Origin of the sequence: Pseudomonas prosekii, assembly GCF_900105155.1 — a bacterium.
In the GTDB taxonomy this organism is placed as follows: Bacteria; Pseudomonadota; Gammaproteobacteria; order Pseudomonadales; family Pseudomonadaceae; genus Aquipseudomonas; species Aquipseudomonas prosekii.
Genome location: NZ_LT629762.1, coordinates 3,759,577 through 3,817,247, shown reverse-complemented (window position 1 = coordinate 3,817,247; position 57,671 = coordinate 3,759,577). Strand labels below are relative to the sequence as shown.

The 57,671-nt window shown below is 59.7% G+C and carries 51 protein-coding genes (1 of these 51 running past the window's edge); 20 read left to right on the top strand and 31 right to left on the bottom strand.

Annotated elements, in window-relative coordinates; all coding sequences use genetic code 11:
- Window positions 1-96 precede the first annotated feature (96 nt).
- From clpB to rluD, 3 genes are all read right to left on the bottom strand, one after another.
- Window positions 97-2,661: an ATP-dependent chaperone ClpB gene (gene clpB, locus BLU01_RS17330; protein ID WP_092277862.1), complete on the bottom strand. Its 2,565-nt coding sequence runs from the start codon at window positions 2,659-2,661 to the stop codon at window positions 97-99.
- A gap of 131 nt (window positions 2,662-2,792) precedes the next feature.
- Window positions 2,793-3,518, bottom strand: a complete 726-nt coding sequence (pgeF, locus tag BLU01_RS17325; protein WP_092277860.1) for a peptidoglycan editing factor PgeF — start codon at window positions 3,516-3,518, stop codon at window positions 2,793-2,795.
- Window positions 3,515-4,477, bottom strand: a complete 963-nt coding sequence (gene rluD, locus BLU01_RS17320) for a 23S rRNA pseudouridine(1911/1915/1917) synthase RluD (protein WP_092277858.1) — start codon at window positions 4,475-4,477, stop codon at window positions 3,515-3,517. Before rluD ends, pgeF begins: the two co-directional genes overlap by 4 nt.
- A gap of 151 nt (window positions 4,478-4,628) precedes the next feature.
- On the opposite strand from rluD, the gene BLU01_RS17315 reads away from it, so the two are divergent.
- From BLU01_RS17315 to BLU01_RS17300, 4 genes are all read left to right on the top strand, one after another.
- Window positions 4,629-5,645, top strand: coding sequence for an outer membrane protein assembly factor BamD (locus tag BLU01_RS17315; protein WP_092277856.1), 1,017 nt, complete (start codon window positions 4,629-4,631; stop codon window positions 5,643-5,645).
- Window positions 5,646-5,768: 123 nt separating this feature from the next.
- On the top strand, window positions 5,769-6,002 hold the full coding sequence (locus tag BLU01_RS17310) for a PP0621 family protein (protein WP_092277854.1): 234 nt from the start codon (window positions 5,769-5,771) through the stop codon (window positions 6,000-6,002).
- A complete protein-coding gene (locus tag BLU01_RS17305; protein ID WP_092277852.1) occupies window positions 5,992-7,596 on the top strand; it encodes a sensor histidine kinase in 1,605 nt (534 codons plus the stop codon). Before BLU01_RS17310 ends, BLU01_RS17305 begins: the two co-directional genes overlap by 11 nt.
- 2 nt (window positions 7,597-7,598) lie before the next feature.
- Entirely contained in the window at window positions 7,599-8,939 is a 1,341-nt protein-coding gene (locus BLU01_RS17300; RefSeq protein ID WP_092277850.1) for a sigma-54-dependent transcriptional regulator, read from the top strand.
- A 129-nt stretch (window positions 8,940-9,068) separates the two neighbouring features.
- Here the strand turns inward: BLU01_RS17300 and thiO are convergent, their stop codons facing one another.
- The 7 genes from thiO to BLU01_RS17265 are packed head-to-tail and all read right to left on the bottom strand — an operon-like array spanning window position 9,069 to window position 15,867.
- The gene (thiO, locus tag BLU01_RS17295; RefSeq protein WP_092277848.1) at window positions 9,069-10,169 is read right to left on the bottom strand and encodes a glycine oxidase ThiO; all 1,101 of its coding nucleotides are present in this window, start codon (window positions 10,167-10,169) and stop codon (window positions 9,069-9,071) included.
- A gap of 56 nt (window positions 10,170-10,225) precedes the next feature.
- Window positions 10,226-10,621, bottom strand: a complete 396-nt coding sequence (locus tag BLU01_RS17290; protein ID WP_092277846.1) for a type IV pilin protein — start codon at window positions 10,619-10,621, stop codon at window positions 10,226-10,228.
- Between the two features lie 14 nt (window positions 10,622-10,635).
- Window positions 10,636-13,743: a pilus assembly protein gene (locus BLU01_RS17285; protein ID WP_092277844.1), complete on the bottom strand. Its 3,108-nt coding sequence runs from the start codon at window positions 13,741-13,743 to the stop codon at window positions 10,636-10,638.
- Entirely contained in the window at window positions 13,730-14,212 is a 483-nt protein-coding gene (locus BLU01_RS17280; protein WP_092277842.1) for a pilus assembly PilX family protein, read from the bottom strand. Before BLU01_RS17280 ends, BLU01_RS17285 begins: the two co-directional genes overlap by 14 nt.
- Before the next feature lie 25 nt (window positions 14,213-14,237).
- Window positions 14,238-14,951 carry a PilW family protein gene (locus BLU01_RS17275; protein WP_092277840.1) on the bottom strand — a complete coding sequence of 238 codons (714 nt, stop codon included), beginning with the start codon at window positions 14,949-14,951 and terminating at the stop codon, window positions 14,238-14,240.
- A complete protein-coding gene (gene pilV, locus BLU01_RS17270; protein WP_092277838.1) occupies window positions 14,948-15,397 on the bottom strand; it encodes a type IV pilus modification protein PilV in 450 nt (149 codons plus the stop codon). Before pilV ends, BLU01_RS17275 begins: the two co-directional genes overlap by 4 nt.
- Window positions 15,394-15,867, bottom strand: a complete 474-nt coding sequence (locus BLU01_RS17265; RefSeq protein ID WP_092277836.1) for a GspH/FimT family pseudopilin — start codon at window positions 15,865-15,867, stop codon at window positions 15,394-15,396. Before BLU01_RS17265 ends, pilV begins: the two co-directional genes overlap by 4 nt.
- Before the next feature lie 129 nt (window positions 15,868-15,996).
- Here BLU01_RS17265 and BLU01_RS17260 point away from each other — a divergent pair, with 129 nt between their 5' ends.
- Window positions 15,997-16,569, top strand: a complete 573-nt coding sequence (locus tag BLU01_RS17260; protein WP_092277834.1) for a GspH/FimT family pseudopilin — start codon at window positions 15,997-15,999, stop codon at window positions 16,567-16,569.
- Here the strand turns inward: BLU01_RS17260 and ispH are convergent.
- The 6 genes from ispH to murJ all read right to left on the bottom strand — a co-directional run bounded on the left by ispH (window position 16,523) and on the right by murJ (window position 24,105).
- Window positions 16,523-17,470, bottom strand: coding sequence for a 4-hydroxy-3-methylbut-2-enyl diphosphate reductase (gene ispH / locus BLU01_RS17255; RefSeq protein WP_092277832.1), 948 nt, complete (start codon window positions 17,468-17,470; stop codon window positions 16,523-16,525). The two genes, BLU01_RS17260 and ispH, sit on opposite strands and share 47 nt — an antisense overlap.
- A 234-nt stretch (window positions 17,471-17,704) precedes the next feature.
- Window positions 17,705-18,142 (bottom strand): FKBP-type peptidyl-prolyl cis-trans isomerase, encoded by a 438-nt coding sequence (gene fkpB, locus BLU01_RS17250; protein ID WP_178076596.1) that lies wholly within the window; start codon window positions 18,140-18,142, stop codon window positions 17,705-17,707.
- A gap of 7 nt (window positions 18,143-18,149) precedes the next feature.
- Window positions 18,150-18,662, bottom strand: a complete 513-nt coding sequence (gene lspA, locus BLU01_RS17245) for a signal peptidase II (protein ID WP_092277828.1) — start codon at window positions 18,660-18,662, stop codon at window positions 18,150-18,152.
- A complete protein-coding gene (ileS, locus tag BLU01_RS17240) occupies window positions 18,655-21,486 on the bottom strand; it encodes an isoleucine--tRNA ligase (protein WP_092277826.1) in 2,832 nt (943 codons plus the stop codon). Before ileS ends, lspA begins: the two co-directional genes overlap by 8 nt.
- The gene (gene ribF, locus BLU01_RS17235; RefSeq protein WP_092277824.1) at window positions 21,487-22,437 is read right to left on the bottom strand and encodes a bifunctional riboflavin kinase/FAD synthetase; all 951 of its coding nucleotides are present in this window, start codon (window positions 22,435-22,437) and stop codon (window positions 21,487-21,489) included.
- A 129-nt stretch (window positions 22,438-22,566) separates the two neighbouring features.
- Window positions 22,567-24,105 (bottom strand): murein biosynthesis integral membrane protein MurJ, encoded by a 1,539-nt coding sequence (gene murJ, locus BLU01_RS17230; protein WP_092277822.1) that lies wholly within the window; start codon window positions 24,103-24,105, stop codon window positions 22,567-22,569.
- 252 nt (window positions 24,106-24,357) lie between these two features.
- On the opposite strand from murJ, the gene rpsT reads away from it, so the two are divergent.
- Complete coding sequence (gene rpsT, locus BLU01_RS17220) at window positions 24,358-24,636, top strand: 30S ribosomal protein S20 (RefSeq protein WP_008154937.1); 279 nt, start codon at window positions 24,358-24,360, stop codon at window positions 24,634-24,636.
- 185 nt (window positions 24,637-24,821) lie between these two features.
- On the opposite strand, the gene BLU01_RS17215 is transcribed toward rpsT, so the two are convergent.
- The 5 genes from BLU01_RS17215 to rplU all read right to left on the bottom strand — a co-directional run bounded on the left by BLU01_RS17215 (window position 24,822) and on the right by rplU (window position 28,576).
- Complete coding sequence (locus BLU01_RS17215; RefSeq protein ID WP_092277820.1) at window positions 24,822-25,286, bottom strand: CreA family protein; 465 nt, start codon at window positions 25,284-25,286, stop codon at window positions 24,822-24,824.
- Between the two features lie 11 nt (window positions 25,287-25,297).
- Complete coding sequence (gene proB, locus BLU01_RS17210; RefSeq protein ID WP_092277818.1) at window positions 25,298-26,416, bottom strand: glutamate 5-kinase; 1,119 nt, start codon at window positions 26,414-26,416, stop codon at window positions 25,298-25,300.
- A gap of 137 nt (window positions 26,417-26,553) precedes the next feature.
- Window positions 26,554-27,777, bottom strand: coding sequence for an Obg family GTPase CgtA (gene cgtA / locus BLU01_RS17205; protein WP_092277816.1), 1,224 nt, complete (start codon window positions 27,775-27,777; stop codon window positions 26,554-26,556).
- Between the two features lie 193 nt (window positions 27,778-27,970).
- Complete coding sequence (gene rpmA, locus BLU01_RS17200) at window positions 27,971-28,228, bottom strand: 50S ribosomal protein L27 (RefSeq protein ID WP_003176049.1); 258 nt, start codon at window positions 28,226-28,228, stop codon at window positions 27,971-27,973.
- Window positions 28,229-28,261: 33 nt separating this feature from the next.
- Window positions 28,262-28,576: a 50S ribosomal protein L21 gene (rplU, locus tag BLU01_RS17195; RefSeq protein ID WP_003176051.1), complete on the bottom strand. Its 315-nt coding sequence runs from the start codon at window positions 28,574-28,576 to the stop codon at window positions 28,262-28,264.
- 240 nt (window positions 28,577-28,816) lie between these two features.
- On the opposite strand from rplU, the gene BLU01_RS17190 reads away from it, so the two are divergent.
- From BLU01_RS17190 to BLU01_RS17180, 3 genes are all read left to right on the top strand, one after another.
- Window positions 28,817-29,785, top strand: a complete 969-nt coding sequence (locus BLU01_RS17190; RefSeq protein ID WP_092277814.1) for a polyprenyl synthetase family protein — start codon at window positions 28,817-28,819, stop codon at window positions 29,783-29,785.
- Window positions 29,786-30,010: 225 nt separating this feature from the next.
- Window positions 30,011-30,352: a zinc ribbon domain-containing protein YjdM gene (locus BLU01_RS17185; protein ID WP_025108781.1), complete on the top strand. Its 342-nt coding sequence runs from the start codon at window positions 30,011-30,013 to the stop codon at window positions 30,350-30,352.
- A 206-nt stretch (window positions 30,353-30,558) separates the two neighbouring features.
- Complete coding sequence (locus BLU01_RS17180) at window positions 30,559-30,816, top strand: PA4570 family protein (protein ID WP_092277812.1); 258 nt, start codon at window positions 30,559-30,561, stop codon at window positions 30,814-30,816.
- Between the two features lie 153 nt (window positions 30,817-30,969).
- Here BLU01_RS17180 and BLU01_RS17175 read toward each other — a convergent pair whose 3' ends face one another.
- From BLU01_RS17175 to BLU01_RS17165, 3 genes are all read right to left on the bottom strand, one after another.
- Window positions 30,970-31,587 (bottom strand): FKBP-type peptidyl-prolyl cis-trans isomerase, encoded by a 618-nt coding sequence (locus BLU01_RS17175; protein WP_092277810.1) that lies wholly within the window; start codon window positions 31,585-31,587, stop codon window positions 30,970-30,972.
- Between the two features lie 122 nt (window positions 31,588-31,709).
- Window positions 31,710-32,021 (bottom strand): DUF6482 family protein, encoded by a 312-nt coding sequence (locus tag BLU01_RS17170; protein WP_092277808.1) that lies wholly within the window; start codon window positions 32,019-32,021, stop codon window positions 31,710-31,712.
- A 231-nt stretch (window positions 32,022-32,252) separates the two neighbouring features.
- On the bottom strand, window positions 32,253-32,741 hold the full coding sequence (locus tag BLU01_RS17165) for a TIGR00645 family protein (RefSeq protein ID WP_092277806.1): 489 nt from the start codon (window positions 32,739-32,741) through the stop codon (window positions 32,253-32,255).
- Window positions 32,742-32,911: 170 nt separating this feature from the next.
- Here BLU01_RS17165 and BLU01_RS17160 point away from each other — a divergent pair, with 170 nt between their 5' ends.
- A complete protein-coding gene (locus BLU01_RS17160) occupies window positions 32,912-34,741 on the top strand; it encodes a hypothetical protein (protein ID WP_092277804.1) in 1,830 nt (609 codons plus the stop codon).
- Between the two features lie 12 nt (window positions 34,742-34,753).
- On the opposite strand, the gene BLU01_RS17155 is transcribed toward BLU01_RS17160, so the two are convergent.
- Window positions 34,754-35,095, bottom strand: coding sequence for a PA4575 family protein (locus tag BLU01_RS17155; protein WP_092277802.1), 342 nt, complete (start codon window positions 35,093-35,095; stop codon window positions 34,754-34,756).
- A gap of 324 nt (window positions 35,096-35,419) precedes the next feature.
- Complete coding sequence (locus BLU01_RS17150) at window positions 35,420-37,858, bottom strand: Lon protease family protein (protein WP_092277800.1); 2,439 nt, start codon at window positions 37,856-37,858, stop codon at window positions 35,420-35,422.
- Between the two features lie 278 nt (window positions 37,859-38,136).
- Between BLU01_RS17150 and BLU01_RS17145 the strand changes: the two genes are divergently transcribed.
- From BLU01_RS17145 to BLU01_RS17130, 4 genes are all read left to right on the top strand, one after another.
- Window positions 38,137-38,625, top strand: a complete 489-nt coding sequence (locus BLU01_RS17145) for a DUF3015 domain-containing protein (RefSeq protein ID WP_092277798.1) — start codon at window positions 38,137-38,139, stop codon at window positions 38,623-38,625.
- A gap of 90 nt (window positions 38,626-38,715) precedes the next feature.
- A complete protein-coding gene (locus BLU01_RS17140) occupies window positions 38,716-40,569 on the top strand; it encodes an Lnb N-terminal periplasmic domain-containing protein (protein ID WP_092277796.1) in 1,854 nt (617 codons plus the stop codon).
- 200 nt (window positions 40,570-40,769) lie between these two features.
- Window positions 40,770-41,126, top strand: a complete 357-nt coding sequence (locus BLU01_RS17135; protein ID WP_092277794.1) for a hypothetical protein — start codon at window positions 40,770-40,772, stop codon at window positions 41,124-41,126.
- Window positions 41,127-41,195: 69 nt separating this feature from the next.
- On the top strand, window positions 41,196-41,690 hold the full coding sequence (locus tag BLU01_RS17130; RefSeq protein ID WP_092277792.1) for a GreA/GreB family elongation factor: 495 nt from the start codon (window positions 41,196-41,198) through the stop codon (window positions 41,688-41,690).
- On the opposite strand, the gene gdhA is transcribed toward BLU01_RS17130, so the two are convergent.
- Both gdhA and ettA read right to left on the bottom strand, forming a co-directional pair.
- Window positions 41,687-43,024 carry an NADP-specific glutamate dehydrogenase gene (gene gdhA, locus BLU01_RS17125; protein ID WP_092277790.1) on the bottom strand — a complete coding sequence of 446 codons (1,338 nt, stop codon included), beginning with the start codon at window positions 43,022-43,024 and terminating at the stop codon, window positions 41,687-41,689. The genes BLU01_RS17130 and gdhA overlap by 4 nt on opposite strands.
- Window positions 43,025-43,372: 348 nt before the next feature.
- Window positions 43,373-45,037: an energy-dependent translational throttle protein EttA gene (gene ettA, locus BLU01_RS17120; protein WP_092277788.1), complete on the bottom strand. Its 1,665-nt coding sequence runs from the start codon at window positions 45,035-45,037 to the stop codon at window positions 43,373-43,375.
- Window positions 45,038-45,323: 286 nt separating this feature from the next.
- On the opposite strand from ettA, the gene BLU01_RS17115 reads away from it, so the two are divergent.
- The 5 genes from BLU01_RS17115 (at window position 45,324) to BLU01_RS17095 (ending at window position 53,773) form a co-directional block, all read left to right on the top strand.
- Window positions 45,324-49,184: a sensor domain-containing protein gene (locus BLU01_RS17115; protein WP_092277786.1), complete on the top strand. Its 3,861-nt coding sequence runs from the start codon at window positions 45,324-45,326 to the stop codon at window positions 49,182-49,184.
- A gap of 263 nt (window positions 49,185-49,447) precedes the next feature.
- Window positions 49,448-50,701 carry a serine hydroxymethyltransferase gene (glyA, locus tag BLU01_RS17110; protein WP_092277784.1) on the top strand — a complete coding sequence of 418 codons (1,254 nt, stop codon included), beginning with the start codon at window positions 49,448-49,450 and terminating at the stop codon, window positions 50,699-50,701.
- 289 nt (window positions 50,702-50,990) lie between these two features.
- Complete coding sequence (locus BLU01_RS17105; protein ID WP_092277783.1) at window positions 50,991-52,304, top strand: C4-dicarboxylate transporter DctA; 1,314 nt, start codon at window positions 50,991-50,993, stop codon at window positions 52,302-52,304.
- Window positions 52,305-52,359: 55 nt separating this feature from the next.
- Entirely contained in the window at window positions 52,360-53,064 is a 705-nt protein-coding gene (locus tag BLU01_RS17100) for a FadR/GntR family transcriptional regulator (protein ID WP_092277781.1), read from the top strand.
- A gap of 25 nt (window positions 53,065-53,089) precedes the next feature.
- Complete coding sequence (locus BLU01_RS17095) at window positions 53,090-53,773, top strand: GntR family transcriptional regulator (protein WP_092277779.1); 684 nt, start codon at window positions 53,090-53,092, stop codon at window positions 53,771-53,773.
- Between the two features lie 101 nt (window positions 53,774-53,874).
- Here the strand turns inward: BLU01_RS17095 and yjiA are convergent, their stop codons facing one another.
- The 3 genes from yjiA to BLU01_RS17080 all read right to left on the bottom strand — a co-directional run bounded on the left by yjiA (window position 53,875) and on the right by BLU01_RS17080 (window position 57,426).
- Entirely contained in the window at window positions 53,875-54,846 is a 972-nt protein-coding gene (yjiA, locus tag BLU01_RS17090) for a GTPase (RefSeq protein WP_092277777.1), read from the bottom strand.
- 300 nt (window positions 54,847-55,146) lie between these two features.
- Complete coding sequence (locus BLU01_RS17085; RefSeq protein WP_092269411.1) at window positions 55,147-55,344, bottom strand: YbdD/YjiX family protein; 198 nt, start codon at window positions 55,342-55,344, stop codon at window positions 55,147-55,149.
- A 15-nt stretch (window positions 55,345-55,359) separates the two neighbouring features.
- The gene (locus BLU01_RS17080; protein WP_092277775.1) at window positions 55,360-57,426 is read right to left on the bottom strand and encodes a carbon starvation CstA family protein; all 2,067 of its coding nucleotides are present in this window, start codon (window positions 57,424-57,426) and stop codon (window positions 55,360-55,362) included.
- A 201-nt stretch (window positions 57,427-57,627) separates the two neighbouring features.
- Here BLU01_RS17080 and BLU01_RS17075 point away from each other — a divergent pair, with 201 nt between their 5' ends.
- Window positions 57,628-57,671, top strand: partial view of a PilZ domain-containing protein gene (locus BLU01_RS17075; protein ID WP_092277773.1) — the 5' portion only. The gene runs 325 nt beyond the window's last position; only the first 44 of its 369 coding nucleotides appear in the window; its start codon is at window positions 57,628-57,630; the stop codon falls past the right edge of the window.

The window sequence follows — 57,671 nt, the reverse complement described above, 5'->3', positions numbered from 1 at the left end:
GGGCGCACTTTACAAGCCTTTTCCTTTGAGTTCAACAGCCTGGCGAAAAAAAGGCCTCGCAATGCGAGGCCTTGTTTATTTCCGTGGCGTTACGACTCAGGAGAAAACGATTTCGTCGTTTTCGACTTTGCCCACCGCCGTCTCGCCCGGCATGAATTGCCCGGACAAAATCAACTGCGCCAACGGGTTCTCGATCCAGCGCTGGATTGCCCGTTTCAGCGGCCGCGCACCGTAGACCGGGTCGTAACCGACAGCGATCAATTTATCCATCGCCTCAGGGCTGAGCTCCAGTTTCAGCTCGCGCTCGGTCAGGCGACTGCGCAGACGACCCAACTGAATCTCGGTAATGCCTGCGATCTGATCCCGCGCCAGTGGCTCGAAGATCACCACTTCGTCGACCCGGTTGATGAACTCCGGCCGGAAGTGAGTGGAAATCGCGTCCATTACTGCCGCGCGCTGCGCTTCACGATCACCGACCAGTTCCTGGATCTGCACCGAGCCGAGGTTGGAGGTCATGACAATCACGGTGTTCTTGAAATCCACCGTACGCCCGTGGCTGTCGGTCAACCGGCCATCTTCGAGCACTTGCAGCAAGATGTTGAACACATCCGGGTGCGCCTTCTCGACCTCGTCCAGGAGGATTACCGAGTAAGGCTTGCGACGCACCGCCTCAGTCAGGTAACCGCCCTCTTCATAACCGACATAGCCTGGTGGCGCGCCGATCAGTCGGGCCACGGAGTGTTTCTCCATGAATTCGGACATGTCGATGCGCACCATCGCCTCTTCAGTATCAAAGAGGAATTCGGCCAGCGCCTTGCACAGCTCGGTTTTACCCACGCCGGTCGGGCCGAGGAACATGAACGAACCGCTCGGGCGATTCGGGTCGGACAACCCGGCACGCGAACGGCGTACCGCGTTGGAGACGGCGATCACCGCTTCGTTCTGGCCGATCACACGTTGGTGCAACAGGCTTTCCATCTTCATCAGCTTGTCGCGCTCGCCTTCGAGCATTTTCGACACGGGAATGCCGGTCCACTTCGAAACCACTTCAGCGATTTCTTCCTCAGTCACTTTGCTGCGCAGCAACTGGTTTTCGCTTTTGCCGTGCTGATCGACCATTTGCAGGCTGCGCTCCAGGTCCGGGATCACCCCGTATTGCAGCTCGGCCATGCGGTTGAGGTCACCTTTGCGGCGAGCCGCTTCCAGTTCCTGACGCGACTGTTCGATTTTCTGCTGGATCTGCGCCGAACCCTGAACTTCGGCTTTCTCCGAATTCCAGATTTCTTCGAGGTCCGAATACTCGCGTTCGAGACGGACGATTTCTTCCTGAAGTTTTTCCAGGCGTTTCTTCGCCGCGTCGTCGCTTTCTTTCTTCAGTGCCTGGGATTCAACTTTGAGCTGAATCAAGCGGCGTTCAAGACGGTCGAGCACTTCCGGTTTGGAGTCGATCTCCATGCGGATGCGGCTGGCGGCCTCGTCGATCAGGTCGATGGCTTTGTCCGGCAACTGCCGATCAGTGATGTAGCGGTGGCTGAGCTTGGCCGCCGCAATGATCGCGCCATCGGTGATCGCCACTTTATGGTGGACCTCGTAACGCTCTTTGAGGCCACGCAGGATCGCGATGGTGTCTTCTTCGCTCGGTTCTTCTACCAATACTTTCTGGAAGCGCCGCTCGAGGGCCGCGTCCTTCTCTATATATTGGCGATATTCATTCAGCGTGGTCGCGCCGACGCAGTGCAACTCGCCGCGCGCCAATGCCGGTTTGAGCATATTGCCGGCATCCATCGAGCCCTCGCCCTTGCCGGCGCCGACCATGGTGTGCAGTTCGTCGATGAACAGAATGATCTGCCCTTCCTGCTTCGACAGTTCGTTGAGCAGGGATTTAAGGCGTTCTTCGAACTCGCCACGGTACTTGGCGCCAGCGATCAGCGCGCCCATGTCCAGCGACAACAGGCGTTTGCCTTTGAGGCCATCCGGCACTTCACCATTGATGATGCGCTGCGCCAGACCTTCGGCAATCGCGGTTTTACCGACGCCAGGCTCACCGATCAGTACCGGGTTGTTCTTGGTGCGGCGTTGCAGCACCTGAATCGTCCGGCGAATTTCATCGTCACGGCCGATCACCGGATCGAGTTTGCCTTCTTCGGCGCGCTTGGTCAGGTCGACGGTGTACTTGTCCAGCGCTTGGCGCGATTCTTCGTGGTTGGCGTCGTTCACCGCTTCGCCGCCACGCAGGTTGTTGATCGCGTTTTCCAAAGCTTTTTTGCTGACGCCCTGGCCAAGCAGCAACTTGCCGATCTTGCTGTTCTCGTCCATGGCGGCGAGCAGCACCAGTTCGCTGGAGATGAACTGATCGCCCTTCTGCTGCGCCAGGCGATCGGCCTGGTTGAGCAGACGCGCCAGATCCTGCGACATGTTCACGTCGCCGGTTGGGTTCTGGATTTTTGGTAGTTGGTCGAGCTCTTTGGTCAGCTCTTTGCGCAAACTGTTGACGTCGAAACCGACTTGCATCAACAGGGGTTTGATCGAACCACCCTGTTGTTCAAGCATGGCTTGCATCAAGTGCGCCGGTTCAATGCCCGGATGATCGAGGCCGACGGCCAGAGATTGGGCGTCGGACAGGGCTAACTGTAATTTGCTGGTTAAACGGTCTATACGCATGGGTCACCTTCCTTTTGAGCAGGCCGGACCTAAGAAACCATCCTGAATAAAGAAACCTGCCAGATACCACTGTAGATGCGGTCGATTCTGGGAGTTTCAAGCGCCGGGCAGTTGATGCAGGTCAGGGAAGTCTAGCGTTCCAACCAAACGAGGGAGGCAAACCGACCAGTGCGTGGACTGCGGCGGTAAGAAAAGAAGCGCGGATCGCTTACGGTGCAGAAACCACCGCCATAAACCGCCGTGACACCGCGTGCCGACAGGCGCAGACGCGCCAGCGCATAGATGTCGGCCATGAACTTGCCGGGATTCTGGCTCGGGACGAAGGCATTGGCGGCTTCGGGCAGTTGCTGGATGAAGACTTCGCGCACTTCCGCGCCGACCTCAAAGGCTTGCGGGCCAATCGCCGGGCCGAGCCAGACCAGCACTTCGTCGGGCGCCACATCGAGGCTGTCGAGGGTCGCTTCGAGCACGCCTGCTGCCAATCCGCGCCAACCGGCATGGGCCGCCGCTACGCGCGTGCCGGCACGGTCGCAAAACAGTGCGGGCAGGCAATCGGCAGTCATCGCCGCGCAGGCGATACCGGGGGTTTGCGTCCAACTGGCGTCGGCAGTAACCACTCGGCTCGGGTCTGCTGCGGTCACGACGATGCCGTGAACCTGCTGCAACCAGGCCGGCTGGATCGAGAATTGATTGGTGAGGCGACGGCGATTTTCGGCCACCGCGTCGGGGCTGTCATCGACGTGATCGCCGAGGTTGAGGCTGTCGAACGGCGCCAGACTGACGCCGCCCGCACGGGTGGTAACGCAGGCTTTCACCCCGGCAGGCGCAGGCCAGTCGGGAATCTGCCAGTCACTCATCCGATGAACGCCTCGCGGTCCTGCTTGAGCAAGGTCAGCAACCAGACGAAGTCGTCCGGCAACGGCGATTCCCAGCTCATGCGTTTACCGGTCGTCGGATGATCCAGCTCAAGGAACCGCGCATGCAGTGCCTGGCGCGGGAACGCCTTCAACGATTCGACCATGGTCACACTTGCCGATGGCGGAATACGGAAACGACCGCCGTAGGCAGGGTCTCCGACCAACGGGAAGTTGATGTGCGCCATGTGCACACGAATCTGGTGCGTACGCCCGGTTTCCAGCTTCACCCGCACGTGCGTGTGAGAGCGGAAACGCTCGAGCACGCGGTAGTGGCTGACGGCTTGCTTGCCGCCTTCCATCACCGCCATGCGCTGGCGCTGCTGGCCGTGACGACCGATTGGCGCGTTGATCTTGCCGCCGGCCGTGACCACACCAATAACGATGCATTCATAGATGCGGCTGACGCTGCGGCTCTGCAACTGTGTTACCAGTTGCGTCTGCGCTTGAATGGTCTTGGCGACCACCATCAGGCCGGTGGTGTCCTTGTCGAGGCGATGCACGATACCGGCGCGGGGCACATTGATGATGTCCGGCACGTGGTGCAGCAAGGCGTTGAGCAAGGTGCCGTCAGCGTGGCCAGCAGCCGGGTGAACCACCAGACCCGCAGGTTTGTTGATCACCAGGATGTCGTCATCTTCGTAGACGATGTCCAGCTCGATGTCCTGAGCGATCCATTCGCCCTGAGCTTCCTGCTCGGCAGTGAGTTCAAGAATGGCACCACCATGAACGATGTCTCGCGGGCGGATAACCGCCCCATCCACAGTCAGGCGGCCGTCTTTGATCCAGGCGGAAAGGCGCGAGCGCGAGTGCTCAGCGAATAATTGTGCGGCGACTTGATCGAGGCGTTGGCCGCCCAATTCGGACGGCACCTCTGCGCGAAGTTCAATTTTATCGGACATGCTCAGACTAGGCGTCGGCACAGCCTTTGGTTTCGGCTGCGCGCTTGTGGTTAAATACGGCGTCTTTTGCCCCGAGGCTATTCAACGGGGCGCTCATCATAACAGGACGGCCCCGCCCAAGACAGCGGCCGTCATAGGGACGCAAGCCGCCATGCAAGTGAAACACCTGCTGCTGATCGCCATCCTCGCATTGACCGCTGCTTGCTCATCGAAGGAAGTCGTAGACGAAAACCTAAGCGAAGTCGAGCTGTACCAGCAGGCTCAGACCGACCTGGATAACAACAGCTACACCAGCGCCACTTCGAAACTGAAGGCCCTGGAGTCGCGTTATCCGTTCGGCCGCTACGCTGATCAGGCTCAACTCGAGCTTATCTACGCCAACTACAAAAACGCCGAGCCTGAGGCTGCGAAGTCTGCCGCCGAGCGTTTTATTCGTTTGCACCCACAGCATCCGAACGTGGATTACGCGTATTACCTGAAGGGTCTGACTTCCTTCGACCAGGACGTCGGCATTCTCGCGCGCTTCCTGCCGCTGGACATGACCAAGCGTGACCCGGGCGCTGCCCGCGACTCGTACAACGAGTTCGCCCAGCTCACCAGCCGCTTCCCGAACAGCCGCTACTCGCCGGACGCCAAGCAGCGCATGATTTACCTGCGCAACCTGCTGGCGGCCTACGAGATTCACGTTGCCGACTACTACCTGACCCGTCAGGCCTATGTCGCCGCCGCCAACCGTGGTCGTTACGTGGTGGAAAACTTCCAGGAAACCCCTGCGGTCGGTGACGGCCTGGCGGTGATGGTCGAGTCCTACCAGCGTCTGCACCTGGACGAACTGGCGACCACCAGCCTCGAAACCCTGAAGCTGAACTACCCGAACCACCCAAGCCTGGTGGACGGTGAGTTCCGCCCTTCGGTCGACGAAGCGGACAACCGTTCGTGGCTGAGCAAGGCCACCCTGGGCCTGATCGAATCGCGTCCACCGCTGCCGCCGGGCGAAACCCGCGCCAACCAGGACGTGCAGAAGCAGTTCCAGGACGCGAAGGATTCGATCCCGAACGACCTCAAGCCTAAAGATGAAAACGGCGATGTGATCGAGCCGGAAGAACCTGAAACCCCGGAAAACGATCGTTCGTGGTTCAGCTACATGACCTTTGGCATGTTCGACTGACACCCCGGGTGACAGAAAAAGGGAGACTCTCGAGTCTCCCTTTTTTATTGCCGCGATTTTGCGCTGTGCGCCTGTCATGTCCTTGGCTAAACTGCCTGATCATCATTGCCAAAGCAGCCCGCCATGCTTCGTTTATTGTTCTGGATCGCCCTGATCGCCGCCGCCATTTGGTTCTGGCGCAAGTTCAAGGGTCAGGTCGCAGCACCCAAATCCTCCGCTGAACTGGACGCTGCACCGATGGTGCGTTGCGCCCATTGCGGCGTGCACTTGCCGCGCGACCGTGCGCTGAACCTTCAACAACAGTGGTATTGCAGCCAGGCTCACCTTGAGCAAGGCCCGGGTTCCAGTGATCGCTGAGGCGACCAGCCCCGGCAGCAAACAGGCGCAGCGACTGCTGCGCCTCTATCATCTCTACCGTTTAAGCGTCGGCATCACCCTGGTGTTGCTGATCTCCAGCAACATGGACAACCAGTTGCTGACGCTCGCCAATAACGACCTGCTGCGCAGTGGCAGTTGGTTGTATCTGGTGCTAAACATCCTGCTGGTGGTGTTCCTCGAAAACACCCGGCGCCCGGCGCAACTGTTCAGCCTGACCCTCGTTGACGTGTTGCTGCTCTGCGGCCTGTTCTACGCTGCCGGCGGTGTCGCCAGCGCCATCGGCAACTTGCTGATCGTCTCGGTGGCGATCGGCAACACCCTGTTGCGACGACGCATCGGCCTGCTGATCGCAGCGGTCGCCGCCCTCGGCATCGTCGGATTGAGCTTCCTGCTCAGCTTCAGCCACCCCGCTACGCCCAGTGATTACCTGCAAGCAGGCACTCTCGGCGCGCTGTGTTTTGCCGCCGCGTTGCTGGTGCAAGGTTTGATCCAGCGCCTGGAAGTCAGCGAGCACCTTGCCGAGCAGCGCGCCAGCGAAGTCGTCGGCCTCGAAGCCCTCAATGCGCTGATCCTGCAACGCATGCGCACCGGCATTCTGGTGCTCGACGACCAGCGGCGCGTGCAACTGGCCAATCACAGCGCGTTGTCGTTGCTGGGTCAGGAACGCCTTGTCGGCGAACTGATCGATGATTATTCGCCGGCCCTGGTCGAGCGCCTGCAACTGTGGCTCAACAACCCGACCCTGCGCCCGCAAAGCCTGAAAATCGCCAGTTCCGGACTGGAGCTGCAGCCCAGTTTTATCGCCCTCGACCAAAGTCCGCACCATCAGAGCCTGCATCATCAAACCCTGGTTTTTCTCGAAGACCTCGCGCAGATCGCCCAGCAGGCCCAGCAGCTGAAACTGGCCGCCCTCGGACGCCTGACTGCGGGGATCGCCCACGAGATCCGCAACCCGTTGGGCGCCATTAGTCATGCCGCGCAGCTGCTGCAGGAATCCGAGGAACTGAATGGCGCGGATCGGCGTCTGACGCAGATTGTTCAAGACCACTCTAAGAGAATGAATCGGGTTATCGAAAACGTCCTGCAATTGTCCCGTCGCCAGCAAACCGCGCCGCAACGCCTGGATCTCAAGCCGTGGCTGACGCAGTTCGTCGCCGACACTCTTGAGGCCGCGACGCAGCGCCAACGCATTCATCTGCAGATCGGCGCGGGTAACTTCACCACGTTGATGGACCCGAATCAGCTCAACCAGATTCTCGACAACCTGTTACGCAATGCCTGGCGCCACAGCGCCTTGCGCCATGACACGGCCGAGGTGTGGCTGCAGTTGTTTGTCGATGCCGACAGCCAGTTGCCGGTCCTCGAAGTGCTCGACAACGGTCCCGGCGTGGCACCGGAGCAGCAGGCGCATCTGTTCGAACCGTTCTTCACCACCAGCACCCAAGGCACAGGCCTGGGGCTCTATCTGTCCCGTGAGCTGTGCGAAAGCAACCAAGCCCGCCTAGACTTCAAACCACGCCAAGGCGGCGGCTGCTTTCGCATCACCTTTGCACACGGACGGAAACAAAGTTGAACATGAGCTCACGGCAAAAAGTCCTGATCGTTGACGACGAACCCGATATTCGCGAACTCCTGGAGATCACTCTGGGACGAATGAAACTCGACACCTTCAGCGCCCGTAATCTCAGCGAAGCCCAGGCATTGCTCGGTCGGGAGACATTCGACCTGTGCCTGACCGACATGCGCCTGCCCGATGGCACGGGCCTCGAACTGGTGCAACACATCCAGCAACGTTATCCCTTGCTGCCGGTGGCGATGATCACCGCGTACGGCAGCCTCGAAACCGCGATCAACGCCTTGAAGGCTGGCGCGTTCGACTTCCTGACCAAACCGGTTGACCTCACGCGCCTGCGTGAACTGGTCACCAGCGCCCTGCGCCTGCCCGCGCCGGGTGGCGTCAGCACCGCCATCGACCGCCGTTTGCTCGGTGATTCGCTGCCGATGCGGGCCTTGCGCAAACAGATCGACAAACTCGCGCGCAGCCAGGCGCCGGTGTACATCAGCGGCGAATCCGGCAGCGGCAAAGAGTTGGTCGCGCGCCTGATCCACGAACAAGGCCCGCGCGCCAACGGCCCGTTTGTTCCAGTCAACTGCGGGGCGATTCCCTCAGAGCTGATGGAAAGCGAATTCTTCGGCCATCGCAAAGGCAGTTTCAGCGGCGCCATCGAAGACAACCCCGGACTGTTTCTCGCGGCGCGCGGTGGCACGCTGTTCCTCGACGAGGTGGCTGACTTGCCGTTGGCGATGCAGGTCAAACTGCTGCGGGCGATTCAGGAAAAAGCCGTGCGCAGCGTCGGCGGCCAACAGGAAACCGTGGTCGATGTGCGCATCCTCTGCGCGACCCACAAAGACCTCGACGCCGAAGTCAGCGCCGAACGTTTTCGCCAGGATTTGTACTATCGGCTGAACGTCATCGAGCTACGCGTGCCGCCATTGCGCGAACGCCGCGACGACATCGAAACATTGGCGAGCCATGTGCTCAAACGGCTGGCGGCGGGCACCGGGCAACCGCCAGCCAAACTGCATCCGCAGGCGGTTGAAGCGCTGAAGGGTTATCGGTTTCCGGGCAATGTGCGCGAACTGGAGAACATGCTCGAACGCGCTCATACCTTGTGTGAGAACAAGCAAATCGAGGCCGGTGATTTGCGTCTGGCGGAGGGCAATTGCACGGCCGATGCTGGCGTCGCAGACCTGACGCAGATCGATAACCTGGAACATTATCTGGAAAACGTCGAGCGCAAACTTATCCTCCAGGCGCTGGAAGAAACGCGCTGGAACCGTACGGCGGCGGCGCAACGGCTGAATTTGTCGTTTCGGTCGATGCGTTATCGGTTGAAGAAATTGGGGTTGGATTGAGAGCCCTATCGCGAGCAAGCTCGCTCCCACAGGGATCTTCTATGAACACATATCTGTGTGCGCTAAAGATCTACTGTGGGAGCGAGCTTGCTCGCGATAGCAATCCACCAAACAACCTATACCCAGCAGTCAAATCCGCCCAACCGGCGAGTACGGCACCGGATCAATAATCGGCGCCCGCCCCAACATCACATCCGCAAACAACTGGCACGACGCCGGCGCCAGCACCAGCCCATTGCGGTAATGCCCGCAATTGAGCCACAGCCCGGCGAACCCCGGCACCTGCCCAATGTACGGAATCCCTTCCGGCGAACCCGGGCGCAACCCCGCCCAATGCCCCACCACCTCGGCATCGGCCAGCGCCGGAATCAGTTCCTCCGCCGAAGCCTTGAGGCTCTCCAGCGCCGATTCGGTAGGCGTCTTGTCGAATCCTTCATGCTCCAGCGTGCTGCCGATCAGGATATGTCCGTCACGCCGCGGAATCGCATAGCGTCCTTTAGCCAGGACCATGCTCGGCAGAAAATCCGCCGCGCATTTGTAGAGAATCATCTGCCCTTTGACCGGCTCGACCGGCAGTTGCAGACCGAGACTTTTCAGCAGGTCACCGCTCCAGGCGCCGGCCGTCAGCACCACATGATCACCATGAATTGCGCCGTCGGACGTTTGCACGCCGACTACGCTGTTGCCGTCGCGGATAAATCCGCTGACTTCGCAATGCTCGTGGATGGTCACGTTCGGCAGCGCCAGCAGCGCCGCTTTCAGCGATTTGACCAGTCGCGGATTGCGCACATTGGCCACATCCGCCATGTAGATCGCCCGCGAAAATCCGCCGCCGAGCACCGGCACCGCATCGTGAGCAGCCGAAATATCCACCGCGCGCAACGGACGGTTTTCCCGTTTGGCCCAGGCCAGCGCCTCGGCTTCGTCATCCAGATCCAGCCAGTACAGGCCGGTTGTGTGCACTTCAGGATCGACGCCGGTCGCTGCGAACAGGCGCTCGCCGAGCTGTGGATAAAAATCCTGCGACCAGTGCGCCAGCGCCGTGACCGCCGGGCTGTAGCGCCACGGGTACAGCGGCGAAACAATTCCGCCACCCGCCCAGGATGATTCCTGGCCGAGGTTGGCGCGATCCAGCAACACCACACTTTGCACTTCGGACGCGAGATTGAATGCGGTCAGCAGGCCAATCACCCCGCCGCCGACAATCACCACTTGCTGTTGCCTGGTCATGTTCTGATCCAACCGTTAATAGACAGAGGGCGCAAATCGGCGCCCGAAAGAGAAATCTAGCGGCCCCAGCAATCCTTGACGGTGGCGGTGTTGTTGACCAGGCCTCGGGCGCCGGTGTTGCTGATGGTGAAATCGCCACACTTGTCGGTCGCCATGCTTGAGCCTGGCTTGCGGATCGCCGTCAGGGTGAACGTCTGATCGGCAATGGTCGGGGTGATGGTGTAGAAGTCATTGCCCGTGCTCAGGCCCGTCGCGCCGGTATAAAGGTTGCTCTTGGAGTAGAAGCGCTCGAGGATCTGCGCTTGCTCGGTCAGCAACCCGGCGGCGTCGGCGCGACGGCCCTTTTTCATGTATTCGGTCAGGCTCGGGTAGCCAATGGTGATGACGATCCCGATGATCGCAATCACGATCATGATTTCGATCAGGGTAAAACCTCGGTTGGATCTGCGCATGCCTCAACTCTCACTTACTGTATTTGTCGCCACATGATGCGACGGCTGCCGCCACCGCCGGGTTTTTCCACCAGCGAGCTGATGCCGCCGCTGGAGTCGTTGACGATTTTGCGCGATGCATTGTTGACGATCGCATTCAGCGTCGGAATCCCCCCGGTGAAAATCACCCCGCTGGAAATCGAGTCCGTGCTGTCGACCAGCCCGTCGCCGTTGGTGTCGAGCACCGCGTAGTTGAGCATCTTACCGCTGAACGCATCGAGTTCGACCAGTTTGCCGGTACCAAAACTGGCACAAGGGTCAGTGGTATCGACACTGGCCGTGGTGAAGACAATGCGCCCGGCCACCAGACTGGCCTGGTTGATCACCCGTTCACCCGTCAGCACGTTGTTGTACACCAGTGGCAGGTACCAGCCCTTTTCTGCCGGATACGTCGTTTCGTTCTGCGTGGTGGTGATGAACTGTCCGCCGGTACTGCTGCTGGTCACGCCGGTTATGGACTGGGATTGCAAGTTGGCCACTGTCAGCTGGCCCCCGCCGCCGTCGGCATCCCATATCGAGTAGAAACCCTGCAGATCCTTGTTGATCTTGTCCGGGGTCTCGTTGAATTTGCCCGTGCCGAAGAATATCTGTTTGCCACCCTGGGCATTGTCCGCCAGCAACGGTTGCGCGGTGATTGGCTGAGTGGCGCCGCCCGGCGTGGTGAACAGAGGTTTGCCGGCGAACGCCACGCCCCAGGTTTCCGGCGCCGTGGCGCTCAAATCGAACTTCCACAGGCGCCCTTTCAAGTCGCCGCCATACGCCGCTTGCACGACGTTCTGCGAATTGACCCTGAGTTCTACCGAGGACAAACCGTTGGTGGTTTCCGTGCTGTCGATGACGATTTTCTTGATCAGCGAGCCGTCGCGCACATCCACCACGTACAACGCTGCCACCCCGGAATTGCTCCCGTAACCGTTGGAAATGAACGCCGCCCAGCGCCCATCGGCCAAGCGTGCCACTTCGGGGCGAGCGTAGGCGTAACCCAGATCATTAAAAACATTGGTCGGGATCGACGTGGCCGGTGCGCTGATTTCCCACAGCGCCCGGAAGGCATTACCCGCCGAGGCGTCGAACAACTGCACCGCATAAAACGTCTTGCCACCCGCCCCGGTGCCGCCCAGCGCCAATGTTTTCCAGGCAGTGCCAAGCTGCGCATCAAATATGCCGACCTGCCCGTCGACCAGAAACTTGTGGCTGACGCCGTTGATGTAATTCGGGTCCGCGATGTAGCGCAACGACGGCAGCACACTGGACGGCATGTAGGCATAACGGCGGGTGCCATTGCCGGCATTGATCACGTTGAGAAAACCGTCGTTGGCGTTGACCACCAGGCTGGCGCTCATGTTCGCCGCTTTGGTCGCCAGATAAGTGGTGTAGGCCGGATCGCCGACCAGATCCGCTGCGGTCTGAGCGGTTGGCGAGGCCAGCGCCAGCGGCGAGTTGATGATGTCGCCGAGCAGAACCGTGCGCACTTTCAGGCCGACTTTGTTGACGCCTTTGCTCCACTCCACCAAATCGTTGCCGACAATCCCGGTCGGCAGGTTCTGGTTGAGCGTCGTTTGCTGGGCCGGGGAAAAGTTGCCGTAGGCCAGGGTGACCGGCGCATTGTTCAGGGTGTTCCACGATTGATAAGTGGGCGCCGCCGCGCCGGGGACGATCACGTTGTCGGTGTTCCATTGCACGACGGCGGTATTCACCGAGCCGCTGGCGGTGACGCCGAACGCCTTGATCGTGCCGCGCCAATCCTTGGGATCGTAAGTGGTCTGGTAATAACTCGAACCGCTGGACAGCGTACTGCTGCTGGTCACGCCGCTGCCGCCGGAGCCGGCCTTGGACGTGATGTTGCTCAGCGCCGAGGACAGCGCCGCGTTCAAACCGGCGGCATCGTTGGCCTGGTAATACAGGCCCTGACCGTAAGCGGCGGCGTCGGAGAGCATCTGGTTGGCGGCGGTGAAACCGACGGTGTAGGTGTTCATGTTCTGTTTGGGGAAATCTGCGGCGTTCCAGGCTTTACCCGCGAGGTCGGTACCGGTCGAACGCATATCGATGTCGAAGGCGAACTTGGCGATGTCATCCAGATACAGCGTGTCGCCCTCGTCGTCGCCATTCGGGTCGTTGCCGTCGTTGCTGATCCCGTCCCAGTTCGGCAAGCGGCCGCTACCCAACGGATCGGTGGTCGGGAACGTCCGGTCGTAAGTCGGCAAACCGTCGGTGATAACCACGCCGTAGTTTTTCTGGCAACGGTACTGGATCGGGCTGGTGTAGGTGCTCGGCGTAGTGTTGTAGAACGGCGCCAGACCTCGGAAGTAACGAGTGATTTCGTAATAGGTCTCGGCCAGCGGCGTGTTGGCCACGGCGGAAAGGCCATTGATCCCGTTGATCAGGGTGTTGTAGTTGGTATCCGCCTGCGCCTGGGTAACGCTGCCGCTGACCGCCGTCAGATCGGCGACCGAGCGGGCAATGTAGCCACCATTGCCGGAGTTGTTGCTGGTAGGTGCGTTGAATGAGGCCAGGCCTATACGCAAGCCGCGGTTGCTGGTGACCAATGATGTCGAGACGTTGCGCGCGACGTTGATCCGGTAGTCAGTGGGAATCGAGCCGTTGGTGAAGTCGCGGTTACTGCCGGCGGCCAATCCCACCAGATACGAGATGTAATCATCGGTGTAACGCGTGTTGCCGTTGCCGACCGGGTCGGGCAGCTTGATGCATTGCGGCGTCAGGCTGTTGTTGTAGAACGCGTAGGCCCCGCCGGAACACCCGGACGTCGGCAGGCTGGAGAGGAAAATCGAGCTGCCGACGATGTCCGACGAACCCAGACACAAACCGAGAAACGCGTTGCACTGCTTCGCCGGTGTGCGATTGACGGTCGGATCGAACCCCGGCGCGAAGATGATGGTGTTCATGCTCCCCGAGTTGTCGATCAGCAGCATCACGTTCGGCGGCACCGCTGCCGCGCTCAACAGCGGTGAGTCCGACGGCGTAAAGGCGTAGACCGGCGCCGTCAGGTACAGGCTCAACAAGAACCCAAAAAGCACCTGCGCCCATCGTCGGCGCATGCCTGCGCGAGCATCAATATTTGGCATAGATGCTCTCCACCACGCTGCGAATGTTGTTGCCGACAATGCCTACGGCCGTGACCCGGTACAGGGTCGCCGAGGTGTTGCTGGGGATATTGATCGCGCCTGTGGTCGTGCCGATGTTCTGCACACCATAAAAACCGCCGCCCACGGCAATCCAGTTAACCCCCGAGGATCCATTGACCCCGGGCGCGGTCAGCGTTGCCGATTCCGCTGGCGGTGCGCATTGCGCGGTGCTGCCGCACACCGCCTGGGTATAAGTTGGCAATTGCACCGCGCTTTCGCCGATACGCAACGTCGCCTCGGCCAATTGGAAAGACTGATTGCGCAGGCTCACGCTGCCGGCCATTTTTTCCTGCAACGTCGCGTTCTGCATCGATGAAATGCCGATCAGCGTCAGCAACAGCAGAAACACCAGACTGACCAGCAAGGCCATTCCGCGTTGGCGCTTCGGCAGGCATGAACACGCTTTCATAGTGAAAAAGCTCTCATGCGTTCACCTACTGCAGCCGGTTGCGCAAAGCGGCAACCACGTTGAAGGTTTGATTGCGCACACGTTGCTTGGGATCGGCCAGCGTCAGGCTCAGGCGCACACTGCGAATCAGCGCGGGGTTGCTCGGGTTGGTGGTGTAACTGGTCGCCGCCACATCGCTGGTACTGGTGGCCATGCCGAAAGATACGTTGAACGCACTGACGTTATTGATCAGCACCGCTTGGGCCGGCGTGCCGTGCCCGCTGCCCATCAACAATTGGTTGTTGCTGAAGCTGTAGATCAATCGACGTATCGGAAAAGCCATTTGCCCGGAGGCCGGCGCGCGTAAATCCGTGTAGGCCGTGGCGCCGGTTTTACAGTCCGACAGCACGGTCCAGGTTGGCGTGCCGCCGCCACTGCCGACATCGGCGGTGACCAATGTCAGCTTGAGATTGGCGTTGTCCCAACTGATCGGCGCGATCTGGCTGGCGTTGAAATCCCCGATCGTGCTGGCGTCGATCACCGTGCCCAGGCAACCGAACATGCCGACCATGCGAATTTCCTGAATCATCTTGCTCAGCACGAACCGCGCGTCCTCCTGCATGGCCGCAGCGGTGTTCTGGCTGACGTAAGTGTTCTTCGCCGAGATGAACACCTGCGCCACGCCGAGCACCACAATCAGGCTCAATGCCAGGGCAATCAGCAATTCGATCAGGCCGAAACCTTTGCTTGAATGCTTCATGGCGACGTCACCGGATCAACGGCGGCACGGCTGGTCAGGACGAAGCTGCGGCGCGAGTTGGCAACGTTGGCGGCGCGCGAGTCGTCCCAGGTGACGGTGATGGTGTACACGCGTTGATTCAGGGCCACGCTGCCAGTCGCGGTCGGGCCGCCGAAACTGACGATGTTGCTGATGAAATCGTAGAGGTCCTGATCCCGCGCGACGCTCAGATTGCCTGAGGTCGGCGGCGCGACGGTGTAATCAGCGCCGGAGTTGGCGCGTATGCGGTCCATCATGTCGTAGGCGATAAAACTCGCCTGGCTGGTCATCCGCGCACTGTCGGTGTACTTCAGCGCATTGACCTGAATCGCCGCCGCCCCCAACAGCCCGACGGTCAAAATCACCAAAGCGACCAAGACTTCGATCAGCGTCATGCCTTCCTGTGCGCGCCTGCTCCGATCCCTCATCCGCAAATTCCACCTGAAAAAATCCGTCCGTTCAAACACACCATCAGCGTCCTGCTCTGCGCGCCCAACACATAACTGATCGGCACCGCCGTGGACGGTGCCGACAAACCGCCGAGATTGTTGAAATCAATCGCGGTCACTCCAGAGGGTAGCGTCAGAGTGGCGCCGCTGCTCACCGCTGGAACAACCCGCAATACATTGGCCGGATTGCCAGTACTGTCGTAGACCGAGAGTTCGCCGGTCCAGATGCTGCCACCGGCGGTCGGGCGCAGGCGCGTGGTCACTCCGCGATCGATGGCTTCCAGGCGCGCGAAATTGAGCGCGCGTTGCAGGTCGCCGACCTCGGTGTCGGCACGGGTGCCCTGGATCGAACGGGTAAACATGGGCACCGCCATGGTGATCAGGATCAGAAACACCGCGAGCGCGATCAGCAACTCGACCAGCGTGAAACCTTTTGTACGATGATCCATCGGTGCCCTCCGTTGCCGTCGGCTATACCTGCTTCTACACGCTAGAACATTCAACCGGCACGCGTTCGGTTGTTTCGCCTTTTATCGCGCACGGATTGCGCGAACCGCAGCACTCCAGGGAGGAAAAACATGCATCAGGACGGCTTCAGCCTGATCGAACTGCTTATGGGACTGGCAATTGCCGGGATTGTTCTGCTGCTGGTCAGTCCGGCATTTGCCGCGCTGACCCAGGCCAATTATCGCGAGGTCGCGGCGCAGTCGCTGATCAGTGGAATTCGCCACGCCAGGACGATTGCCCTGACGCACAATCAGAACACGGTGATCTACGCCATTAACGGCGATTGGGCTCAGGGCTGGCGGATCATTCTGGACGTCAGCGGCCGAGGACCGCAGGACAGCAGCAACCCGCTGTTGGTCGAGCACGCGAATGGTAATCGGGTGCCGATTGTCGGTAATTGGAGTGTCAGGAGTTTTGTGCGGTTCAGCCATCTCGGCCAACCGTTGATGCCGGGGCGGGCATTTCAAGCGGGGACGTTGTACCTCTGCGCGGCGCGCGAGCCGGTCAGTCACCTGCAAGTGGTGCTGGCGCCGTCCGGTCGCGTGCGCCTGGACAACCGCAAGGCTGAACAGGCGCTGTGTGCCGAGGAGAAACGACTTAAAGCAGCGACTTCACGCGCAGCTCTTTCGGCATCGAGAACGTGATGTTCTCTTCGCGACCGGCCAACTCGTCGGCGCCGGTAGCGCCCCAGGCCTGCAATTGCTGGATCACGCCACGCACCAGCACTTCCGGTGCGGAGGCGCCAGCGGTGATGCCGATACGCTCGACACCGTCGAACCAGCTCTTTTGCATGTCTTCGGCGCCGTCGATCAGGTAGGCCGGGGTGGCCATGCGTTCGGCGAGTTCGCGCAAGCGATTGGAGTTGGAGCTGTTCGGGCTGCCGACCACCAGTACCACGTCGCACTCGTCGGCCAGTTGCTTGACGGCGTCCTGACGGTTTTGCGTGGCGTAGCAGATGTCGTCCTTGCGCGGACCGCCGATGGCCGGAAAGCGTGAACGCAGCGCATCAATGACGCGACTGGTGTCGTCCATCGACAGCGTGGTCTGGGTCACGAACGCCAGGCGATCAGGGTTTTGCACTTGCAGCGTGGCGACGTCTTTTTCGTCTTCGACCAGGTAAATCGCGCCACCATTGCTGCCATCGTACTGGCCCATGGTGCCTTCGACTTCCGGGTGCCCGGCGTGGCCGATGAGGATGCATTCACGCCCGTCGCGGCTGTAACGCGCGACTTCGATGTGCACTTTGGTGACCAGTGGGCAGGTCGCGTCGAACACTTTCAAGCCACGACCCGCCGCTTCGGTGCGCACAGCCTGGGAAACGCCGTGGGCACTGAAGATCACGATGACGTCGTCCGGCACCTGATCGAGTTCTTCAACGAAGATTGCACCGCGCGAACGCAGGTCTTCGACGACGAATTTGTTGTGGACCACTTCGTGGCGCACGTAAATCGGCGGCCCGAAGACTTCCAGGGCGCGGTTGACGATTTCGATCGCCCGGTCCACACCGGCGCAGAAGCCACGGGGGTTGGCGAGTTTGATTTGCATGCTGTGCCTCGTGTCTTGCGCGCAAGAAATAGCGAAAACGATGAAAAACTACTGTGGGAGCAAGCTTTTGTGGCGAGGGGGCTTGCCCCCGTCGGGGGGCGAAGCGCCCCTGAATCAGTCACCGCAATTTTTCAATGATATACGGTGACTGCCTACGATTGCTGCGCAATCGAACGGGGGCGAGCCCCCTCGCCACAACAAGCTTCGCTCCTACAGCTGACCGTATTCGGTCAGTTACAGCGATTTGACGCTGATGATTTCGACATCAAAGGTCAGCGTCTTGCCGGCCAGCGGGTGGTTGAAGTCGATGGTGACTTGGTCATCATCGAATTCCTTGACGATACCCGGCAGCTCAGTATTGGCCGCATCGTTGAAGATCACCAGCAAGCCCGGCGACAGGTCCATGTCCTTGAACTGCGAACGCGGAATAACCTGCACGTTCTGCGGGTTAGGCTGGCCAAAAGCTTTTTCCGGAGCAATGCTCAGGGTGCGCTTGTCGCCCGCCTTGAAACCGAACAGCGCGGCTTCGAAACCTGGTAACAGGTTGCCGTCGCCGACCTGAAAGGTCGCCGGGGCTTTGTCGAAGGTGCTGTCGACCGTGTCGCCGTTCTCCAGGCGCAATGCAAAGTGCAGAGTGACTTCCGTGTTCTGGCGGATGCGTTGCTCAGCCAATACCTGTTCAGTCATGAACGGCTTCTCCGGTTTTCTTACTTTTGAACATATCCAGTGCCAGCATTACAGCACCCACCGTAATCGCACTGTCGGCGAAGTTGAACGCCGGGAAGTACCACTGGTTCTGCCAATGCACCAGAATGAAATCGATCACATGGCCCAAGGCAATGCGGTCATACAGATTGCCCAGCGCGCCACCCAGCACCAGCGCCAAGGCGATGGCCAGCCAGGTTTCGTTGCGCCCAAGGCGCTTGAGCCAGACCACCAGCACCGCACTGACAACAATCGCGATCAGCGCAAACAGCCAGCGCTGCCAACCGGAACTGTCGGCCAGGAAGCTGAACGCCGCGCCGGTGTTGTAGGCCAGCGTCCAACTGAACAGATCGGGGATCACCACGATCTGCTGGAACATTTCGAGCTTGCCTTCAAAGTAAAACTTGCTGGCCTGGTCAATGACCAGAACCAGCAAGCTCAACCAGAGCCAGCTCAGCCGTCCGAAACGGCCAGCCGCGTTAGGCATAGTGACGTACCTCGCCGGCGCCGCTGATGTTGTCGACGCAACGACCGCAGATTTCCGGATGCTCCGGGTTCACGCCGACGTCTTCACGGCAGTGCCAGCAACGGGCGCACTTGGCGAAGGCGGACTTGACGATTTTCAGCTTCAAACCGCTGACTTCGGTCACCACCGCATCGGCCGGAGCCTGAACGAATGGAGCGACGCTGGCGGTCGAAGTGATCAGAACGAAGCGCAACTCGTTGCTCAGCTTGGCCAGGTCGGCGCTCAGCGCCTCTTCGGCGAACAGCGTCACTTCGGCTTGCAGGTTGCCACCGACAGCCTTGGCCGCGCGCTGGATTTCCATTTCCTTGTTGACCGCGACTTTCACCGCCATGATCCGCTCCCAGTAGGCGCGGCCCAGTTCGACGTTGTCCGGCAGTTCGCTCAGGCCTTCGTACCAGGTGTTGAGCATCACCGATTCGTTGCGCTCGCCCGGCAGGTATTGCCACAGTTCGTCAGCGGTGAACGCGAGGATCGGCGCGATCCAGCGCACCAGCGCTTCACTGATGTGGTACAGCGCGGTTTGCGCCGAGCGGCGCGCCTTGCTGTTGGCGCCAGTGGTGTACTGACGGTCCTTGATGATGTCGAGGTAGAAACCGCCCAATTCCTGCACGCAGAAATTGTGGATCTTCGAGTAGACGTTCCAGAAACGGTATTCGCCGTAATGCTCTTGCAACTCGCGTTGCAGCAGCAGGGTACGGTCCACGGCCCAACGGTCCAGCGCCAGCATGTCTTCGGCCGGCAGGATGTCGGTGGCCGGGTTGAAACCGGTCAGGTTCGAGAGCAGGAAGCGCGCGGTGTTACGGATCCGCCGGTAGGCGTCGGCACTGCGTTGCAGGATCTGCTCGGAAACTGCCATTTCACCCGAGTAATCGGTGGACGCCACCCACAGACGCATGATGTCGGCGCCCAGCGTGTCGTTGACCTTCTGCGGCGCAATTACGTTGCCCAGCGACTTGGACATCTTGCGCCCGGACTCGTCGACGGTGAAGCCGTGAGTCAGCAGTTCGCGGTAAGGCGCGTGGTTGTCGATGGCGCAACCGGTCAGCAACGACGAGTGGAACCAGCCACGGTGTTGGTCCGAGCCTTCCAGGTACAGGTCGGCGCGCGGGCCGCTCTCGTGGCCCATCGGGTGTGAACCGCGCAGGACGTGCCAGTGCGTGGTGCCCGAATCGAACCAGACGTCGAGGGTGTCGCTGATCTTGTCGTACAGCGGCGCTTCATCGCCGAGCAACTCGGCCGCGTCCATTTTGAACCAGGCTTCGATGCCTTCGACTTCAACGCGTTGGGCGACTTGTTCCATCAGCTCGACGGTGCGTGGGTGCAGCTCGCCGCTTTCCTTGTTGAGGAAAAACGGGATCGGCACGCCCCAGTTGCGTTGACGCGAGATGCACCAGTCCGGACGGTTGGCGATCATCGAGTGCAGGCGCGCCTGGCCCCAGGCCGGGACGAACTTGGTTTCTTCGATGGCTTTGATCGCGCGTTTGCGCAGGGTTTCGCCGGTTGCAGGCTCTTTGTCCATGCCGATGAACCACTGCGCGGTGGCGCGATAGATCAGCGGAGTCTTGTGACGCCAGCAGTGCATGTAGCTGTGTTCGATGATCGCGGTGTGCAGCAGCGCACCGACTTCGGTCAGCTTGTCGACGATCGCCGGGTTGGCTTTCCAGATGAACTGGCCGCCAAAGAATTCCAGCGACGGCACGTACACGCCGTTGCTTTGCACCGGATTGATGATGTCGTCGTTGACCATGCCGTATTTCTTGCAGGTCACGAAGTCGTCCACGCCATAGGCCGGCGCGGAGTGAACCACGCCAGTGCCAGCGCCCAGTTCGACGTAGTCAGCCAGGTAAACCGGCGACAGACGATCGTAGAACGGGTGACGGAAGTTGATCAGTTCGAGTTCTTTACCGGTGGTGGTCGCGATGACCGAGCCTTGCAGGTTGTAACGAACCAGGCACGACTCGACCAGCTCTTCAGCCAATACCAGCAGTTTGTCGCCGACATCGACCAGCGCGTAGTTGAATTCCGGGTGAACGTTCAGCGCCTGGTTGGCCGGGATGGTCCACGGGGTGGTGGTCCAGATCACGATCGAAGCCGGTTTGGCCAGCGACGACAGACCGAACGCCGTCGCCAGTTTGCCTTCGTCGGCAATCGGGAACGCAACGTCGATGGTCGAGGACTTTTTGTTCTCGTACTCGACTTCCGCTTCAGCCAGCGCCGAACCGCAATCGAAGCACCAGTTCACCGGCTTCAGGCCCTTGAAGACGAAACCGCCCTTGACGATTTCGGCCAAGGCACGGATTTCACCGGCCTCGTTTTTGAAGTCCATGGTCTTGTACGGGTTGGCGAAGTCGCCCAACACGCCGAGACGGATGAATTCGGACTTCTGCCCTTCGATCTGCTCGGTGGCGTAGGCACGGCACAGTTCGCGGGTCTTGTCCGCGCCCAGGTTCTTGCCGTGGGTCACTTCGACTTTGTGTTCGATCGGCAGGCCATGGCAGTCCCAGCCCGGAACATAAGGCGCGTCGAAACCCGACAGGGTCTTCGAGCGAATGATCATGTCCTTGAGAATCTTGTTCAGTGCGTGACCGATGTGAATCGTGCCGTTGGCGTACGGAGGGCCGTCGTGCAGGACGAACTTCGGACGATCCTTGCCAATTTCGCGCAACTTACCGTACAGGCCAATACTGTCCCAGCGCTGCAGAATCTGCGGTTCGCGCTGTGGCAGGCCGGCCTTCATTGGGAAGGCGGTGTCCGGAAGGTTTAGCGTGGCTTTATAGTCGGTCATTTAAGGCTCTTCATTAGCGATTGGCGCTAGGTGCGACAGGGCACGGGCGGCGGCGACATCCGCATTGATCGCCGTCTTAAGCGCCTCCAGAGAGGCGAAACGCTGCTCTTCACGCAGCTTTTGGTGGAAAACCACCGTCAAACGCCGGTCATATAGATCGCCGGCAAAATCTAAAAGATGTACTTCGAGGTGGGCCTTGCCATCACCCTGGACCGTTGGCCGCACGCCGATATTGGCGACACCGGGCCAGCTCTTGCCGTCGATATCAACGCTGACCAGATACACCCCGGACAACGGCACGCGACGACGCTTGAGTTGGATGTTGGCGGTGGGCGTACCCAATTGCCGCGCCAGTTTCTGGCCGTGCAACACACGCCCGGCGATCCGGTACGGGCGGCCGAGCAAGCGTTCGGCGAGGGCAAAATCGGCAGCGGCCAGGGCATTACGCACTTGCGTGCTGCTGACGCGAATTCCGTCGAGCTCGACGGTTTGCGCCGCTTCCACGGTAAAACCCTGCATCACGCCGGCCTGCTGCAGGAAATCGAAATCGCCTACCCGATCACAGCCGAAACGGAAGTCGTCACCGACCTCCAGATGCTGCACGCCCAGGCCGTCGACCAGAATCGTATCGACGAATTCGCTGGCGCTGAGTTTGCTCAGCCGCTGGTTGAAGGCCAGGCACAAGACCCGGTCAACGCCTTCATCGGCGAGCAATTGAAGTTTGTCGCGCAAGCGCGCCAGACGCGCCGGAGCGGTGTCGGGGGCAAAAAACTCCCGCGGCTGTGGCTCGAAAATCACCACGCAGCTGGGCACGCCCAACTCGAGCGCACGTTCACGCAGCCTGACCAGGATTGCCTGGTGACCACGGTGAACACCGTCAAAGTTGCCAATAGTGGCGACACAGCCCCGATGCTGGGGGCGCAGATTGTGGAGGCCTCGAACCAGCTGCATAACGCGCTTCTTGCTCATAAAGTGGTCGATTATAACCACACCCGGCGGCCGACGACAGGCAACACCGTAACCCAAAGTGATCGAGCCGACAAAACTGCCGCCCCGCCCGTGTCTATCGCAGCGAACGCCTCAGCTCAACGCCTTGCGATTGAAGTCGCGCAAACGGAAACCCATCAACAGCAGCATGCCGAAATAGGCGACCACGCCAGCCGCGACCAACGCGCCCAGGCGCAGGAAGCGTTCAAGCATGTGCCCCTGCTCCCACGCCGGCATGAAATGCATGCCGCACAGCAATACCGCGGACATCACCAACACAGCAATCACCAGTTTGAGTCCAAACTTTGCCCAGCCCGGTTGCGGTTGGTACATCTGCTGTTTGCGCAGTTGATAGAACAGCAGCCCGGCGTTGATGCAGGCGCCAATGCTGATGGCCAGCGCCAGCCCGGCGTGGGCCAGCGGGCCGATCAAGACCAGGTTGAACAGTTGCGTAACGATCAGTGTGAATATCGCGATTTTCACCGGCGTGCGGATGTTTTGTTGCGCGTAGAAGCCCGGGGCCAGCACTTTGATCACGATGATCCCGAGCAAACCGACCGAATAAGCGATCAGCGCGCGCTGGGTCATCAACGCATCAAAGCCGCTGAATGCGCCGTACTGGAACAGCGAAACGGTCAGCGGTTCGGCCAGAATCGCCAGCGCCAGTGAGCATGGCAACACCAGCACAAAGCACAGGCGCAGGCCCCAATCGAGGATGCGCGAATATTCCTGGCGGTCCCTGCTGGCGTAAGTCTTGGCCAGCGTCGGCAGCAGAATGGTGCCCAGAGCCACGCCCAGCACGCCGGACGGCAATTCCATCAGGCGATCGGCGTAATACATCCACGACACCGAGCCCGCTACCAGGAACGAGGCGAAAATCGTGTTGATAATCAGCGAAATCTGGCTGACGGAAACCCCGAGGATCGCCGGCAGCATTTGTTTCAGTACGCGCCAGACGCCGCTGTCACGCAGGTTCAGGCGCGGCAATACCAGCATGCCGATCTTTTTCAGGTGCGGCAGTTGATAAAGCAATTGCGCCAGACCACCGACCAGTACCGCCCAGCCCAACGCCATGACCGGCGGATCGAAATACGGCGTCAGGAACACCGAAAAGATGATCATGCTGACGTTCAGCAGGGTCGGCACGAACGCCGGCACCGAGAAGCGGTTGTAGGTATTGAGGATTGCCCCGGCCAATGAAGACAGGGAAATCAGCAATATATAGGGGAAGGTCACGCGCAGCAGATCGGACGTGAGCTGGAATTTTTCCGGGGTATCGGTGAAACCCGGCGCGGTCGCCCAGATGACCCATGGCGCGGCGAGCATGCCCAGCGCGGTCACCAGCGCCAATACCAGCGTCAGCAGGCCCGAGACGTAGGCAATGAAGGTTCGCGTCGCCTCCTCGCCCTTCTGGCTCTTGTATTCGGCGAGAATCGGCACGAAGGCTTGGGAAAATGCGCCTTCGGCAAAGATCCGGCGCAGCAGATTGGGCAGTTTGAAGGCGATAAAGAAGGCGTCCGTCGCCATCCCGGCACCAAATGTACGTGCGATGAGAGTGTCACGAACGAACCCCAGAACCCGGGAAAGCATCGTGATAGAGCTGACGGCGGCCAACGATTTGAGCAGATTCATTGAAAGAGTTTGTGCCTGTCGATAAACAGCAGGCGAACAAAGCGCCTACTTATGCGATACTCCGCGCCGCAGCAGCACAGAGCCAAAGCTCGCGAGTTTACAGGTCAAGCGCCGGAAATAAATATCCCGCCTCTTTATACCTACCACTTAGCGGAACGTCTCAACCGCCCTTGACAAGACATCAACTCATCGGCATGATTCGCGGCCTATTTTGTTTGCTATTTCCTAAAAAGTCTTTCGAGGAGCTCGACGGTGGCCAACACACCTTCCGCCAAAAAACGTGCAAAACAGGCTGAGAAGCGTCGCAGCCACAACGCCAGCCTGCGTTCCATGGTTCGTACCTACATCAAGAATGTAGTTAAAGCCATCGACGCAAAAGACGCTGAAAAAGCTCAAGCTGCTTACGTTCTGGCCGTGCCAGTTATCGACCGTATGGCCGATAAAGGCATCATCCACAAGAACAAGGCTGCTCGTCATAAGAGCCGCCTGAACGGTCACGTCAAGGCTCTGAACCTTGCTGTAGCCGCATAAGCGATAAGCTTGTTAAAAAACCGACCTCAGGGTCGGTTTTTTATTGCCTGCGATTTGGTGAATTCAATACAAAAAAATGTAGGAGTGTGCCTGCTCGCGATAGCGGACTTTCAGCCAACAGAGATGTTGAATGTTAGCCAGTCATCGCGAGCAAGCTCGCCCCCACATTTGGTTTTTCGTCTGACTTATTGCGCGTGCGGCCACGGTAGGATTGGAATCGCCGTTACCGCATTCTGCGGGCTGCCTTCGATCAGACGATCGCTGTACACCAGATACACCAGGGTATTGCGCTTCTTGTCGAGGAAACGCACGACCTGCATCGACTTGAATACCAGCGATGTGCGCTCTTTGAACACCTCATCGCCATCCTTCAGTTCGCCTTTAAAGCTGATCGGGCCAACCTGACGACAGGCCAGCGACGCCTCGGCTCGATCCTCCGCCAGACCCAAACCGCCCTTCACGCCGCCAGTCTTGGCGCGCGACAGGTAGCAGGTCACGCCTTCTACCTTGGGATCATCAAACGCTTCGACGACGATCCGATCATTCGGGCCGACGAATTTGAACACCGTCGACACCTGGGCAATCTCTTCTGCCGACGCCAGCAACGGCATCGCCAACAGCAAACCCAACAACCCTTTTGCTACGCGCATTCAATATTCCTTCAGACCAGGATCAGGTTATCGCGGTGAACCAGTTCCGGTTCAGCCATGTAACCCAACAGACCGACAATCGCTTCAGACGACTGACCAATGATTTTTTGTGCTTCGAGAGCGCTGTAATTGGCGAGGCCACGGGCGATTTCTCGGCCGTCGGGCGCCACGCAAACGACCATTTCGCCACGTCGAAAACTGCCTTGAACCAGTTTGACGCCGACCGGCAGCAAACTTTTATTGCCTTGCGACAACGCCGTCACCGCGCCAGCATCGAGCACCAGCGTGCCGCGCGTTTGCAGATGCCCGGCCAGCCATTGCTTGCGCGCCGCGAGCATGCCGCGCTCCGGCGACAGCAACGTGCCGATGCGCTCGCCAGCCTTCAGGCGATCGAGCACGCGCTCAATACGCCCGCCAACAATAACGGTGTGCGCCCCCGAACGCGCGGCCAGCCGTGCGGCGCGCAATTTGGTTTGCATGCCGCCACGACCCAACGCGCCACCGGTGCCGCCCGCCACCGCGTCGAGCGCCGGATCATCGGCGCGCGCTTCGTAAATCAGGCTGGCGTCAGGGTTATTGCGCGGATCGGCGTCGAACATGCCGTCGCGATCGGTAAGGATCACCAGCAAATCAGCCTCGACCAGATTCGCCACCAGCGCCGCCAACGTGTCGTTGTCGCCGAAACGGATTTCGTCGGTGACCACGGTGTCGTTCTCGTTGATCACCGGGATAACCTTGAGTTCGACCAACGCGCGCAAAGTGCTGCGGGCGTTAAGGTAGCGTTTGCGGTCGGACAGGTCGTCATGGGTCAGGAGAATCTGCGCGGTATGCCGGGCGTGCTCGGCAAAGCTCGATTCCCAGGCCTGCACCAGGCCCATCTGACCGATTGCCGCAGCGGCCTGCAATTCGTGCATTGCACTGGGTCGCACGGTCCAGCCCAGACGGCTCATGCCGGCCGCCACCGCCCCGGAGGACACCAGCACCAACTCGACGCCCGCCTCATGCAAGGCCACCATCTGTTCAACCCAGACACCCATTGCCGCGCGATCCAGGCCTTTGCCATCCGCCGTCAGCAAAGCGCTGCCGATCTTCACGACCCAACGCTGCGCACCTGTCACCTTGCTCCGCATCATCTTCAACCTTAGCTTGAGGACAGCGCGACCCAGCGCTGCCCGTGACGTTATTCGTGATTATTCGTGACCAATGATCGATTTGCAGATACTAAAACGCCGCTCGATTGAGCGGCGTTCAAGTTTATCGCAACGGATCAGTCACGCACGTAAATGATTTCCGGACCGTCTTCGTCATCCACATCTTCTTCGTCCCAATCATCGTCGCCGATGTCGTGGACCGACTTCACGCCGCTACGGCGCAGGGCACGCTGGTCATCCAGGGCCTGCAACTGAGCACGGGCTTCGTCTTCGATGCGCTGATCGAGGTCGGCCAGTTCTTCCTTGTATGCCGGGTCATTGGCCAGGCGATCGGCACGGTCTTCCATGTAACGCATGATGTCGTGGCACAGACGCTCGGTGCCGAGCTTGGAGATGGCCGAGATCACGTAGACCGGACCGGTCCATTCCAGGCGATCAACGATCTCCTTGACGCGCTCTTCGTGCTCTTCTTCAAGGATCTGGTCGCATTTGTTCAGCACCAGCCAACGATCACGCTCAGCCAGGGACGGGCTGAACTTGGTCAGTTCGCTGACGATCACTTCGGCAGCATCCGGGGCGCTGGCGTCGTCGAGCGGCGCCATGTCCACGAGGTGCAACAGCAGACGCGTCCGCGACAAGTGCTTGAGGAAACGAATCCCCAGGCCCGCGCCGTCGGAAGCACCTTCGATCAGACCCGGAATGTCCGCGACCACGAAGCTTTTCCAGCGATCGACGCTGACCACACCGAGGTTCGGCACCAGCGTGGTGAACGGATAATCGGCGACTTTCGGCTTGGCGGCCGACACCGAACGAATGAAAGTACTTTTGCCAGCGTTCGGCAAGCCCAGCAGACCCACGTCGGCGAGGACTTTCATTTCCAGCTTGAGATCACGCGCCTCACCCGGTTTGCCCGGAGTGGTCTGGCGCGGAGCACGGTTGGTACTGGATTTGAAACGGGTGTTGCCCAGACCGTGCCAGCCGCCATGCGCAACCAGCAAACGCTGGCCAGCCTTGGTCAGGTCGCCGATGACTTCCTGAGTGGCGGAGTCGATCACGGTAGTGCCGACCGGTACGCGCAGCACCAGCTCTTCACCTTTTTTACCGGTGCAGTCAGTGCTGCCGCCGTTGGAACCGCGCTCGGCATCGAAGTGACGGGTGTAACGGTAGTCAACCAGGGTGTTGAGGTTTTCGTCGGCGAGCATGTACACCGAACCGCCATCACCACCGTCGCCGCCGTTAGGGCCGCCGTTTTCAATAAATTTCTCGCGACGGAAGCTCATGCAACCGTTGCCGCCGTCACCGGCCTTTACTCGAATCGATACTTCATCAACAAACTTCATAACAAAACGCCTCTCGTCATACGGACGAGCCAAGAAAATCCAGACATAAGACTCTTGCAAAAATGAGCGCAGCGACCTCAAGCAACTACCGCAATCCAGCTGCTTTCGCCCATTACAAACAGCTTTGCAAGAGACTCACCCCATAAACGAAAAAGCCCCGTCGCGAGACAGGGCTTTTCCAGCGATCGCGCAATTAAGCGGCGACAACGCTCACGTAACGGCGGTTGAAAGCGCCCTTTACTTCAAACTTGATCACGCCTTCGATTTTCGCGAAGAGGGTGTGATCCTTACCCATGCCAACACCGTAACCGGCGTGGAATTGGGTGCCGCGCTGACGCACGATGATGTTGCCCGGAATGATCTTCTGGCCGCCATACATCTTCACGCCAAGGCGTTTGGCTTCTGAGTCGCGACCGTTACGGGTACTACCACCAGCTTTTTTGTGTGCCATGAGTCAATTCTCCTAGTGAGGATTAGGCTGAAATTAAGCCTGAATACCGGTGATTTTGATCTCGGTGTACCACTGGCGGTGGCCCATACGCTTCATGTGGTGCTTACGACGACGGAACTTGATGATGCGGACTTTATCGTGACGACCTTGGGAGATCACTTCAGCCACAACGGTAGCGCCAGCAACAACCGGGGCGCCGATGTTCACGTCATCGCCATTGGCGACCAACAGAACGCGATCAAAAGTAACGGATTCGCCAGTAGCGATTTCCAGTTTTTCGATCTTCAGGTATTCACCTGGGGCGACCTTGTATTGCTTGCCACCAGTAACAATTACTGCGTACGACATGGTATTTCTCCGATAATCCTGCTCACCCAGCTCTTTATAAGAAGAGGTATTGGCTGGCATGGCTGCATTGGGCTGGAAGGCCCGATTGCAATTGCGTAAGGCAGGTGCTGCCCAGGAAGTTCAGGGTGCGCGATTGTACGCAAGCTGCTTGAGCGATGCAAGAGGCCGTCCATCGCGCCTTGACAGGTCCGGACGCGGGTCCTAGCATGCCGCGCAACCCTTCTGGAGCAACTGTCGCTGATGCAACCCCAAGCTTTCTACCGCGCGGTGGCGGACGATTTTAACGCCGTCGACGGCATCATCAAGAAGCAGCTGACTTCCCGAGTGCCGCTGGTATCGAAAATCGGCGACTACATCACTTCGGCCGGCGGTAAACGCCTGCGTCCTCTATTAGTGTTGCTGTGTGGCAAGGCCCTGGGTCGCGAAGGCGATGACTTGCGCCTGCTCGCCGCCACAATCGAGTTCCTGCACACCGCCACCCTGCTGCATGACGACGTCGTCGACATGTCCGGCATGCGCCGTGGCCGCTCGACCGCCAACGCCATGTGGGGCAACGCGCCCAGCGTGCTGGTCGGCGACTTCCTGTATTCGCGTTCTTTCGAAATGATGGTCGAACTGGGCTCGATGCCGGTGATGAAGATCCTTTCGCAGGCCACGCGCATCATCGCTGAAGGCGAAGTGCTGCAGTTGTCGAAGGTGCGCGACGCGAGCACCACCGAAGAGACCTACATGGAAGTCATCCGCGGCAAAACCGCGATGCTGTTCGAGGCCTCGACCCACAGCGCCGCGGCCCTGTGTGAAGCCACTGCGGAGCAAAGCGAAGCGCTGCGCACCTTTGGCGATCATCTGGGCGTAGCCTTCCAACTGGTCGACGACCTGCTGGACTACAAGGGCGACGCGGAAACCCTGGGCAAGAACGTCGGTGACGATCTGGCCGAAGGCAAGCCGACCCTGCCGCTGATCTACACCATGCGCGAAGGCACCCCGGAACAGGCCGCACTGGTACGCCAGGCGATCCAGAAGGGTGGCATCGAAGACCTGGAAAGCATCCGCGAGGCCGTTGAGGCGTCCGGTTCGCTGGAATACACCGCGCAACTGGCCCGCGATTACGTGGCCCGCGCGATCAAGTGCCTCGACGCCCTGCCGGCCAGCGAATATCGCGATGCGCTGGTGGAACTGAGCGAGTTCGCGGTAGCCCGCACGCACTAAAGCCAATCCCATGCGGGGCGAACACTGTGGCGAGGGGGCTTGCCCCCGTTGGGTCGCGAAGCGGCCCCAGGCATTTCACAGTCAGACTGATTTTACGACTGCTGCGCAGCCGAACGGGGGCAAGCCGCCTCGCCACAACCGCCCCATAGGTAGCGCCGCCCCACCTCCCGGCTAAAACCCTATACAATGTGCGACTTTTAGCGATCCTCATTCCAAGGAGCCTTAGTGAGCACGTTGCCACCCTGCCCGAAATGCAATTCCGAATACACCTACGAAGACGGCGCACAGCTGATCTGCCCGGAGTGCGCCCACGAGTGGTCCGCCAGTGGCGAAGCTGAAGTGGCGTCCGATGACGCCGTGAAAAAGGATTCGGTGGGCAACGTCCTGCAGGACGGCGACACCATCACCGTGATCAAAGACCTCAAGGTCAAAGGCACGTCGCTGGTGGTCAAGGTCGGCACCAAGGTCAAGAACATCCGCCTGTGCGATGGCGATCACGACATCGACTGCAAGATCGACGGCATCGGCCCGATGAAGCTCAAATCCGAGTTCGTCAGAAAAGTCTGATTCTGTTATCTGCCATCCCGCGCCCGGCGTGGGATGGTGCGTCACCCTCCCCGGCTCCGCCCCGCAATCCCCCGCAATAGCCAAATGCCAGTCACTTTGACCTGACACAACCTTTACCCGGAAAAAAACACAAACTGCCAATAGTCCCTTGCTATTTATTGAATAAGAATTATTCTCATTGAAACCAATCAATGGAGATGAGATTCATGACTTATTTGATCGATGCCTGGCTGGACCGCCCACACCCTTACCTCAGAATCCTGCATCGCGAGACCGGGGAAGTTTGTGCCGTGCTTGAAGAGGAAGCCTTGAACGAGTTGCAGGATCAGGGTGACCTGGACGTCAGCGGCTTGAGTTCCAGCGAGCCGGTGGTGCTCAAGGAACTGGTGCGCAATCTGTTTCTGTTCTGCTACGCCCGAGCATTGCGCCCGCACGGCGATCTGAATCACAAGATCGAATTATGAAACACCCTGCAAAACCCTGTAGGAGCAAGGCTTGCCCGCGAAGAGGCCATCACATTCAACATCATCGTTGACTGAGACACCGCCTTCGCGAGCAAGCTTCGCTCCTACAGGATCACGTTAATCACGCGACCGCAGGATCACGGGATCTTCGATTTACAGAACGTCGAGCAGCTCGACGTCGAACACCAGTACGCTGTGCGGCGGAATGCTGCCAACGCCTTGAGCGCCGTAAGCCAGTTCGCTCGGCACGTACAGACGCCATTTGCTGCCGGCATTCATCAGTTGCAGGGCTTCGGTCCAGCCAGCGATCACGCCGCCAACCGGGAATTCTGCAGGCTGGCCGCGCTCGTAGGAACTGTCGAACACAGTGCCGTCGATCAGGGTGCCGTGGTAGTGAGTGCGCACTTGATCTTCACGGCTCGGCTTGGCGCCTTCACCCTGAGTCAGCACTTCAAATTGCAGGCCGGAAGCCAGGGTAGTGATGCCGTCACGCTTGGCGTTTTCCGCCAGGAAAGCCAGGCCTTCGCCAGCAGCCGCTTCAGCTTTGGCCGCTGCTTCGGCTTGCATGATCTCGCGGATCACTTTGAAGCTGGCGGACATTTCTTCCTGACCCACACGGCTCGGCTTGCCGGCGAATGCGTCGGTCAGGCCAGCCAGGATCGCGTCCAGGTTAACGCCCGGTGGCGGGTTGTCGCGCAGTTGGTCGCCCAACTGACGGCCGATGCCGTAGCTGACGCGGGTTTCGTCGGTGGACAGATTTACTTCGGACATGACACTGCTCCGCTGTGCGGACGGCCCTGGAACATGCCGTGCGTGCACAGCGCATCCCGGAACGCCCGGAACCAAAAGGGCGAGCAGACTAGCACAGATGCCCTGTCATGGATGAGCGCGCGTCAGCCCTGCCAGGCAGAACGCCAGGCAATCGGCACTTTCAGGCTTTCTTCGGCACTGGCGCCGAGTCCGCACATCTCGTCATGCACCGAGGTGTGCACCAGATTGAACGGCAGCTGGGGAAACGCATGCAGCACTTCGCGGGCATGCTCGACCGAACGCAGATGAAACGCCTTGCCACGTGGATCGTTCAACGGATACGCCATGCCGTGCATGCGCGCCTCCAGCAGATAAATTCCGCCTTCCAGCGAAATCAGGTTCAGCTCATCGACCTTGCCGGCGATGGCGTAGGCATTCAGCTCTTGCAGGTTCATGAAAGCACCTCAAGCAATGGCAGATCCGGGCCTTACAGGGATAAGCCTGGTCACGAAAAAGCACAACCCACAAACTGCACCATTGGTCCGGTCGCCCCTCACCAAACCTGCTGATTCATCCCAACCCGTAGGAGCGAGGCTTGCCCGCGAAGGCATCGTCACATTTAACATGAACGGTTACAGACACACCGCCTTCGCGGGCAAGCCTTGCTCCTACAGGACCGGGGGTGATCAGTGCTTGGTCAACTTATCCAGATAACCCATCGCAAACGCCGACACCACGAACGTCATGTGAATGATCACGTACCACTTCAAGTGCTCGGGATCGACGTTTTTTGCGTCCATGAAAATCCGCAGCAAGTGGATCGACGAGATCGCCACGATCGAGGCGGCGACTTTCATTTTCAGCGAGGACGAATCCATGGTCCCCAGCCAGTGCAGCTTCTCTTTGTCTTCGTCGATGTCCAGTTGCGAGACGAAATTCTCGTAGCCGGAGATCATCACCATCACCAGCAGGCCGCCGACCAGCGCCATGTCGATCAGCGACAGCAGCACCAGAATCAGGTCCGATTCGGCCATCGAGAAGACGTTGGGGATGACGTGGAAGACTTCCTGGAAAAACTTCAGCGCCAGCGCCAGCAGGCCCAGCGACAGGCCGAAATAGATCGGCGCGAGCAACCAGCGGGAGGCGTACATTGCATTTTCGATAAAGCGTTCCATCGGATCTCACACAAGGGCTGGAAAATGGCGGCGAGTATACAACGCGCTGCCAGTGCCCAGAAGCATCCGGAAACCATCGATAAATCCGTAACCTGCGCGTATGTGACAAAGCTTTTCTGCTAGTGTCCAAACCATTCACAAGTCAGTGACACCGGACAGGAAGACAGGAAATGGATGTGCGATTGCCTTTTACGAGTGCCGGCGTGTGCCTGGCGTTGCTGCTCAGCGGTTGCTCACCCAGCGATGAAAAACGCCAAGTCAGCCTTGACGAAAAAACCGCGCAGTTCGAAACGTCATTAAATGCCATTCAGGACCCGAAACTCAAGAACGCCATCGCCGAGTTGGGCGGCTCGCTGCTGTTGCTCGAACGCGCGCAGCTCAAACTCGACACCAAGCCGCTGCAAACCGAATACAGCGAAGACGTGCTGGCAGTGCTCAAGCACTACCCCACCCCGCAGGCGCTGGTCGACACCTACATCAACGGCTTGTTTGTGTTGCACAAAGATTCCAGCTCCGACTACCTGACCGATCTGCAACCGGTGTTCCCGTTCAACTTCAACATTCCCGACACGTTTCTTTTTCCCAATGGCCTGGAATGGCAATCGGTGACCCTGAGCGACAAACGCGTCATCGGTTTTCAACCGGAATGGTCGGAAACCGATCCCGGCATCCAGCTCAGTCCTTCGAGTTCGAACCTGACCAACCCCGAAGATTTGACCGTGACCTACCCGTTCATCGACGGCTTGGATGTCGACAACAAACAGCAGCCGCAACCGGTGAGCCTGCAAGGCAAGGTTGAAGTGGTGGCGCCGCGTCGGCTCTACAGTTTTGAGCTGACGAAAAAGGATGTCGGGCAGACGCGCAGCAACGACAACCTCAGCGTGAAGCTGCTCAAACTCGAGCCCAATTACGCCGAGATCGAATTCGATAACAGCCTGCCAACGGCCGCCGAAGTCAGCGAGACGCCGCTCAACCCGCTGATCGTGCAGGCTCGCGACAGCACCGGGCAGTTCCTTTCGCGCTCGGGCTCGATCAATGAAACCGCTGCGCAAATCGCTTTTTATCAGAAACAACTGGCCAGGTTGCAGCAGGAAAAAACCTGGAGCGATTCGCTGGAAAAGCAGCTCGAAGACGATCAGCGAGCCTTCGAAAAGCAGCAGACGCGTAATTACTCCAAGGTGTATTTCAACGGCCCGATCGAGACGCTTGAGGTCAGCGTGCTGGACTTCTCCAGCGCCACAGTGACGCGCAAGGATCTCAACCTGCCGGTGCGCCGTTTCGAGCAAAACACCACGCAGAAAAACATTCAGCCGCTGGATCTGCCGGTGGTGGTGTATGACGACCAGGCCCCGGCGTGGCTCAAAGGCGCGACGCTCGACGAAGAACAGTTGAAGAAGAGCGTGCGCATCAGCCAATCGGTGGACGACACGAGCGCCGCGCAGATCGAATTTGATCGCCCGCGCAGCTTCAACGAGGAAATGCTCGGCACCGCGTTGAAACCGGTTGACGGCCCGGTGAGCTTTTTTACCGAGGACGGCAGAGGCAAGCGTGATGAGCCGATCGAGTTGCCGCCGGAGGCTTATCAGGTCGACCCGTTGCGCCGGACCATCACTTACGACCTGAATCTGTTTCCGGAAACCCCGGCCTACGCGGTGGGCTCGATGCCGCTGTTTCTGGCGACCGTGGCCAAGAAAAGCCTCGGCGCGAAGCAGTTACCCGAAGGCCTGGAGCTCAAGGGCAACGCGTTGGTGGTAGATCAGAAACTGTTTCCAGCTGATGAGTGGCGTTTCTACGCCAAGGACGACAGCGGCAATTACCTGAAAGAGATTCTCGCCGTCAGCCACAACGCCAGCGCAGAAGGCCCGGCGCTGTTTGGCGTGCATTACTTCTATGGCCAGCCGACGCAACTGGAAAGCTATCAGCGAACCGACCTCACCACCGTGCAATACGGGTTTGAGGTCAAACTCGACAAGACCGAACTGCCCAACCCGGTTCAGTGATTCGGCCGGGGGCTAATGATCGGGTCGGGAGTCGAAACCACCCAGGCTGCGGCAACGACCGCCGTTGATTTCCCGCAGTTGGGCTTGCAGATGCAGGCACCAGATTTGCGGGTCGTCGGCGAGTTCGTAGCCGTGCAGCGTCAGGCTTTCAACGATGGTGTCGAGGATCGATTCAGCCGCGAACGGGCCATGAAACGGGCCTTGGGCCTTGATGGCCGAAGGTTGTTCACCGGCCATTCCGGCGGCGAAGAGTAAGGTCCACATGCCCGTATCGCCCGCCAATGGGCGGATGGCGCACTCGATACGGGTCACAAGGCCCAGGCATTGACGGGTGAGGCAGAGGTTGCGCGACATGGCGGCGACCCTCGGTAGATCCGGTATTCAGCCTCGGTGAAAAGGCTGTTTCGATCCTATGATTGCTGTCCTTATCCTTGAGCTGAGAATAGAAGAAAAGTTCGCTTCGCAAGCAAAGCGAGACCAGAAGGCGCCGAGCGGTCATTGTGTGAATATTGACGCCAGCGTGATGGCACTCTCGCAGCGAAATGTCGATTTTGCCAATGCACAAAAAACTGAAGGAGCAAGGCTTGCCCGCGAAGGCGGCGTGTCAGCCAACATCAATGTGGGTTGGCAGATGGCCTTCGCGGGCAAGCCTCGCTCCTACGGGAGGTATGGCTCAAATCACGCTGGTTTGGCTTCCACCAGTGCTTCCAGGGCCATTTCCTTTTCGGCTTCCTTGAGGTCTTCTTCGCTGATCATTTCCGCGATGGCTCGCAGGCGTTCCACCACCCGCGCATTGACGCTGCCCTCAGGGAATTGGCCATCAGCATCCGGCTCACCGGCCGGCTCGCCTACCAACAGGCTCAGCGCTTCATCCGCCTGACGCACGGCGTAGACATGGAACTGCCCCGCGCGCACTGCCGAGAGCACTTTTTCATCGAGCATCAGCGTTGCCACGTTGGCCTGCGGAATGATCGCGCCCTGCTCGCCGGTCAGCCCGCGCGCTTCGCAGAGGCGGAAGAAGCCTTCGATCTTCTCGTTGACCCCACCCACCGCTTGCACTTCGCCGAACTGGTTGATCGAGCCGGTGATCGCGAAACACTGCTTGAGCGGCGTCTTCGACAACGCCGAAATCAGCGTGCAGGCCTCGCCCAGCGACGCACTGTCGCCATCCACGTAACCGTAGGATTGCTCGAGGGCGATGCTCGCGGAGATCGCCAGCGGGAATTCCTGCGCGTAACGGCTGCCCAGGTAACCGGTCAGGATCATCACGCCTTTGGAGTGAATCGGCTGGCCAAGGTTGACCTCTCGTTCGATGTCGACAATGCCGCTGCCGCCCGGATAGACCGTGGCGGAAATCCGCGCCGGCACGCCGAATGCCGAATCACCGACCTCCAGCACCGTCAGCCCGTTGCACTTGCCGACCGCTGCGCCATCGGTGTCGATCAGGATGATCCCCGCCAGCATGTCGTCGAGAATCCGCGCCGAAACACGCCCGGTACGGGTTGCCTTGGCTTTGAGCGCACGCTCGATGTGCCCGGCGTCGGTCATTTCGTCACTCGCCAGATGGCGGATGAAATCGGCCTCGCTGACCAGTTGAAACAGATCGCCGATACGCGCCGACAAACGTCCCTGATGCTCGGCCAGCCGCGCGCTGTAAGTCGCCAGACGCGCCACCGCATCCGCCGTCAGCGGCGCCATGCCTTCTTCAGAGGTGCGGGTTTTCAGCAACTGGGCGAACTGCTCCAGGCTTTCGTCGACCATCGGGATGTCTTCGTCGAAGTCGACGAGGACACGAAACATTTCCTGGAAGTCCGGATCGAGGTCCTGCAGCGTGTAGTACAGCTGCCGCGCGCCGATGATGATGACTTTGACCTGCAACGGAATGTGTTGCGGAGTCAGCGTCACCGTGGCCAGACGACCGAGTTCACCGAGCGGCGACTCCATTTTCAGTTTGCGCGATTGCAGGGCGCGCTTCAGCGCGTCCCACACGAACGGCTCACTGAGCATTTTTTCCGCTTCAAGAATCAGGAAACCGCCATTCGCGCGATGCAGCGCACCCGGACGCAACTGCCGATAGGTCGTGTACAACGCGCCTTGATCGGTGCTGTATTCGATGCGCCCGAACAGGTTTTCGTAGGTCGGGTGCGGCTCGAACACTACCGGCGCACCGCCGCTGGCGGAATGCCCGACCACCAGGCTCGGCGCGTATTGCTCTTCGAGCATTTTGCGCGCGACCGCGTCAGTCTTGCTGTCGTCGACCAGTTGCTCGACCACGGTTTTCAACAGGTAAACCTGCATCGCTTGCAAGTAACCGCACACTGCCGCGTTCTCGGCGTACTTCTCCGACAACGGCGCCAGCAACGGCTGCAATGCCAAAGTGATGGTTTCTTCGTTGAGTTGGCGCAGCTGATTGCTCGACTCGCGCTTCCATTGCGGCAGGCTCGCGAGTTCTTCGTTGAGGCGTTCTTCGAGACCGGAAATGTCGTCGTGAAAACGCTCGCGATCGGCTTCCGGCAATTGCGCGAATTCCGCTTCGTCCAGCGCCTTGCCCTCGCTCATCGGCGTGAACGCAATGTTGCTGGCGTCGCGGTACAGCGCGACTTCCTTCTCCAACGCCAGGCGCTCGATGATGTCCAGGGCCTTGTCGTAGCGCTGGTTGAAGGCGCGGTCGATGGCACTTTTCTTTTGCTGGTAGGACGGATGCTCGAAGACCGCCGGAAAAGTCGCCAGCAGGTTGTCGATCAAACCGTTGATGTCGTTGATAAACGCCCCGGCGGTGCCCGATGGCAACTCCAGTGCGCGCGGCTCGCGCGGTTCATCGAAATTATTGACGTAGACCCAATCGGCCGGGGTCTGCAGGCGTTTGCCTTCGGCTTTGAGGTAGCGTTTGACGAACGAAAACCGGCCGGTGCCGGGCTCGCCCATGACAAACACGTTGTAACCGGGGCGTGGCATGGCCACACCGAACTGCAAGGCTTCGACCGCACGTTCCTGGCCAAGCACACCGCGGAAGGGCTCCAATTCATTGGTGGTAGAGAAGCTGAACTGTTCAGCGGAAAACGGACGGGTCAGCGCTTCGGGCGCTAGACGCAAGCTGGCAGCAACAGGATCAGGCATCGGGCTTCCTTACATCAGGCGGGGCAGATAGCGGCATTCTGGCGCTGCCCATACCCGACTGGCAAGGCGCGCCTCAAGCCAAAGCATAGACAAACCGCCATGCCCACGCGGGGCGGGGGCAAAACATTGTTTTACAGCGAATGTTTTGGAAAAAATCACGGAACCCTTGGAACGTGCCTAAACTCCAAATTGCGCGGCTGGAACTAATAACCGGCTCACTGGCGTCGCAAGGCGCCAAACCCCTTGTCCATTGGTATGCACATAAAGAGAACAAAGCTATGAAACGGATTCTTCTCGGTACTCTCTTCACCGTTGTTTCCCTCAATGCCATGGCTCAGGCGCCAGGCGGCCCTGATTGTGGTTGGGGCAACATGCTGTTCGAAGGACAGCGCGGCACCCCGGCTCACTTCCTCGCATCCACCACCAACGGCACGTCCGGTAACGCAACATTTGGTATGACTTCCGGCACCAACGGTTGCTCCACTAACGCGTCGCTGACCTATGGCGGCAAATCCTGGATTGCCATGAATGGCATGATGAACGAGCTGTCCGAAGACATGGCTAAAGGTCAGGGCGAAGCGCTGACTACTTACGCCGTGGTACTGGGCGTGGCGCCGGAAGACCGTGCGCATTTCGCCGCTGTGACTCACGAGCACTTCCAGCAGATCTTCAGCAAGGCTGACGTGACCGCGGACGACGTGCATACCAACACTCTGGCTATCCTGAAGAGCGATCCTCGTCTGGCCAAGTACGCCACTCAAGCATAAGCTCGCGTCACCCCGCTCCTTCGGGAGCGGGTTTTGTTTTTTGGACCTGCCCTCCTTGGGTCTTTATTACTTCCAACCAAGTTGCCCACTATGCTCAAACGCCTTGCCTGGCTGGCGCTCTGTGTCTGCGCCCCGCTGTCCGCCGCGCCACACATCGACGATCAACGTTTGCAGCAACTGGCCAACGACCCTTTCTGGATTTCCCTGGGTCATTACGAAACCGCCAAGCTCGGCGGCTGGCGCAGCTATGTCAGCGACAAAAAATTCTTCCTCGCCAGCGACGGCAACGAACACCCGGACCGTGAACTGGCGGCCACCGTGCAGGCGCTGTACGCCCCGGCAAGTGCTGGCGAGCAACATGCGCAATGCGTCTACCCGGCGCGCACCCGCTGGCTGAAAGCGCAACTGAACCTGACGGATCTGCCGGTGCCGCAGTGCAGCGAGTTCAAGCAATGGTTCAAGGATGTCGCGCCGCACAGTGCGGTGATGATCTTCCCGGCGGCGTACCTCAACAGCCCATCGTCGATGTTCGGCCACACGCTGCTGCGCATCGATCAGGCCAACGTGCAAAGCGACAAGACCACCCTGCTCAGCTACGCGATCAACTTCGGCGCCTACATCGAAGGTTCGGACAACAGCATTCTCTACGCCTGGAAAGGCTTGATGGGCGGCTATCCGGGGCTGTTCGCGCTGGTGCCCTATCAGGAAAAACTCTCGGAATACCGCAGCCTCGAAAACCGTGACCTGTGGGAATACCGGCTGAACCTGACCCAGCAAGAGACCGAGCGCATGGTCGAGCACGTCTGGGAGCTCAAGCAGATTCAGTTCGACTACTTTTTCTTCGACGAAAACTGCTCCTACCGCTTGCTCGAATTGCTCCAGGTGGCGCGGCCGAGCCTGCGCCTGACCGAACAATTCCCGCTGACGGCAATCCCGACCGACACCGTGAAAGCGGTGAAAGAGGCCGGTTTGGTCGAGTCGATCGAATATCGGCCGTCCCGCGAGCGCGAACTCCTGAGCCGCGCCGAGCCGTTGTCCAGCGAAGAACAGGATTGGGTGTTGAAGGTCAGCGCCGATCAAAAAGTGCTGCAGGATCCCGCGTTCAAGGCGCAAGCGAAAGATCGCCAGGCGTTGATAATCGATGCCGCGTATCGCCTCGAACGCTATCGCGCCAACGGCCAGGAACGCGATCCCCAACGCGCTCAGCGCAGTTTCGAATTGCTCCGCGCGATCAACCAGAACCCGCCGCCGGAACTCGATATCGAACGCCCGGGTTTGCCCGAGGATGGACACGAGTCGCGCACCTGGCAGGCCGGGCTCGGCACGCGTGGCGACAAGGCGTTTGGTGAATACGGCTTGCGCATGGCGTATCACGATCTGAATGACAACGCCGAGAGCTTTCCGCTGGGCGCGCAAATTGAAATCCTGCAGATGAAGCTGCGTCAGTACGAAGGCAATCACTGGCAATTGCAGCAACTGGACCTGGCGACGATTCGCTCGCTGACGCCGCGTAACGAGCTGTTGCAGCCGTTGTCGTGGCAAGTCACTGGTGGTCTTGAGCGCGTGCCGGGCAAACATGACGACGAAACCCTGGTCAGCCACGTCAATGGCGGTGGCGGCGGCACCTGGCAATTGGGCGAGGATGTGCTCGGTTTTGCCTTGGGCACGGTGCGCGTCGAGCACAACAATGATTTCGCCGAGTTCATTTCGCCAGCCGCCGGGTTCAATAGCGGCGTGCTGTGGAAAAACCCGCTGGGCAATTTCAGTCTGGAAACCAAGGGTGATTTCTTCACCAACGGCGAAGTGCGTCGCAGCATCAGCCTGAACCAGCAATGGGAATTGTCGCGCAACGTCGGTCTGCGCCTGAGCGCGCAACGCGAATTCAGCCACCTCGCCTCCCCCGAGAACGAAGTGATGCTCGAAGTGAAGTGGTATCACTATTGATTCGACACACCATCATCCCTGTGGGAGCGAGCTTGCTCGCGATGGCGGCGTAACAGGCAACATGGATGTTGAAGTTATTGCCTCATCGCCAGCAAGCTCGCTCCCACAAGGTTGCGATCATTTGACCTTTCTTTCACTCCGCGCTGACAAATCCGCCTCTAGACTCTTCACATGGGCCGACCATCGGCCGGGAGTCCAGGATGTGGCGTTTAGCGAGTGTGCTGGGATTGCTGCTGTTGTGCGCGGGTTGTCAGTCGACCCACGAAGACTTGATCGCCAGAGGTTACCCGCCGGCGTTCGCCGATGGTTTCGATGACGGTTGCATCAGTGGCCGTCAGGCCGCCGGGGCGATCACCGGGGAATTTCGCAAGAACGTGCCGCGTTACCTCAAGGACAGCCAATACGCCGAGGGCTGGGGCGACGGCTTCCGGCAGTGTCAGGCAATGCTGCAAAACCAGGATCGCGAGCAATACCGCAGCCGTCATTGGGACGACCGCGAAAAAGCCTGGCAGCAGCAGAAAGATCAGGACACCGCGCGGGCCTTGCGCTCGCCATAGTCGCTGGCAGACATCCATCGAAACTATTGCGCTGCGACCATGGACCAAACCCTATACCGGGAGAAAATCATGAGTCGTGCTTTCGTCAATGAAGATAACGCCGCTGCACAAGCCGATCAGCCAGTCGAACGGCAGGTCAGCGCGCAGCCCAATTACGTCACCCCGGCAGGCCTCGCGCAGTTGCACGCGAAGGTTGCCGAACTGCAAAAGCTGCACAGCGAACAATCGGCCAAAGGTGAGCAATCAGACAAACAGCGTTTGGCCGACCTTGAACGGGATTTGCGGTATTTCAACCAGCGCCTGCACAGCGCGCAAGTGGTGACCAGCGCCAGCTCGACGCAGAAAGTGCAGATTGGCAGCCGCGTGACGTTCGCCGATGAACACGACGCCGAGCACACCGTGCAACTGGTCGGCGAAGATCAGGCGGACGCGCCGGCGGGGCTGATCAATTGGGGTTCACCGCTGGGCCGGGCGTTGCTCGGGGCGCAACTCGGGGACGAGGTGCTGTGGCTACGTCCGGCCGGCGATCAGTCGATTGAGGTCATTCGCATCGAACCGGCTTAAACCACGCCTTGGGCGAGCATGGCGTCGGCGACTTTGACGAAACCGGCGATGTTCGCCCCTTTGACGTAATTGACCCGGCCATTCTCTTCGCCGTAATGCACGCACGCATGGTGGATCGACTGCATGATCGCGTGGAGTTTGCTGTCCACTTCGCCGCCGGTCCACAGCAGGCGCATGGCGTTTTGCGACATCTCCAACCCGCTCACCGCGACGCCGCCAGCGTTGGACGCCTTGCCCGGCGCGAAGAGAATGCCGGCCTCGATGAACAGGTCGACGGCGTCCAGCGTGGTCGGCATGTTCGCGCCTTCCGCAACGCAGATGCAGCCATTGCGCAACAACGTGCGAGCGGCCTCGGCGTCCAGCTCATTCTGAGTCGCGCACGGCAGCGCGATGTCGCAGGGCAACGACCACGGATGCGCGCCGGCCTTGAACTCCAGGCCAAAGCGCGCGGCCAGTTCACTGATGCGCCCGCGCTGAACGTTTTTCAGTTCCAGCACCGCCAGCCATTGCTCCTCGGTGAGGCCGCTTTCGCAATACAGCGTGCCTTCGGAGTCGGACAACGAAATTACCTTGCCGCCCAAATCCATGACCTTGCGCGCGGCGTATTGCGCGACGTTGCCGGAGCCGGAGATGGCCACGCGCTTGCCTTCAACCGTCTGTCCGCTGCGCTTGAGCATTTCCTCGGCGAAATACACGCAACCGAAACCGGTGGCTTCCGGGCGAATCAGGCTGCCGCCATAGCTCGGGCCTTTGCCGGTGAGCACGCTGGTGAACTGGTTGCTCAGGCGTTTGTATTGGCCGAAGAGGAAACCGATCTCGCGCGCGCCGACGCCGATATCGCCCGCCGGGACGTCCACGTCCGCGCCGATGTGGCGGTACAACTCGCTCATGAAGGCTTGGCAGAAACGCATGACTTCGGCGTCACTTTTGCCTTTCGGGTCGAAGTCCGCGCCGCCCTTGCCGCCGCCCATTGGCAGTGAAGTCAGCGAGTTTTTGAAGGTTTGTTCGAAGGCGAGGAATTTCAGCACGCCCATGTTCACCGAAGGATGGAAACGCAAACCGCCCTTGTACGGGCCAATGGCGCTGTTCATCTGGATACGGAAGCCGCGATTGACCTGCACTTTGCCGTGATCATCGACCCACGAAACCCGAAACACGATCGCCCGCTCCGGCTCACAGATGCGCTCGAGAATACCGGACGTCAGGTAATGCGGATTGGCTTCAAGAAACGGCCACAAACTGCGCAAGACTTCTTCAACGGCCTGGTGAAATTCAGGCTGGTCCGGGTCACGTTTTTTCAGGCGGGCGAGGAAGGATTCAACGGATTCGATCATGGAAAAGTCTCGGCAAATTTATTGTCGTTGGAAGAGATTGGCCCGGACTTTAGCAAACGAATTGCGCACAGGAACAGCGCAAAGTGTCGCGTTTATGAAATTAAATGGTGCACAGGATATAAATCTGCTGGGGATTTGGGTGTTTTGTGCACCTGAATGGGGACTGCTACATGGAGATTTTCACCGATCAATAAATTGCTTTCGCGGGCAAGCCTCGCTCCTACAGGGGACCGCGTTGCTCTTGTAGGAGCGAGGCTTGCCCGCGAAGGCCACGGCGCGATTTATCTGAATAACGCGCAAAAAAAACGGAACCCGAAGGCTCCGTTTTTTCATCCAACCAACCCGCTATCAGGCCAGTTTCTTGTGCCGTACACGATGCGGCTGGGAAGCCGCTTCGCCGAGGCGTTTCTTGCGATCGGCTTCGTATTCGGTGTAGTTGCCTTCGAAGAAGATCGCTTGCGAATCGTCTTCGTAGGCCAGGATGTGCGTCGCCACACGGTCAAGGAACCACCGATCGTGAGAGATCACAATGGCGGCGCCAGGGAAGTCCAGCAGGGCTTCTTCGAGCGAACGCAGGGTTTCCACGTCGAGGTCGTTGGACGGTTCGTCGAGCAGCAGGACGTTGCCACCCTCCTTCAGCGTCAGCGCCAGGTGCAAGCGACCGCGCTCACCACCGGACAGGTCCTTGACGAACTTCTGCTGGTCGCCGCCCTTGAAGTTGAAGCGACCGACGTAGGTGCGCGACGGAATCTCGTAGTTGCCGATGCGGATCTGATCCGAACCGTCGGAGATTTGCTGGAACACCGTCTTGCTGCCGTCGAGGTCGTCGCGGCTCTGGTCAACACAGGCCAGTTGCACGGTTTCGCCGACTTCGATGCTGCCCGAATCCGGTTGTTCCTTGCCCATCAACATGCGGAACAGCGTCGATTTACCCGCGCCGTTACCACCGATCACGCCAACGATCGCGCCTTTAGGCATGGAGAACGACAGGTTGTCGATCAACACGCGATCGCCGTAACCCTTGGAAACGTTCTTGAACTCGATGACCTTGTCACCCAGGCGCGGACCGGCCGGGATGTAGATCTCGTTGGTTTCGCTGCGCTTCTGGAATTCCTGCGATTGCATTTCTTCGAAGCGTTGCAGACGTGCCTTGGATTTCGACTGGCGGGCCTTCGCGCCTTTGCGCACCCACTCCAGTTCTTCCTTCATAGCTTTTTCGTGAGCCGACTGCTGCTTGGATTCGGCCGCCAGACGATCGGACTTGGCTTCAAGCCAACCCGAATAGTTGCCCTCGTAAGGGATACCGGCGCCACGGTCGAGCTCGAGAATCCAGCCCGCGACGTTGTCGAGGAAGTAGCGGTCGTGCGTGATCGCAACCACGGTGCCCGGGAAATCGTGCAGGAAGTGCTCAAGCCAGGCGACGGAATCGGCGTCCAAGTGGTTGGTCGGTTCGTCGAGCAGCAGCATGTCCGGAGCGGACAGCAGCAAGCGGCACAGGGCCACACGACGCTTTTCACCACCGGAAAGGAATTCGACCTTGGCGTCCCACGCCGGCAGACGCAGCGCATCGGCGGCGACTTCCAGTTGGCGATCGAGGTTGTGACCGTCGCTGGCCTGCAGGATGGCTTCGAGCTTGGCCTGTTCAGCGGCCAGTTTGTCGAAGTCGGCATCTTCATCGGCGTAGGCCGCGTAGACCTCGTCCAGGCGTGCCTGGGCGTTCTTGATCACGCTGACCGCTTCCTCGACCACTTCACGAACAGTTTTGGTCGGATCGAGGATCGGTTCCTGCGGCAGGTAGCCGATGTTCAGCTCCGGCATCGGACGGGCTTCGCCCTCGAACTCGGTGTCGACGCCGGCCATGATTTTCAGCAGCGTGGACTTGCCCGAACCGTTGAGGCCGAGCACGCCGATTTTGGCGCCGGGGAAGAAGGACAGCGAAATGTTTTTCAGGATTTCCCGCTTCGGCGGAACAACTTTGCCCAGCCGATGCATGGTGAAGACGTATTGAGCCATGGAGAACCTTGGGTCAGTGACAGATGAATGATTGGAGCGCAGGCGATGCCTGGGCCAGACCGTGCGCGGCGTCCGCCTGATAAGGACCAATGCGTGCGCGCTGAAAAAGCCTGAGTTTAGGAGCTGGAACGCTCCCGCGTAACCGGCAAAGCTACCTGAATGACCGATGGCAGTCCAGCCATGCGGGGCTGGCACTTCGCCACAACTCAAGGCATGCTAGCCGCCCTTCGGGCGTCCGGCTTATAGTGCACGTCGCGCCAGTCCAGCCAAACCGCAGGATTCCAGTTTGTCGAACGTCACGCCGCCTCTTTCCAACCGCACACCTGCTGCGGCGCTTGGCCCTCCCCTGCGCGGAACGCTGAAGGGCGCCTTGGCGACCCTCGTGCTATTGCTGCTCGCGTTGCTGTTCTGGCAACTGCTCGATCAATTGCGCGAAACCCAGAAAAACCAGCGCCAGTACACCATCGACTACACCGCCGACCTCGCCGCGCAAGTCAGCCTGAACATGGCGCTGAACGCGCAGATCGCCTTGAACCTGCTGCCGATCGTCGAGCAACCGCAAACCGTCGACGAACAACAAGCCCTCTTGCGCCGGCTGCAACAGTCGCTGCCGGAACTGCGCAGCCTCGCGTTGCTCAGCCCCTCCGGGAAAATCCTCAGCGACAGCGCCGCCGACAGCCGCGACGCCGACTACCTCAGCGAACTGGTGCGTCGCAGCCGCGCGCAAGCGCATTACTTCAGCAACGCCGATGACGGTTCGGTGGTGCATTTGCTGCTGCATCAGGCCAGCGGCAGCAGTCGCGGTTATTGGGCGTTGCGCCTGACGCCGACGTTTTTCTCGTCGCTGACTAAGCAGGGCGAATCCGGGATCCGCCCGTTGTGGCTGGTGGAAAACCGCCTCAATCAACAAATCATCAGTCGCGACCAAGCCATGCCCGCCGCCCTCCCCACCGGCAAGCCTGCCGAATTGAGCGAGGATGATCTGGCCAACAGCGTGTTGACCGTGCCGCTGAGCAGCAGCGACTGGCAATTGCGCGGCTTGTTCGACCGCCAGCAAGTGCTCGAACAATTGTTGCCGGCGTTCATCGGCAAATGCCTGCTGGGCCTGGCGTTCTCCCTGCTGCCGTTTATTGCGCTGTTGAGCATGCGTCGGCGCCAGCGCCAATTGCATGAAGGGCGCCGCCGGTATCAGGACATTTTCGAAGGCACCGGCGTCGCGCTGTGCGTGCTCGACCTGTCGGGGCTGAAAAGCTTCTTCGACAAGGCCCAGCTCAACAGCAGCGAACAACTGCAAGCCTGGCTCGACGTCCCCGAACAACGCCGCCAATTGCTCCAGGAATTGCGCATCACCGAGGTCAACCAGGTCGCGCTGCAACTGCTCAACGTCAATTCCTGCGAACAAGCCTGGAACCTGCTGATCGACGGCTGCCCGAGTGACCCCACCGCCATCGGCACGCGGGTGCTGGAAGCGGTGCTGAATCAGCAGAAACAACTCGAACTGGAAATCAAACTGCCGGACACCAACGGTCGCGATCAGCATCTGTGGCTGGTGCTGCGCCTGCCGGAAGAGCAGCACGATTACAAAGCAGTGATCCTCAGCATCAACGACATCACCAGCCGCAAGCTGATCGAACTGTCGTTGCTGGAGCGTGAGGGTTTCTGGTCCGACGTGGTGCGCACCGTGCCGGATCACCTGTATGTGCAGGACGTGATCAGCCAGCGGATGATCTTCAGCAACCACCATTTGGGGCAGACGCTGGGCTACAACCGCAGCGAACTGCACCAGATGGGCGAGTATTTCTGGGAAATTCTCCTGCACCCGGAAGATGCCGACTATTACCACCGTTCGCGGCAGACTCAGCGCCACGCCGGTTATTCACAACTGCTGCAATGCCAACTGCGCTTCCGTCACCGGGACGGCAACTGGCGGCGTTTCGACATTCGCGAGCAGGCATTGGCGCGCGACAAAAACGATCAGGTCACGCGGATCATCGGCGTGGCCAAAGACATCACCGAACAGATCGAGGCCAGCGAATCGCTGCGTGACAGCGAACAGCGGTATCGCATGCTCGCCGAAAGCATTAGCGACGTGATTTTCTCCACCGACAGCAAACTCTCGCTCAATTACGTCAGCCCGTCGGTGCACGCGGTGCTCGGTTATAACGCTGACTGGATTTTCCAGAACGGCTGGCAATCGACCATCGCCAACCCGCAGCAACTGACCGGCATCTACGGCTTGATGGACCGCGTCAGCAAAGCGCTGGATAAACCCGAGCAACTGGCGTTGCTGCGCAGTCAGGTGCAAACCCAACTTTTTCTGTTCGACTGCTTGCGCGCCGATGGCCGCAAGATTCCGATCGAGCTGCGGCTGGTGCTGGTCTGGGACGAACATGGCGCGTTCGAAGGCGTGCTTGGCGTCGGTCGCGACATCAGCCAGCAGCGCCGCGCCGAGAAAGACCTGCGCATGGCGGCCACGGTATTCGAGCACTCGACCTCGGCGATTCTCATCACTGACCCGGCCGGTTACATCGTCCAGGCCAACGAGGCGTTCAGTCGGGTCAGCGGTTACGCGGTGGCGCAGGTGCTCGACCAGTTGCCGAACATGCTCACCGTCGATGACCAACAGGAAGCGCACCTGCGTTACGTGCTCAAGCAATTGCATCTGCACAGCACGTGGGAAGGTGAAGTCTGGCTCAAGCGCCGCAACGGCGAGCATTACCCGGCGTGGGTCGGCATCACGGCGGTGCTCGATGATGAAGGTGACCTGGCCAGTTACGTGTGTTTCTTCAGCGACATCAGCGAGCGCAAGGCCAGCGAACAGCGAATCCATCGCCTCGCGTATTACGACGCCCTGACGCATTTGCCCAACCGCACGCTGTTCCAGGATCGCTTGCACACCGCGCTGCAATCGGCGGAACGGCAGAAGTCGTGGGTGGTGCTGATGTTCCTCGACCTCGACCGCTTCAAACCGATCAACGATTCCCTCGGCCACGCCGCCGGCGACCGCATGCTCAAGGAAATGGCCACGCGCCTGCTCGGTTGCGTCGACGATGACGACACCGTGGCGCGCATGGGCGGCGACGAGTTCACCTTGCTCCTGCAACCGCGCATCAACCGTGAAGTGGCGCTGAACCGGGCGATTCACGTTGCCGAGCAGATTCTCGCCAGCCTGGTCAAACCGTTTGTGCTGGAAGGTCGCGAGTTCTTTGTCACCGCGAGTATCGGCATTGCCCTGAGCCCGCAGGATGGCAACGAGCTCAGCCAGTTGATGAAGAACGCCGACACCGCGATGTACCACGCAAAGGAGCGCGGCAAAAACAACTTCCAGTTCTATCAGGCCGACATGAACGCCAGTGCGCTGGAGCGTCTGGAGCTGGAGAGCGACTTGCGCCATGCCTTGGAGCAGGACGAATTTGTGCTGTATTACCAGCCGCAATTCAGCGGCGACGGCAAACGCCTGACCGGCGCCGAAGCGTTGCTGCGCTGGCGTCATCCGCGTCGTGGACTGGTGCCGCCGGGGGATTTCATTCCGGTGCTCGAAGAGCTCGGGCTGGTGGTGGATGTCGGCGACTGGGTGATCAGCGAAGCGTGCCGTCAGCTCAAGACCTGGCATCAGGCCAAAGTACGCGTGCCCAAGGTCTCGGTGAACATCTCGGCGCGGCAGTTCTCCGATGGCCAGCTCGGCACGCGGATCGCCAATATCCTCAAGGACACCGGCCTGCCGCCAGCCTGTCTGGAGCTGGAGCTGACCGAAAGTATCCTGATGCGCGAAGTCAGCGAGGCGATGCAGATTCTCGCCGGGTTGAAAAACCTCGGGCTGAGCATCGCGGTGGATGACTTTGGCACCGGTTATTCATCGCTCAACTATTTGAAGCAGTTCCCGATCGATGTGCTGAAAATCGACCGCACGTTTGTCGACGGTTTGCCGTCGGGTGAACAGGACGCGCAGATCGCCCGGGCGATCATCGCCATGGCCCACAGCCTGAATCTGGCGGTGATTGCCGAAGGCGTGGAAACCCATGAGCAGCTGGACTTCCTGCGTGAGCATGGTTGCGATGAGGTTCAGGGTTATCTGTTCGGACGGCCGATGCCGGCGAGCCGGTTTGAAGCGCAATTCAGCAATGAAGCGCTGTTCATGTTTGATTGATTGGAGCGGCCCTTGTGGCGAGGGGGCTTGCCCCCGTTGGGTTGCGAAGCGGCCCCGGCAATCCTCCAGTTAAACCATACAAGCAGATATTGCGACTGCTTCGCAGCCGAACGGGGGCAAGCCCCCTCGCCACAGGTCAGCACGATCACCGCTGATCCCGTCATGAAGCCCACTTGTCTGCGACATGATGTCCTTTCATATGCCATCTAAAACCCATTGGGTTAGAATGCCCCCCTTTTCTGCCCCGATCCTTGAGGACCGCCATGTTCAGCCGTGATTTGACTATTGCCAAGTACGACGCCGATCTCTTTGCCGCCATGGAGCAAGAAGCTCAGCGCCAGGAAGAACACATTGAGCTGATCGCTTCGGAAAACTACACCAGCCCAGCGGTGATGGAAGCTCAAGGCTCGGTACTGACCAACAAGTACGCCGAAGGTTATCCGGGCAAGCGCTACTACGGCGGTTGCGAGTTCGTCGACATCGTTGAACAACTGGCCATCGACCGCGCCAAAGAACTGTTCGGCGCCGATTACGCCAACGTTCAGCCGCACGCCGGTTCGCAAGCCAACAGCGCCGTTTACCTGGCCCTGCTGCAAGCGGGCGACACCATTCTGGGCATGAGCCTGGCTCACGGCGGTCACTTGACCCACGGCGCCAGCGTTTCCTCGTCGGGCAAGCTGTACAACGCCGTGCAGTACGGCATCGACGCCAATGGCCTGATCGACTACGACGAAGTCGAGCGCCTGGCGGTCGAGCACAAACCAAAAATGATCGTGGCCGGTTTCTCTGCCTACTCGCAGATCCTCGACTTCCCGCGTTTCCGCGAAATCGCTGACAAGGTTGGCGCCTACCTGTTCGTCGACATGGCTCACGTGGCCGGTCTGGTCGCCGCTGGCGTCTACCCGAACCCGGTGCCTTTCGCTGACGTCGTGACCACCACCACGCACAAGACCCTGCGCGGTCCACGTGGCGGCCTGATCCTGGCTCGCGCCAACGCCGACATCGAGAAAAAGCTCAACTCCGCCGTATTCCCGGGCGCCCAGGGTGGCCCGCTGGAGCACGTGATCGCTGCCAAGGCGATCTGCTTCAAGGAAGCGCTGCAGCCTGAGTTCAAGACCTACCAGCAACAAGTGGTGAAAAACGCCAAGGCCATGGCCGGCGTATTCATCGAGCGCGGTTTCGACGTGGTGTCGGGCGGTACTGAGAACCACCTGTTCCTGCTGTCGCTGATCAAGCAGGAAATCTCCGGTAAAGACGCCGACGCCGCTCTGGGCAAGGCTTTCATCACCGTGAACAAGAACTCCGTGCCAAACGATCCGCGCTCGCCGTTCGTCACCTCCGGCCTGCGCTTCGGCACCCCGGCTGTGACCACTCGTGGCTTCAAAGAAGCAGAGTGCAAAGAGCTGGCCGGCTGGATCTGCGACATCCTGGCTGACCTGAACAACGAAGCGGTGATCGACGCCGTTCGTGAGAAAGTCAAAGCCATCTGCAAGAAGCTGCCGGTATACGGCGCCTGATTGCAGCGCTGAATCGCAGCACTAAAAAAACCGGTCAGTGATGGCCGGTTTTTTTTCGTCCGGGTTTTGCCTGAAAAACTTTCAGAACGCGAAAAGGCTCAAGCTCGGTGCATTGCGCGCAACTGGTCAGACCGGTCATGCCAATCGCTGATTTTCCGCTTGCGGCCCAATAAAAACAGCGACTAGACTGCGCCTGCACTGGACATACCGGTAAGACCACAATAATTAAGTCCTGAATCTGATGCGCTCAACGCGCACGGCAGCCAGGACACCGACCAGGATTCCTCCCATGCTCAGATGGTGCTCGCGTTCAATCTTCCTCCAAGTGGTTCTCGGACTGGTGCTCGGCATCGTCTGCGGGCTGACCCTTCCCGAATACTCCGCTCAACTCAAACCGCTGGGCGACGGCTTCATCAAACTGATCAAAATGCTCATTGGCCTGATCGTGTTCTGCGTCGTGGTCAGCGGCATCAGCGGTGCCGGCGACTTGAAGAAGGTCGGGCGTATCGGCCTCAAGTCGGTGATCTACTTCGAAGTGCTGACCACCATCGCATTGGTGATCGGCCTGGTGTTCGCCTTCAGCACCGGCATCGGCAGCGGCGCGAACATTCATCTCGACCAGCTCTCCGCCGCCGACATGGGCGACATCGCCCAGCGCGGCCAGCACATGCACACCACCACGCAGTTTTTGATGGACCTGATTCCGACCTCGGTCATCGGCGCCTTCGCTGACAACAACATCCTGCAAGTGCTGCTGTTTTCGGTGCTGTTCGGCAGCGCGCTGAACCTGGTGGGCGAAGCCGCTTCGGGCATTTCGCGGCTGATCAACGAACTCAGCCATGTGATCTTCCGCATCATGGGCATGATCGTGCGCCTGGCGCCGATTGGCGTGTTCGGCGCCATCGCCTTCACCACCAGCAAATATGGCCTCGACTCGCTGCAACATCTCGGCAGCCTGGTTGGCCTGTTCTACCTGACGTGCGTGGCGTTCGTGTCGCTGATTCTCGGTCTGGTGATGCGCGTGTCCGGCCTGCGCATGTGGCCGCTGCTCAAATACTTGCGCGAAGAATTGCTGATCGTCATGGGCACCGCGTCGTCCGACGCCGTGTTGCCGCAAATCATGCGCAAACTCGAGCACCTGGGCATCGGCAGCTCGACGGTCGGGCTGGTGATTCCAACCGGTTACTCGTTCAACCTCGACGGTTTCTCGATCTACCTGACCTTGGCCATTGTTTTCATCGCCAACGCCACCGGCACGCCGCTGGCCATGACTGATTTGCTGACCATTTTGCTGGTGTCGCTGATCACCTCCAAAGGCGCGCACGGGATTCCCGGTTCGGCGCTGGTGATTCTCGCGGCGACGCTGACGGCGATCCCGGCCATTCCGGTGGTTGGCCTGGTGCTGGTGCTGGCGGTGGACTGGTTCATGGGGATTGGCCGCGCGTTGACCAATCTGATCGGCAACTGCGTGGCGACCGTGGCAATTGCGCGGTGGGAAAAAGACATTGATGTGCAACGGGCAAACAAAGTGCTTTCCGGTCAGGTCGGGTATACCTTCCAGCCGAGAAAACCGGTAGCACCGGCGCATCAGCAGGAATTCTGATCATGCGCGAGCCTGCCACGCGGCAGGCTCGCTAGCCTTATTCATGGAGCAAAACGTGATTACCACTTCAACGGTCGTCAATTCAGTCGTAGAAAAACTTCGGGCCGCGCTGGCCCGTGGTCAGTGGCGCTCCGGCGAAATGCTGCCGGGCCAGCGTGAACTGGCCGAACAATTGGGCATCAGCCGTCCGAGCCTGCGCGAAGCGGTGATCGTCCTCGAAACCCTCGGGCTGGTGCGTTCGATGCCGGGCAAAGGCGTGGTGGTGCTGGAAGCCAATCTCAGCGACAGCCAAAGCCACGACAGCGCGGTGGCCGGCGCCAGCCTCGAAGACGTGCTGCAACTGCGTTACACCCTCGAGCCGTTTATCGTCGGGCTGGTGGCGCAATCGATCAGCAGCAAGGAAGTCGGGCAATTGCGCCTGACCTTGATGGACATGCGCGAAGCCCTTGAGGCCAATGACAGCGAAGCCGGGGTCAACGCCTACATCGCGTTCCACGAGGAGCTGTTCACGCTGACCTCGAACCCGATCTTCCAAAGCGTGGTGCAGCAGACCAGCAACGCCCTCAAGCAAAGCGCCGACGTGCTGCGCAATTCGCCGGAGCACTTGGCCGAACGGCTTGAGGAAAACGAAGCGGTGGTCCGCGCGATCCGCAGCAAGAACAGCGCCCAGGCCAGCGCCGAAATGCGCCGGCACATCCTGCGCGAAGGTCAGCGCATGGGCATTGAACTGAACATTCCGGACGACAACCTCGGCAGTTGAATCCGCTGCCAACTGGAGACAAGCCATGAACAGCTTCGCCTCAACCATCAGCGCCCTGCCCTTTTCCGCACCGGCGCAGGATCTGTACTCACGAGTGTTCGATGCCATTCTCGAACAGCGCATTGATGCCCACAGCCGTTTTACCGAAGACAGCCTGGCGCAGCTGTTCAGCGTGCGCCGCAGTGATATTCGTGGCGTGCTGACGCGGTTGTCGCACCAGCATGTGATCGTGCTGCGCGCCAACCATCGGCCGCGTGTGGCGGTGCTTGATGGTGAGCAGACCCGGCAAATGCTGCACGCGCGGCGCCTGACCGAGGTCACGCTGATGCGCCTGGTGTGCCAGCAACCTCGCCCGCAGGATCTGCAGCCATTGCGCGATCTGGTGGCCAGCGAGCGCGAATGCACGGCGCCGGGCGCGGCGATTCGCTTGGCAGGGGAGTTTCATTTGTGTTTGGCGCAGATGGCCGGTAATGCACCGTTGGCGCATTTTCTCGGCAGTCTGGTGCCGCTGAGTTCGCTGGCGATTGCGCAGTCAGGTGCGCGTTTGGCTGAGGATTGCGCCTGGTCAGTTCACGCGCAGATGCTGGCGGCGGTTGAAGGTAGGAATGCCGAAGTGGCTGTGGCTTTGCTTAATCGGCATCTGGATCTGTTGGAAGAGCGGTTGCTGAACCCGCAGCCGACGTTGATCCGAAATCGCGTTGCCGGTTAGATCGTTATCGCGAGCAAGCTCGCTCCCACAGGGGAATGCATTCCAAATGTGGGAGCGAGCTTGCTCGCGATGAGGCCTGACCGTCACCGACGGTTTTGCGATTAGTCCGCCGCCACCCGCGCAAACCCCTCGCGAATCTTTTCTTCCGGCAAATCATCGGCAATAAACACAATCACGCTTTCGCGCGCCTCGCCCTCGGCCCACTCGGTGTCCCAGTCGAAGCCGTATAACTTCAATACGCCTTGAAACACCATGCGCCGCGGCTCACCGACGATGCTCAGCACGCCTTTGTAGCGCAGCAATTGCTTGCCATGTTGCTCCAGCAGTTCGTTCATGAACTCGCTGAGCTTGTCGATATCCAGCGGTTTGTCGGTACGCAGCACCAGGCTGGAAATGCGGTCGATGGACGGTGCTTTGCTCACCGGGCGCAGGCTCATGCCGCCGCCGAGATCGGCATTGAGGTTGAAACCGCGCACGTCGAGCAGTTCTGCCAGGTCGATCTGGCCGTGCTCGACAATGCGAATCGGCGCACGGCGGTTGATTCGGGTCAGGCGTTCGCTGAGGGCGTCGAAAGCCGCTTCGTCGATCAGATCGCGTTTGCTCACCAGCAAGCGGTCGGCAAAACCGATCTGCGCCTGAGCGATGGTTTGCGTCAGATGAGTGTCGGCATGCGCGGCGTCGACCAAGGTAATGATGCCGTCGAGGATATAGCGCTCGCGCAGTTCTTCATCGATGAAAAAGGTCTGCGCCACCGGGGCCGGGTCGGCGAGGCCGGTGCACTCGATCACCAGCCGGTCGAAGGCGATTTCGCCACTGTCGAGGCGTTCGAGCAGCAGGTACAGGGCTTTGGTCAGGTCGGTGTGAATGGTGCAGCAAACGCAGCCGTTGGACAGCGTCATGACTTGCACCGGCTCGTCGCCCAGCAGTTGCGTGTCGATGCCGGCGTCGCTGAATTCGTTTTCGATCACGGCAATTTTCAGCCCGTGCTCGGCTTTGAGCAGATGACGCAACAACGTGGTTTTACCCGCGCCAAGGAAACCGCTGAGGATCGTTACCGGAATGGGAGAGGACAACTGGAATCTCCTGTAGCAGAAATTAAGAGCACACCAAAAACAAAATGTAGGAGTGAGCCTGCTCGCGATGGCGGTGGGTCAGCAACCGAAATGTCGACTGACAGAATGCTATCGCGAGCAAGCTCGGCTCCCACATGGGATCGCCGTCCTGCGCAGATATTGCGTCCACCACAAAACAAAATGTAGGAGTGAGCCTGCTCGCGATGGCGGTGGGTCAGCAACCGAAATGTCGACTGACAGAATGCTATCGCGAGCAAGCTCGGCTCCCACAGGGTTTTGCGTTTCTTCAATGACAGCCGTTTAACAACACTTCGGCCCGGATTTGCCGCCGTAACGTGCTTCCTGACGTTCGCGGAAGAACATTTCGTAGGTCATCACCGGTTTGTCCGGGTGGTTGGTTTGCATGTGCTCGACGTAGTTGTCGTAATCGGGCATGCCGACCATCAGGCGCGCGGCCTGACCGAGGTATTTACCGAGGCGACTCAGGTCATTGAACATCGTTGCAATCCTCGATCAAGCATCCGGCAGCGCCTGGAATGGCGCTTCCTTATCCGTGCGTTCCTTGGTGCCCCAAGCGGCAATCCCGACTTTGAGCGCGTAGAACAGAATGCTGAACACCACAAACAGGAACAGTGCCGTCAGCGTCGCGTTGGTGTAGGCATTAAAGATCACGTGGTTCATCTGCGTAATGTCCTTGGCCGGAGCGAGGATCTGGCCATTGGCCAAGGCATCGCTGTATTTACGCGCCAGCGACAGGAAGCCGATCGCCGGATTCGCGTCGAACAGCTTGATGAAACCCGCCGTGGTGGTGCAGATCAGCAGCCAGACCGCTGGCAACATGGTCACCCAGATGTAGCGTTGGCGTTTCATTTTGATCAGCACAACCGTGGCAAGCATCAGCGCGATGCCGGCGAGCATCTGGTTGGAGATGCCGAACAGCGGCCACAAGGTATTGATCCCGCCCAGCGGATCGATCACGCCCTGATACAGCAACCAGCCCCACATCGCCACACAACCGGCGGTGGCGATCAGGTTGGCGGTCCAGGACTCGGTGCGTTTCAGCGCCGGAACGAACGAACCCAGCAAATCCTGAAGCATGAAACGTCCGGCACGCGTGCCCGCGTCCACCGCCGTCAGGATAAACAACGCCTCAAACAGAATCGCGAAGTGGTACCAGAACGCCATGGTGTTTTCACCCGGCAGCACGCTGTGCAGGATCTGCGCGATCCCGACCGCCAACGTCGGCGCACCACCGGCACGCGCCAGAATCGTCGTCTCGCCGATGTCATGCGCGACCGCTTGCAGCGCTTCCGGGGTAATCGCAAAACCCCAACTGCTGACGGTTTGCGCGACAGTCACCACGTCGGCGCCGACCACAGCGGCCGGGCTGTTCATGGCGAAATACACGCCTGGCTCAATCACCGAGGCGGCGACCATAGCCATGATCGCGACGAAGGATTCCATCAACATCGCGCCGTAGCCGATGTAGCGGGAATTGACTTCGTTATCCAACAACTTCGGCGTGGTACCGGAGGAGATCAGCGCGTGGAAACCGGACACCGCGCCACAGGCAATGGTGATGAACAGGAACGGGAATAGACCGCCCTTCCACACCGGCCCGGTGCCGTCGACGAATTGGGTCAGCGCGGGCATTTTCAGCTCGGGCATGGTCACCAGAATGCCAATCGCCAGAGCGATGATGGTGCCGATTTTGAGGAACGTGGACAGGTAATCGCGCGGCGCCAGGATCAGCCACACCGGCAACGAAGCAGCGACGAAACCATAACCGACCAGCATCCAGGTAATCTGCACGCCAGTGAAACTGAACGCCTTGGCCCACACCGGATCGGCGGCAATCTGCCCGCCCAGCCAGATCGAGCCCAACAGCAGCAGTACGCCAACAATGGAAATTTCACCGATGCGGCCCGGGCGGATGTAGCGCATGTAAATGCCCATGAACATCGCGATCGGGATGGTCGCCATCACCGTGAAAATCCCCCACGGGCTCTCGGCCAGGGCTTTGACCACGATCAGCGCCAGTACCGCGAGGATGATGATCATGATCAGGAAGCAGCCAAACAGCGCGATGGTCCCAGGGATACGGCCCATTTCTTCACGGACCATGTCGCCGAGCGACCGGCCGTTACGCCGCGTCGAGAGGAACAGGATCATGAAATCCTGCACCGCACCGGCCAGCACCACGCCGGCAATCAGCCACAGCGTGCCGGGCAGATAACCCATCTGCGCCGCCAGTACTGGACCGACCAAAGGCCCCGCGCCCGCAATGGCCGCGAAGTGGTGACCGAACAGGATGTGTTTGTTGGTCGGGACGTAGTCCAGGCCATCATTGTTGAGAACGGCGGGGGTGGCCCGACGTGGATCGAGTTGCATCACATGGGTTGCGATGAACAGGCTGTAGTAACGGTATGCAACGAGGTAAATGGCCACCGCGGCGACCACAATCCACAAGGCGTTGATCGCCTCGCCTCGGCGCAATGCCACTACGCCAAGGGCGCACGCTCCTACGATTGCCAGCAGCAGCCAGGGTAAGTGGCGTAGCAGGCTATTATTATTTTTCATTTTTATATTCCAGCCAGGGTGGACAAGAAAGACAGCCATCCGGAGTTTAGCTCGCCTGTCGATAAAGACCATACCCAACATTGGTCTAGAGCCATCAGCGTGTGGTCTGGAGCCATCAGCGTGTGGTCTGGAGCCATCAGCGTGCTGGCCGCGCTCGCCAATGCCGGTCTATAGTCAGGCAACCTTCACGAGGATTGCGCCATGAGTGACCAGCCTGCCGATCGCCGCCGCTTCAAACGAATCGA

Bases quoted from the DNA above. Each gene is read 5' to 3' on its own strand.
- clpB (WP_092277862.1), bottom strand. From the start codon at position 2,661: ATGCGTATAGACCGTTTAACCAGCAAATTACAGTTAGCCCTGTCCGAC.
- pgeF (WP_092277860.1), bottom strand. From the start codon at position 3,518: ATGAGTGACTGGCAGATTCCCGACTGGCCTGCGCCTGCCGGGGTGAAA.
- rluD (WP_092277858.1), bottom strand. From the start codon at position 4,477: ATGTCCGATAAAATTGAACTTCGCGCAGAGGTGCCGTCCGAATTGGGC.
- BLU01_RS17315 (WP_092277856.1), top strand. From the start codon at position 4,629: ATGCAAGTGAAACACCTGCTGCTGATCGCCATCCTCGCATTGACCGCT.
- BLU01_RS17310 (WP_092277854.1), top strand. From the start codon at position 5,769: ATGCTTCGTTTATTGTTCTGGATCGCCCTGATCGCCGCCGCCATTTGG.
- BLU01_RS17300 (WP_092277850.1), top strand. From the start codon at position 7,599: ATGAGCTCACGGCAAAAAGTCCTGATCGTTGACGACGAACCCGATATT.
- thiO (WP_092277848.1), bottom strand. From the start codon at position 10,169: ATGACCAGGCAACAGCAAGTGGTGATTGTCGGCGGCGGGGTGATTGGC.
- BLU01_RS17290 (WP_092277846.1), bottom strand. From the start codon at position 10,621: ATGCGCAGATCCAACCGAGGTTTTACCCTGATCGAAATCATGATCGTG.
- BLU01_RS17285 (WP_092277844.1), bottom strand. From the start codon at position 13,743: ATGCCAAATATTGATGCTCGCGCAGGCATGCGCCGACGATGGGCGCAG.
- BLU01_RS17280 (WP_092277842.1), bottom strand. From the start codon at position 14,212: ATGAAAGCGTGTTCATGCCTGCCGAAGCGCCAACGCGGAATGGCCTTG.
- BLU01_RS17275 (WP_092277840.1), bottom strand. From the start codon at position 14,951: ATGAAGCATTCAAGCAAAGGTTTCGGCCTGATCGAATTGCTGATTGCC.
- pilV (WP_092277838.1), bottom strand. From the start codon at position 15,397: ATGAGGGATCGGAGCAGGCGCGCACAGGAAGGCATGACGCTGATCGAA.
- BLU01_RS17265 (WP_092277836.1), bottom strand. From the start codon at position 15,867: ATGGATCATCGTACAAAAGGTTTCACGCTGGTCGAGTTGCTGATCGCG.
- BLU01_RS17260 (WP_092277834.1), top strand. From the start codon at position 15,997: ATGCATCAGGACGGCTTCAGCCTGATCGAACTGCTTATGGGACTGGCA.
- ispH (WP_092277832.1), bottom strand. From the start codon at position 17,470: ATGCAAATCAAACTCGCCAACCCCCGTGGCTTCTGCGCCGGTGTGGAC.
- lspA (WP_092277828.1), bottom strand. From the start codon at position 18,662: ATGCCTAACGCGGCTGGCCGTTTCGGACGGCTGAGCTGGCTCTGGTTG.
- ileS (WP_092277826.1), bottom strand. From the start codon at position 21,486: ATGACCGACTATAAAGCCACGCTAAACCTTCCGGACACCGCCTTCCCA.
- ribF (WP_092277824.1), bottom strand. From the start codon at position 22,437: ATGCAGCTGGTTCGAGGCCTCCACAATCTGCGCCCCCAGCATCGGGGC.
- murJ (WP_092277822.1), bottom strand. From the start codon at position 24,105: ATGAATCTGCTCAAATCGTTGGCCGCCGTCAGCTCTATCACGATGCTT.
- BLU01_RS17215 (WP_092277820.1), bottom strand. From the start codon at position 25,286: ATGCGCGTAGCAAAAGGGTTGTTGGGTTTGCTGTTGGCGATGCCGTTG.
- proB (WP_092277818.1), bottom strand. From the start codon at position 26,416: ATGCGGAGCAAGGTGACAGGTGCGCAGCGTTGGGTCGTGAAGATCGGC.
- cgtA (WP_092277816.1), bottom strand. From the start codon at position 27,777: ATGAAGTTTGTTGATGAAGTATCGATTCGAGTAAAGGCCGGTGACGGC.
- rpmA (WP_003176049.1), bottom strand. From the start codon at position 28,228: ATGGCACACAAAAAAGCTGGTGGTAGTACCCGTAACGGTCGCGACTCA.
- rplU (WP_003176051.1), bottom strand. From the start codon at position 28,576: ATGTCGTACGCAGTAATTGTTACTGGTGGCAAGCAATACAAGGTCGCC.
- BLU01_RS17190 (WP_092277814.1), top strand. From the start codon at position 28,817: ATGCAACCCCAAGCTTTCTACCGCGCGGTGGCGGACGATTTTAACGCC.
- BLU01_RS17180 (WP_092277812.1), top strand. From the start codon at position 30,559: ATGACTTATTTGATCGATGCCTGGCTGGACCGCCCACACCCTTACCTC.
- BLU01_RS17175 (WP_092277810.1), bottom strand. From the start codon at position 31,587: ATGTCCGAAGTAAATCTGTCCACCGACGAAACCCGCGTCAGCTACGGC.
- BLU01_RS17170 (WP_092277808.1), bottom strand. From the start codon at position 32,021: ATGAACCTGCAAGAGCTGAATGCCTACGCCATCGCCGGCAAGGTCGAT.
- BLU01_RS17165 (WP_092277806.1), bottom strand. From the start codon at position 32,741: ATGGAACGCTTTATCGAAAATGCAATGTACGCCTCCCGCTGGTTGCTC.
- BLU01_RS17160 (WP_092277804.1), top strand. From the start codon at position 32,912: ATGGATGTGCGATTGCCTTTTACGAGTGCCGGCGTGTGCCTGGCGTTG.
- BLU01_RS17155 (WP_092277802.1), bottom strand. From the start codon at position 35,095: ATGTCGCGCAACCTCTGCCTCACCCGTCAATGCCTGGGCCTTGTGACC.
- BLU01_RS17150 (WP_092277800.1), bottom strand. From the start codon at position 37,858: ATGCCTGATCCTGTTGCTGCCAGCTTGCGTCTAGCGCCCGAAGCGCTG.
- BLU01_RS17145 (WP_092277798.1), top strand. From the start codon at position 38,137: ATGAAACGGATTCTTCTCGGTACTCTCTTCACCGTTGTTTCCCTCAAT.
- BLU01_RS17140 (WP_092277796.1), top strand. From the start codon at position 38,716: ATGCTCAAACGCCTTGCCTGGCTGGCGCTCTGTGTCTGCGCCCCGCTG.
- BLU01_RS17135 (WP_092277794.1), top strand. From the start codon at position 40,770: ATGTGGCGTTTAGCGAGTGTGCTGGGATTGCTGCTGTTGTGCGCGGGT.
- BLU01_RS17130 (WP_092277792.1), top strand. From the start codon at position 41,196: ATGAGTCGTGCTTTCGTCAATGAAGATAACGCCGCTGCACAAGCCGAT.
- gdhA (WP_092277790.1), bottom strand. From the start codon at position 43,024: ATGATCGAATCCGTTGAATCCTTCCTCGCCCGCCTGAAAAAACGTGAC.
- ettA (WP_092277788.1), bottom strand. From the start codon at position 45,037: ATGGCTCAATACGTCTTCACCATGCATCGGCTGGGCAAAGTTGTTCCG.
- glyA (WP_092277784.1), top strand. From the start codon at position 49,448: ATGTTCAGCCGTGATTTGACTATTGCCAAGTACGACGCCGATCTCTTT.
- BLU01_RS17105 (WP_092277783.1), top strand. From the start codon at position 50,991: ATGCTCAGATGGTGCTCGCGTTCAATCTTCCTCCAAGTGGTTCTCGGA.
- BLU01_RS17095 (WP_092277779.1), top strand. From the start codon at position 53,090: ATGAACAGCTTCGCCTCAACCATCAGCGCCCTGCCCTTTTCCGCACCG.
- BLU01_RS17085 (WP_092269411.1), bottom strand. From the start codon at position 55,344: ATGTTCAATGACCTGAGTCGCCTCGGTAAATACCTCGGTCAGGCCGCG.
- BLU01_RS17080 (WP_092277775.1), bottom strand. From the start codon at position 57,426: ATGAAAAATAATAATAGCCTGCTACGCCACTTACCCTGGCTGCTGCTG.